This window comes from Pseudomonas sichuanensis, from assembly GCF_003231305.1.
In the GTDB taxonomy this organism is placed as follows: Bacteria; Pseudomonadota; Gammaproteobacteria; order Pseudomonadales; family Pseudomonadaceae; genus Aquipseudomonas; species Aquipseudomonas sichuanensis.
Genome location: NZ_QKVM01000002.1, coordinates 57,672 through 115,342 on the forward strand (window position 1 = coordinate 57,672; position 57,671 = coordinate 115,342).

At 62.8% G+C, this 57,671-nt stretch carries 48 protein-coding genes (2 of these 48 cut by a window edge); 5 read left to right on the forward strand and 43 right to left on the reverse strand.

All coding sequences use genetic code 11. The features are described 5' to 3' along the window. Positions 1–1,312 carry the 5' portion of a phosphoenolpyruvate synthase gene (ppsA, locus tag DM373_RS01345; RefSeq protein ID WP_110991837.1) on the reverse strand. It extends 1,064 nt beyond the left edge of the window, so only the first 1,312 of its 2,376 coding nucleotides appear in the window; the start codon lies at positions 1,310–1,312; its stop codon lies beyond the left edge, outside the window. A 182-nt stretch (positions 1,313–1,494) separates the two neighbouring features. Between ppsA and ppsR the strand changes: the two genes are divergently transcribed. After that, positions 1,495–2,313, forward strand: coding sequence for a posphoenolpyruvate synthetase regulatory kinase/phosphorylase PpsR (gene ppsR, locus DM373_RS01350; RefSeq protein ID WP_110991838.1), 819 nt, complete (start codon positions 1,495–1,497; stop codon positions 2,311–2,313). Positions 2,314–2,497: 184 nt separating this feature from the next. Here ppsR and DM373_RS01355 read toward each other — a convergent pair whose 3' ends face one another. After that, the gene (locus DM373_RS01355) at positions 2,498–7,363 is read right to left on the reverse strand and encodes an NAD-glutamate dehydrogenase (RefSeq protein WP_110991839.1); all 4,866 of its coding nucleotides are present in this window, start codon (positions 7,361–7,363) and stop codon (positions 2,498–2,500) included. Positions 7,364–7,705: 342 nt separating this feature from the next. Here DM373_RS01355 and DM373_RS01360 point away from each other — a divergent pair, with 342 nt between their 5' ends. The 4 genes from DM373_RS01360 to DM373_RS01375 all read left to right on the forward strand — a co-directional run bounded on the left by DM373_RS01360 (position 7,706) and on the right by DM373_RS01375 (position 11,637). Next, on the forward strand, positions 7,706–8,059 hold the full coding sequence (locus DM373_RS01360; protein WP_110991840.1) for a hypothetical protein: 354 nt from the start codon (positions 7,706–7,708) through the stop codon (positions 8,057–8,059). Between the two features lie 198 nt (positions 8,060–8,257). After that, the gene (locus DM373_RS01365; protein ID WP_110991841.1) at positions 8,258–8,968 is read left to right on the forward strand and encodes a FadR/GntR family transcriptional regulator; all 711 of its coding nucleotides are present in this window, start codon (positions 8,258–8,260) and stop codon (positions 8,966–8,968) included. Between the two features lie 103 nt (positions 8,969–9,071). After that, the gene (gene lhgO, locus DM373_RS01370) at positions 9,072–10,265 is read left to right on the forward strand and encodes an L-2-hydroxyglutarate oxidase (protein ID WP_110991842.1); all 1,194 of its coding nucleotides are present in this window, start codon (positions 9,072–9,074) and stop codon (positions 10,263–10,265) included. Between the two features lie 43 nt (positions 10,266–10,308). Continuing rightward, a complete protein-coding gene (locus tag DM373_RS01375) occupies positions 10,309–11,637 on the forward strand; it encodes an MFS transporter (protein ID WP_110991843.1) in 1,329 nt (442 codons plus the stop codon). A gap of 6 nt (positions 11,638–11,643) precedes the next feature. On the opposite strand, the gene flhB is transcribed toward DM373_RS01375, so the two are convergent. From flhB to DM373_RS01580, 41 genes are all read right to left on the reverse strand, one after another. Beyond that, positions 11,644–12,786 (reverse strand): flagellar biosynthesis protein FlhB, encoded by a 1,143-nt coding sequence (flhB, locus tag DM373_RS01380; protein WP_110991844.1) that lies wholly within the window; start codon positions 12,784–12,786, stop codon positions 11,644–11,646. A gap of 2 nt (positions 12,787–12,788) precedes the next feature. Further along, positions 12,789–13,565: a flagellar biosynthetic protein FliR gene (gene fliR / locus DM373_RS01385; RefSeq protein WP_110991845.1), complete on the reverse strand. Its 777-nt coding sequence runs from the start codon at positions 13,563–13,565 to the stop codon at positions 12,789–12,791. Between the two features lie 7 nt (positions 13,566–13,572). After that, entirely contained in the window at positions 13,573–13,842 is a 270-nt protein-coding gene (fliQ, locus tag DM373_RS01390; RefSeq protein WP_110991846.1) for a flagellar biosynthesis protein FliQ, read from the reverse strand. A 21-nt stretch (positions 13,843–13,863) separates the two neighbouring features. Further along, entirely contained in the window at positions 13,864–14,616 is a 753-nt protein-coding gene (gene fliP / locus DM373_RS01395; RefSeq protein WP_110991958.1) for a flagellar type III secretion system pore protein FliP, read from the reverse strand. Between the two features lie 2 nt (positions 14,617–14,618). After that, positions 14,619–15,065 carry a flagellar biosynthetic protein FliO gene (gene fliO / locus DM373_RS01400; protein ID WP_110991847.1) on the reverse strand — a complete coding sequence of 149 codons (447 nt, stop codon included), beginning with the start codon at positions 15,063–15,065 and terminating at the stop codon, positions 14,619–14,621. Next, complete coding sequence (fliN, locus tag DM373_RS01405) at positions 15,066–15,524, reverse strand: flagellar motor switch protein FliN (protein WP_110991848.1); 459 nt, start codon at positions 15,522–15,524, stop codon at positions 15,066–15,068. Positions 15,525–15,571: 47 nt separating this feature from the next. Further along, a complete protein-coding gene (gene fliM / locus DM373_RS01410) occupies positions 15,572–16,540 on the reverse strand; it encodes a flagellar motor switch protein FliM (protein WP_110991849.1) in 969 nt (322 codons plus the stop codon). Positions 16,541–16,550: 10 nt separating this feature from the next. Further along, positions 16,551–17,048, reverse strand: coding sequence for a flagellar basal body-associated protein FliL (fliL, locus tag DM373_RS01415; protein WP_110991850.1), 498 nt, complete (start codon positions 17,046–17,048; stop codon positions 16,551–16,553). Positions 17,049–17,197: 149 nt separating this feature from the next. Continuing rightward, positions 17,198–18,535 carry a flagellar hook-length control protein FliK gene (locus DM373_RS01420; protein WP_110991851.1) on the reverse strand — a complete coding sequence of 446 codons (1,338 nt, stop codon included), beginning with the start codon at positions 18,533–18,535 and terminating at the stop codon, positions 17,198–17,200. A 73-nt stretch (positions 18,536–18,608) separates the two neighbouring features. Next, positions 18,609–18,956, reverse strand: a complete 348-nt coding sequence (locus DM373_RS01425; protein ID WP_110991852.1) for an Hpt domain-containing protein — start codon at positions 18,954–18,956, stop codon at positions 18,609–18,611. A 53-nt stretch (positions 18,957–19,009) separates the two neighbouring features. Next, positions 19,010–20,701, reverse strand: a complete 1,692-nt coding sequence (locus DM373_RS01430; protein WP_110991853.1) for an ATP-binding SpoIIE family protein phosphatase — start codon at positions 20,699–20,701, stop codon at positions 19,010–19,012. Between the two features lie 8 nt (positions 20,702–20,709). Beyond that, positions 20,710–21,015, reverse strand: coding sequence for an STAS domain-containing protein (locus tag DM373_RS01435; protein WP_110991854.1), 306 nt, complete (start codon positions 21,013–21,015; stop codon positions 20,710–20,712). Between the two features lie 131 nt (positions 21,016–21,146). Next, complete coding sequence (gene fliJ, locus DM373_RS01440) at positions 21,147–21,599, reverse strand: flagellar export protein FliJ (protein WP_110991855.1); 453 nt, start codon at positions 21,597–21,599, stop codon at positions 21,147–21,149. Between the two features lie 6 nt (positions 21,600–21,605). Then, complete coding sequence (gene fliI, locus DM373_RS01445) at positions 21,606–22,961, reverse strand: flagellar protein export ATPase FliI (protein WP_110991856.1); 1,356 nt, start codon at positions 22,959–22,961, stop codon at positions 21,606–21,608. After that, complete coding sequence (gene fliH / locus DM373_RS01450; protein WP_110991857.1) at positions 22,951–23,724, reverse strand: flagellar assembly protein FliH; 774 nt, start codon at positions 23,722–23,724, stop codon at positions 22,951–22,953. The genes fliI and fliH overlap by 11 nt, the downstream gene beginning before the upstream one ends. Before the next feature lie 133 nt (positions 23,725–23,857). Beyond that, on the reverse strand, positions 23,858–24,877 hold the full coding sequence (gene fliG / locus DM373_RS01455) for a flagellar motor switch protein FliG (protein WP_110991858.1): 1,020 nt from the start codon (positions 24,875–24,877) through the stop codon (positions 23,858–23,860). Then, positions 24,870–26,648 (reverse strand): flagellar basal-body MS-ring/collar protein FliF, encoded by a 1,779-nt coding sequence (gene fliF / locus DM373_RS01460; RefSeq protein WP_110991859.1) that lies wholly within the window; start codon positions 26,646–26,648, stop codon positions 24,870–24,872. The genes fliG and fliF overlap by 8 nt, the downstream gene beginning before the upstream one ends. 15 nt (positions 26,649–26,663) lie before the next feature. After that, positions 26,664–26,996: a flagellar hook-basal body complex protein FliE gene (gene fliE / locus DM373_RS01465; RefSeq protein WP_110991860.1), complete on the reverse strand. Its 333-nt coding sequence runs from the start codon at positions 26,994–26,996 to the stop codon at positions 26,664–26,666. A 106-nt stretch (positions 26,997–27,102) separates the two neighbouring features. After that, positions 27,103–28,473, reverse strand: a complete 1,371-nt coding sequence (locus tag DM373_RS01470) for a sigma-54-dependent transcriptional regulator (RefSeq protein ID WP_110991861.1) — start codon at positions 28,471–28,473, stop codon at positions 27,103–27,105. Further along, positions 28,473–29,690 carry a sensor histidine kinase gene (locus DM373_RS01475; protein WP_110991862.1) on the reverse strand — a complete coding sequence of 406 codons (1,218 nt, stop codon included), beginning with the start codon at positions 29,688–29,690 and terminating at the stop codon, positions 28,473–28,475. The genes DM373_RS01470 and DM373_RS01475 overlap by 1 nt, the downstream gene beginning before the upstream one ends. A gap of 246 nt (positions 29,691–29,936) precedes the next feature. Next, positions 29,937–35,093: a glycosyltransferase gene (locus DM373_RS01480; protein ID WP_244215026.1), complete on the reverse strand. Its 5,157-nt coding sequence runs from the start codon at positions 35,091–35,093 to the stop codon at positions 29,937–29,939. Between the two features lie 49 nt (positions 35,094–35,142). Next, complete coding sequence (locus DM373_RS01485) at positions 35,143–36,204, reverse strand: NAD-dependent epimerase/dehydratase family protein (RefSeq protein WP_110991863.1); 1,062 nt, start codon at positions 36,202–36,204, stop codon at positions 35,143–35,145. A gap of 62 nt (positions 36,205–36,266) precedes the next feature. Next, on the reverse strand, positions 36,267–37,586 hold the full coding sequence (locus DM373_RS01490) for an FkbM family methyltransferase (RefSeq protein WP_110991864.1): 1,320 nt from the start codon (positions 37,584–37,586) through the stop codon (positions 36,267–36,269). Between the two features lie 91 nt (positions 37,587–37,677). Beyond that, on the reverse strand, positions 37,678–38,592 hold the full coding sequence (locus DM373_RS01495; protein WP_110991865.1) for a hypothetical protein: 915 nt from the start codon (positions 38,590–38,592) through the stop codon (positions 37,678–37,680). Continuing rightward, positions 38,592–39,881, reverse strand: a complete 1,290-nt coding sequence (locus tag DM373_RS01500) for a hypothetical protein (RefSeq protein WP_244215024.1) — start codon at positions 39,879–39,881, stop codon at positions 38,592–38,594. The genes DM373_RS01495 and DM373_RS01500 overlap by 1 nt, the downstream gene beginning before the upstream one ends. After that, positions 39,869–40,849 (reverse strand): nucleoside-diphosphate sugar epimerase/dehydratase, encoded by a 981-nt coding sequence (locus tag DM373_RS01505; RefSeq protein ID WP_208642776.1) that lies wholly within the window; start codon positions 40,847–40,849, stop codon positions 39,869–39,871. Before DM373_RS01505 ends, DM373_RS01500 begins: the two co-directional genes overlap by 13 nt. Positions 40,850–40,919: 70 nt before the next feature. Then, positions 40,920–41,978, reverse strand: a complete 1,059-nt coding sequence (locus DM373_RS01510; protein ID WP_110991866.1) for an FkbM family methyltransferase — start codon at positions 41,976–41,978, stop codon at positions 40,920–40,922. Further along, entirely contained in the window at positions 41,968–42,726 is a 759-nt protein-coding gene (locus DM373_RS01515) for a TylF/MycF/NovP-related O-methyltransferase (RefSeq protein ID WP_110991867.1), read from the reverse strand. Before DM373_RS01515 ends, DM373_RS01510 begins: the two co-directional genes overlap by 11 nt. Further along, positions 42,723–44,528 carry a thiamine pyrophosphate-binding protein gene (locus DM373_RS01520; protein ID WP_244215025.1) on the reverse strand — a complete coding sequence of 602 codons (1,806 nt, stop codon included), beginning with the start codon at positions 44,526–44,528 and terminating at the stop codon, positions 42,723–42,725. The genes DM373_RS01515 and DM373_RS01520 overlap by 4 nt, the downstream gene beginning before the upstream one ends. Positions 44,529–44,554: 26 nt before the next feature. Continuing rightward, complete coding sequence (locus DM373_RS01525; protein ID WP_110991868.1) at positions 44,555–46,453, reverse strand: N-acetylneuraminate synthase family protein; 1,899 nt, start codon at positions 46,451–46,453, stop codon at positions 44,555–44,557. Further along, on the reverse strand, positions 46,450–47,814 hold the full coding sequence (locus DM373_RS01530) for a GHMP family kinase ATP-binding protein (RefSeq protein ID WP_110991869.1): 1,365 nt from the start codon (positions 47,812–47,814) through the stop codon (positions 46,450–46,452). The genes DM373_RS01525 and DM373_RS01530 overlap by 4 nt, the downstream gene beginning before the upstream one ends. Next, on the reverse strand, positions 47,811–48,503 hold the full coding sequence (locus DM373_RS01535) for a sugar phosphate nucleotidyltransferase (protein WP_110991870.1): 693 nt from the start codon (positions 48,501–48,503) through the stop codon (positions 47,811–47,813). The genes DM373_RS01530 and DM373_RS01535 overlap by 4 nt, the downstream gene beginning before the upstream one ends. Further along, positions 48,503–49,825 carry a lipopolysaccharide biosynthesis protein RfbH gene (gene rfbH / locus DM373_RS01540; protein ID WP_110991871.1) on the reverse strand — a complete coding sequence of 441 codons (1,323 nt, stop codon included), beginning with the start codon at positions 49,823–49,825 and terminating at the stop codon, positions 48,503–48,505. The genes DM373_RS01535 and rfbH overlap by 1 nt, the downstream gene beginning before the upstream one ends. Next, on the reverse strand, positions 49,818–50,894 hold the full coding sequence (gene rfbG, locus DM373_RS01545; protein ID WP_167409781.1) for a CDP-glucose 4,6-dehydratase: 1,077 nt from the start codon (positions 50,892–50,894) through the stop codon (positions 49,818–49,820). Before rfbG ends, rfbH begins: the two co-directional genes overlap by 8 nt. After that, positions 50,876–51,646: a glucose-1-phosphate cytidylyltransferase gene (gene rfbF, locus DM373_RS01550; RefSeq protein ID WP_110991873.1), complete on the reverse strand. Its 771-nt coding sequence runs from the start codon at positions 51,644–51,646 to the stop codon at positions 50,876–50,878. The genes rfbG and rfbF overlap by 19 nt, the downstream gene beginning before the upstream one ends. A 366-nt stretch (positions 51,647–52,012) precedes the next feature. Beyond that, positions 52,013–53,488, reverse strand: coding sequence for a transcriptional regulator FleQ (gene fleQ / locus DM373_RS01555; protein WP_110991874.1), 1,476 nt, complete (start codon positions 53,486–53,488; stop codon positions 52,013–52,015). A 166-nt stretch (positions 53,489–53,654) separates the two neighbouring features. Continuing rightward, positions 53,655–53,951: a flagellar protein FliT gene (gene fliT, locus DM373_RS01560; RefSeq protein ID WP_110991875.1), complete on the reverse strand. Its 297-nt coding sequence runs from the start codon at positions 53,949–53,951 to the stop codon at positions 53,655–53,657. Between the two features lie 19 nt (positions 53,952–53,970). Next, positions 53,971–54,372, reverse strand: a complete 402-nt coding sequence (fliS, locus tag DM373_RS01565) for a flagellar export chaperone FliS (protein ID WP_110991876.1) — start codon at positions 54,370–54,372, stop codon at positions 53,971–53,973. A gap of 128 nt (positions 54,373–54,500) precedes the next feature. Then, positions 54,501–55,886 (reverse strand): flagellar filament capping protein FliD, encoded by a 1,386-nt coding sequence (gene fliD / locus DM373_RS01570; protein ID WP_110991877.1) that lies wholly within the window; start codon positions 55,884–55,886, stop codon positions 54,501–54,503. A gap of 83 nt (positions 55,887–55,969) precedes the next feature. Beyond that, positions 55,970–56,323 carry a flagellar protein FlaG gene (locus DM373_RS01575; RefSeq protein WP_110991878.1) on the reverse strand — a complete coding sequence of 118 codons (354 nt, stop codon included), beginning with the start codon at positions 56,321–56,323 and terminating at the stop codon, positions 55,970–55,972. Positions 56,324–56,398: 75 nt separating this feature from the next. Next, positions 56,399–57,671 carry the 3' portion of a flagellin N-terminal helical domain-containing protein gene (locus DM373_RS01580; protein WP_110991879.1) on the reverse strand. The gene runs 140 nt beyond the window's last position, so only the last 1,273 of its 1,413 coding nucleotides appear in the window; the start codon falls outside the window, past its right edge; the stop codon is at positions 56,399–56,401.

The window sequence follows — 57,671 nt, forward strand, 5'->3', positions numbered from 1 at the left end:
TGGCGTTGCCGCAACCGACCACCGCCGGGATACCCAGTTCACGCGCGATGATCGCCGCATGGCAGGTACGCCCGCCGCGGTTGGTGACGATGGCGCTGGCGCGCTTCATCACCGGTTCCCAATCCGGGTCGGTCATGTCCGAGACCAGCACGTCGCCGGGCTGGACCTTGTCCATTTCCGACACGTCCTTGATCACGCGCACCTTGCCGGCGCCGATGCGCTGGCCGATGGCACGGCCTTCGACCAGCACGGTGCCTTTCTCCTTGAGCAGGTAGCGCTCCATGACGTTGGCGCTGGCGCGGCTCTTCACGGTCTCAGGGCGGGCCTGAACGATGTACAGCTTGCCGTCGTCACCGTCCTTGGCCCATTCGATGTCCATCGGGCGCTGGTAGTGCTGCTCGATGATCATCGCCTGCTTGGCCAGCTCGGCCACTTCGGCGTCGCTCAGGCAGAAGCGTGCGCGTTCGGCGCGGTCGACTTCGACGGTCTTGACCGAACGGCCGGCCTTGGCTTCATCGCCGTAGACCATCTTGATCGCCTTGCTGCCCAGGTTGCGGCGCAGGATCGCCGGGCGACCGGCCTGCAAGGTGTTCTTGTGCACGTAGAACTCGTCCGGGTTGACCGCACCCTGCACGACGGTTTCACCCAGGCCGTAGGCGCCGGTGATGAACACCACGTCACGGAAGCCCGACTCGGTGTCGAGGGTGAACATCACGCCGGCGGTGCCGGTTTCGGAGCGGACCATGCGCTGCACGCCGGCGGACAGGGCGACCAGCTTGTGGTCGAAGCCCTGGTGCACGCGGTAGGCGATGGCACGGTCGTTGAACAGCGAAGCGAAGACTTCCTTGGCCGCACGGATTACGTTGTCGACGCCACGGATGTTGAGGAAGGTTTCCTGCTGGCCGGCGAACGAGGCGTCCGGCAGGTCTTCGGCGGTGGCCGAGGAGCGCACGGCGACCGCCATGTTGTCATTACCGGCGGCCATTTCGGCGAAGGCCGTACGGATTTCCGAATCCAGACGTGCCGGGAATTCGGCTTCCATGACCCACTGGCGGATTTGTGCGCCGGTCTTGGTCAGGGCATTGATGTCGTCGACGTCCAGCGCGTCGAGCGCGGCGTGGATACGGTCGTTCAGGCCACTCTGTTCGAGAAAGTCGCGGTACGCCTGAGCCGTAGTGGCAAAGCCGCCCGGAACCGAAACGCCGGCACCGGCAAGATTGCTGATCATCTCGCCCAGGGATGCGTTCTTGCCCCCCACATGCTCCACATCATGGACGCCGAGCTTATCGAGGGAAACTACGTACTCTACCAAGGTGATCTCTCCACTAACTGTATTGGAAAAGCTCAAGGGCGCCCGCCTGTCTGCTCTGCGACTGGGCCGGGACGCTTGTGGCCTGGACCTGGAAAATAAGTGAGAATGCCGAGCAACCGCGTTCGGCAAACCGAACCTATCATATCCAGAAATCTTCGGCAGCTTAAGGCCCCCAGGTGCAAATGAAACGAACCGCGTTTTTCATCTCCGACGGTACCGGCATCACTGCAGAAACGTTGGGGCAGAGCCTGCTCGCACAATTCGAGAGCATTCCGTTCAATAAATTCACCCGTCCCTACATCGATACGCTGGACAAGGCCCGGGCCATGGTCCAGCAAATCAACGCGGCGGCCGAGCGTGACGGGGTGCGCCCGATCATCTTCGACACCATCGTCAACCAGGACATCCGCGAAGTCATGGCCACGTCCAATGGCTTCATGATCGACATCTTTTCGACGTTTTTATCCCCACTCGAGCAGGAATTGACCGCCCATTCGTCGTATTCCGTGGGCAAATCCCACTCCATCGGCGGCAATTCCAACTACATGGAGCGTATCGAGGCGGTCAACTTCGCCCTCGACAACGACGACGGCGCGCGGACCCATTACTACGACAAGGCCGACCTGATCCTGGTCGGCGTGTCACGCTGCGGCAAGACCCCGACCTGCCTGTACATGGCCATGCAGTTCGGTATTCGCGCCGCCAACTACCCGTTGACCGAGGACGACATGGAGCGCCTGCAGCTGCCGGCGGTGCTAAAGAAGCACCACAACAAGCTGTTCGGCCTGACCATCGATCCCGACCGCCTGACCGCCATCCGCCACGAACGCAAGCCCAACAGCCGCTACTCGAGCTTCGCCCAGTGCGAGTTCGAGGTGCGCGAGGTGGAGAGCCTGTTCCGCCGGGAGAACATTCCCAACATCAATTCCACGCATTTTTCGGTGGAAGAGATTTCGGCGAAGATCCTGGTGGAGAAAGGCGTGGAGCGGCGCTTCAAGTAAACCGCTGCGAACCTGTGGGAACAGGTTCAGTACGGACAGCGTGGGAGCGGGCTTGCCCCGCGATTAACCATAGCCTGACCCGACGCTATCGCGGGGCAAGCCCGCTCCCACGCCTCGCCTCCCCAGACAAATGAAAAAGCCCCGGCATCACTGCCGGGGCTTTTCTTTTACCTCAACGCAAGGCTCAGGACGGAATCACCGCCGCCTGCCCGCTCATCGCCAGGTCGACCAGCTCGCGGTTGGCCACCGCGTACATCGCATAGTCGGTACCGGTGGCGTTGCGCAGGTCGTCGAGCATGGCGCGCCAGCGCTCCACCATCACCCGGTGCTGCTCGCACCACAGGGCCACGCGGGCGTCCATGTCTTCAGGCGCATCGGCCATCTGCAATACCGAGATGGTGATCGCCCGCTGCTGCAGGTCGATGTCGTCGCGGAATGCTTCGCGGGCCAGGGCCTGCCAGTTGTTTTCCACCGGCAGGTTGCTGATTTCCTGCAGGTACCAGGTCAGGTCCAGCGAGCTGCCCACGGCGAAGAACGCCTTGGCCACCTGCGCAGGATCATGCCCGGTCACGTCGGACGCCTCGATGATCGGCAGCAGGGTGTACAGGTGCGTGGTACCGGCCACCATGCGCGCCAGCAGCTCCGGCACACCGGCTTCGACGAAGCCCTGGTAGCGGACCATCCAACGCTCGCGGGTCGGGCCTTCGAGCAGTTCGTCGAGCTTGAGCCCAAGCTGGGCGATCTTCGGCCCGAAGTGGGCCACGTCACGGCCAGCGTCCTGCTCGTTGCGCCGGCTACGCAGGAACCAGCGGGTGGCGCGGCGGCCCAGGCGCATCAGCTCGTCCATCAGGGTCAGCTGGATCTCGGCCGGCACCTGGTAGTCGAGGGCCTCGATCTGACGGAACCAGTGCGGCAGGTGGAAGATGTCGCGCACGATCACGTAGGCGCCGGCCACGTTGGCCGGGCTCATGCCGGTGGACTCCTTCAGGCGCTGCACGAAGGTGATGCCCATGTTGTTGACCAGGTCGTTGGCGATCTGGGTGCTGACGATCTCGCGTTTCAGGCGGTGGCCGCGCATGGAGTCGGCGTACTTGGTCACCAGCGACGGCGGGAAGGCGGTCTCCATGTCGCGGGTGAGGTAGTCGTCGTCCGGCACCAGCGACTTGAGCAGTTGCTCCTTGAGGTCGATCTTGCTGTACGAGATCAGCACCGACAGCTCGGCACGGGTCAGGCCCTGGCCTGCGGCCAGGCGCTCGGCCAACTGCTCTTCGCTGGGCAGGAACTCGATGGCGCGGTCCAGCTTGCCCCGGGCCTCGAGGTCGGCCATCAGGCGCTTGTACTCGGCAATCCGCTCGCGGGCGCGGCGCGCGGCCAGTGACAGCGCTTGCGTCTGCTTGTAGTTGTTGCCCAGCACCAGCCCGGCCACTTCGTCGGTCATGCTGCCCAGCAGCTGGTTACGCTGCTTCTCGGTCATGTCGCCGGCCTGCACCACTTCGTTGAGCAGGATCTTGATGTTGACCTCATGGTCGGAGCAGTCCACACCACCGGCGTTGTCGATGAAGTCGGTGTTGGTGGCGCCGCCATTGAGGCCGAACTCGACACGGCCGAGCTGGGTCATGCCCAGGTTGCCGCCCTCGCCCACCACCTTGCAGCGCAGTTCGTTACCGTTGACGCGCAGGGCATCGTTGGCCTTGTCGCCGACATCGGCGTGGCTTTCGCTGCTGGCCTTGACGTAGGTGCCGATACCGCCGTTCCACAGCAGGTCGACCGGCGCCTGCAACAGGGCGTGCAACAGCTCGGTCGGGGTCAGGCGGTCGGCCTCGATGGCGAAGCGTTCCTTCATCTGCGGGCTGATGGCGATGCTCTTGGCACTGCGCGGGAAGATCCCGCCGCCTTCGGACATGATGCTGGTGTCGTAGTCGCTCCAGGCCGAGCGCGGCAGGTCGAACAGGCGCTTGCGCTCGACGAAGCTGGTGGCCGGGTCCGGGTTCGGGTCGATGAAGATGTGCAGGTGGTTGAACGCGGCCACCAGTTGCAGCTTGTCGGACATCAGCAGGCCGTTGCCGAACACGTCACCGGCCATGTCGCCGACACCCACCACGGTGATCGGGTCTTCCTGCACGTTGATGCCGCGCTCGCGGAAGTGGCGCTGCACGCCCACCCACGCGCCACGGGCAGTGATGCCCATCTTCTTGTGGTCGTAGCCGGCCGAGCCGCCCGAGGCGAACGCATCGCCCAGCCAGAAGCCGTAGTCGATGGCGATGCCGTTGGCGATGTCGGAGAAGGTCGCGGTGCCCTTGTCCGCGGCGACCACCAGGTACGGGTCGTCATCATCGTGACGCACCACGTTCGCAGGCGGTACCACGCCACCGTCCTTGAGGTTGTCGGTGATGTCGAGCAGGCCGGAGATGAAGATGCGGTAGCACGCCACGCCCTCGGCGGCGATCTCGTCACGGCTGCCGCCCAGCGGCAGGCGGCGCGGCAGGAAGCCGCCCTTGGCGCCCACCGGCACGATCACCGAGTTCTTCACCTGCTGGGCCTTGACCAGGCCCAGCACTTCGGTGCGGAAGTCTTCTTCGCGGTCCGACCAGCGCAGGCCGCCACGGGCAACGTTGCCGAAGCGCAGGTGCACGCCCTCGACCCGCGGCGAATAGACGAAGATCTCGAATTTCGGTACCGGTTTGGGCAGCTCGGGGATCAGCTTGGGGTTGAACTTGAAGCTGAAGTACGACTTGTTCTGGCCGTTGGCGTCCGGCTGGTAGAAGTTGGTGCGCAGGGTGGCCTTGATCAGGTCAAGGTAGCGCCGCAGGATGCGGTCCTCGTTGAGCACCTGCACCTCGTCCAGGGCGGTGAGGATCGCCTGCTCCAGGCGCAGTTGCTTGTCGTCGAGGTCTTCCTGGGTGAGCTTGCGCGCCAGGTAGAAACGGGTCTTGAACAACCGGGTCAGCTCGCGGGCGATGTCGGTGTGGTTGTTCAGGGTGCTGGCGATGTAACCCAGGTCGAAGCCCAGGCGGATCTGCTTCAGGTACCGGGCATAGGCGCGCAGCAGCGCCACGTCGCGCCACGGCAGGCCGGCGGTCAGCACCAGGCGGTTGAAGGCGTCGTTCTCGGCGTCGCCCTTGACGATGTGGACGAAGGCGTCCTGGAAGGTGTCGTTGAGCTGCTGGATATCCAGGTTCAGGCCTTCGCTGTAGGTGAAGGCAAAGTCGTGGATCCAGAACTCACGGCCGCTGGCATGGCGCAGGCGGTAAGGGAACTCGCCGAGCACGCGCAGGCCGAGGTTTTCCAGAATCGGCAGCACGTCCGACAGCGCCAGCGGCGTATCGGCGTGGTACAGCTTGCAGTGCAGCGTGCGTTCACCGAGTTGCGTGAGCGGCTGGTAGAAGCTCATGGCCAGCGGTTTTTGTTCCGACAGGTTCAGCACGTGCTGCATGTCGACCACCGCCGAATGGGCGGCAAAGCGCTCGCGATAGCCGGCCGGGAAGCCTTTCGGGAACTCATCGAGGATGTTGGTGCCCTGGGCTTCGCCGAAGTTTTCCACCACCAGCGCCGAGTAATCGTCATGCCACGAGCGGCACGCCTGGATCACTTCGTTTTCCAGCTGCTGCAGGTCGATATCGATGCGGTTCTTCGGGTCGACGCGCAGGATCAACTGCACGCGGGCCAGCACCGATTCGGAGAAGAAGGTCCAGAATTCGCAGTCGGTGGCCTTCAGGCGCTCCATCAGCACCTGCTGGATCTTCTGCCGCACTTCGGTGGAGTAGATCTCGCGAGGCACGTAGGCCAGGCAGTAGCAGAAGCGGCCGTACGGGTCCTTGCGCAGGAACACGCGGATCTTGTTGCGTTCCTGGATCTGCACGATCGACATGGCGGTGCTGAACAGCTCGTCGACCGGGGTCTGGAACAGGTCGTCGCGCGGCAGCACTTCGAGTACCTGCGCCAGCTCCTTGCCCAGGTGGGCCTTGGGGTCGAAGTGCGAGCGGCGCTCGACTTCGGCCACCTTGCCGCGAATGTAAGGGATGGTATGCACGCTCTCGCCGTACACCGACGAGGTGTACAGCCCCATGAAGCGGCATTCCTTGAGCACATTGCCGTCTGCGTCGATCTGGCGGATCGACACGTAGTCCGGGTAGGCCGGGCGGTGCACGCGGCTCGGTTGCGAGGCCTTGGCGAACGACAGCAGGCGCGGCTCGCGCAGGTAGGCGACGGCGTAGTCCTCGATGCGCAGGTCGTCGGCACCCAGGCCGGCGCGCAGCAGGCGGGTCAGACCGAGGAACGAGGCATCGTCGTAGACCAGGTGGCCACCGTCGGCATCGGCCTGGACGGTGAACTCTTCATAGCCGAGGAACGTGAAATGGTTGTCCAGCAGCCACGACAGGAAGCTCTTCACCTCTGCCTTGTCGTTCTGCGCCGGGCCAAAGGCGTTCTGCTCGACCAGTGCCAGCAGTTCATGGATCTTGGCCTTCATCGGCTCGAAGTCGGCGACCACGCCGCGCACTTCGGCCAGCACCTGCTCCAGCTCTTTGGTCAAGGTAGTGAGCTCGGCGCTGTTGGAGCAGCGGTCGATCTCCAGGTACATCAGCGATTCGTGGCTGACGCCCTCGCCCTGGGTGCCCTTGGGCAGCAGCTCGACCAGTTCGCCCTTGCTGGCGCGGCGTACGCTGAGCACGGTGGTCTGCAGGGTGTGGATGCTGTAGCCGCGGCGGTTGAGTTCGGTACGCACCGAGTCGACCAGGAACGGCAGGTCGTGGTGCAGCACCTCGACCACGGTGTGGGTGGATTGCCAGCCGTGGCGTTCGTAATCAGGGTTGTAGACCCGCACCTGCGGGTGCTCGGGGTCGAAGCGCTCGATGATGCGCCAGGCGGAAAGCGTGCAGCCGGCGAGGTCGGACAGCCGCCGCTGAGTGAGTTCGTCCAGAGAGATGATGCCGAAGAACTGGTCGGCGAACAGTGCAACTTGTGGCAGGGACTGTTCGCTGATGTGCTGCGCCAGGGCCGCTTGCAGTTGATGCTGGAAGTCGGCTTTGCTGGCTGCGGTGAAGAACGCCATCTGTGGTACTCCGCTTGGGCTTTTATAGGTGAAGCGTCGCGTGCGTGCGCCTTGTACGGATCAACCATAGCCAACCCGTGGCAAGACGGAAGCGTTGGGTACCTGCAAAAGCGACTGCCCGGTGGCTGTGCCTTTACGGGAACCCATCGACTGGGGAGCTTAACGACTGAACGGTCACTCCGGCTTGCAGCGCTGCGACATATTCGGTCAATGACCGGCAGCCAGCCTCGGACTGCAAGCTTCGCGCCGCAATCGGCAAAATCCGAGATTGAGGCCGCAACGCTTGACCTGCCGAACCTTGAAGCTGAAGCTTGCGCCTTTGACTACCGACCCGAGCCGCCCATGCAATTGAAAACCGCCCTGCTCTTCGCCACCCCTTGCGACGACGAGGAAGACAACATGGCGACCCTGTGCTGCCACAGCGACAAGGGCCAGATGTTCCTGCTGACCCGTTACCCGGACGAGGACACGGTCGACCTGACCCTGGATGACGAGCCGTCGACCCTGAATGGGCTGAAGGTGACACTGAGTGCCGAACGCTTGCTGATCGAGGTGGCTGCGGGGGACCGCGATGCGCTCAAGGGCGATGAAGCGCTGGAAATCATCCTGACTTCGCAAGGCAGTGATATGGAGGAAGTGGCGCTGACATTGCGCAACATCCTTGAAGGTACCGGGACATTCAACAACGAACTTTGAAGGCGGCCTGCCGGCCTCTTCGCGGGTAAACCCGCTCCCACAGGTGCAGTGCCGCCCTTGGGGCTTGCAGTGAACCCGTGGGAGCGGGTTTACCCGCGAAGAGGCTGCAACAGGCGACTTTGCCAGCAGCGCCTCCGTTGACAGGGGACCCTCGGAACAGGCATTGTCTGACAACCTGATCAATTGGCTCCCCCCTCCATGCTAGAACTCCAGCGCCCCGACACCCTGGTCGAACGGGTCGTCAGCGCCATCCGCGGCGAGATCGATGCCGGCCGCCTGGCCGCCGAATCGCGCCTGCCCACCGAACAGCAACTGGCCGAACAGCTGAATGTCAGCCGCTCGGTGGTACGTGAGGCCGTGGCACAGCTCAAGGCCGATGGGGTGCTGATCGCCCGCCGCGGGCTCGGCTCGTATATCTCGCAGACGCCGCACGGCACGGTATTCCGTTTCCCCGACAGCCAAGGGCGCAAACCGGACCTGGTGCAGATGTTCGAGATGCGCCTGTGGATCGAAACCCAGGCCGCCGCCATCGCCGCGCGCCGCCGCGATGCCGATGACCTGAAGCGCATGGCCCTGGCCCTGGGCACCATGGAAGACCAGCGCAGCGACTTCGCCACCGCCTCTGCCGCCGACGTGGCCTTCCATCGCGCTATCGCCGAGGCCAGCAAGAATGACTACTTCGTTGCCTTCCATGATTTTCTCGGGGGCCAGCTGGCCGCCGCACGTCGCACCGCCTGGGAAAACTCCGCCGCCCACTCGATAGGCGGTTCGGCCGATGCTCTAAGCGAGCACCGGGCACTGTACCAAGCCATCTACGCTGGCGACCGCCAAGCCGCCGCCGCTTGTGCCGAAGCACACCTGCGGGCCTCGGCCAAGCGCCTGAAACTCGACCTACCCACCCTCGACTGAACCCGGAGAACCTCATCGCATTCCCGCGAGGTTTTCTCGCGCACTACTTAGTCTGACAACCTGATAAGCAGATCCACCGACAAGAACACCAAGGTAATCCTGCATGACTTACGACTACTGCATCATCGGCGGCGGCATCGTCGGCCTCGCCACCGCCATGGCCCTGCTGCAACAGCGTCCTGGGGCCTCACTGCTGATCCTGGAAAAGGAAGCCAGCCTCGGCCGCCACCAGACCGGCCACAACAGCGGCGTGATCCACGCAGGCATCTACTATGCCCCCGGCAGCCTCAAGGCTGACCTGTGCAAGCGCGGCGCCCAGGCCACCAAAGACTTTTGCCGCGAGCACGGCATCGCCTTCGACGTCTGCGGCAAGCTGCTGGTAGCCTCCAACGACCTGGAAATGCAGCGCATGCAGGCGCTTTACGAGCGTTCGCAACAGAACGGCTTGAAGGTCGAACGCCTGGACGCCGCCGAGCTGCGCCAGCGTGAGCCGAATATCGTCGGCAAAGGTGCGCTGTTCCTCGACGCCACCGGCATCGTCGATTACAAGCAGGTGTGCAATGCCATGGCCAAGGTCATTCGCCAGGCCGGTGGCGAGCTGCACCTGTCCACCCCGGTGCGCGCGATCCAGGAGCATGCCGAGCATGTCAGCGTCAGCAGCGACGGCAATACCTGGCACGCCCGCCAACTGGTGGCCTGCGCCGGCCTGCAGTCCGACCGCCTGGCACGCCTGGCCGGAGTGAAGATCGATCACCAGATCATCCCCTTCCGCGGCGAGTACTACCGCTTGCCGGCGAGCAAGAACCAGATCGTCAACCACCTGATCTACCCGATCCCCGACCCGGAGCTGCCGTTCCTGGGGGTGCACCTGACGCGGATGATCGATGGCAGCGTCACCGTCGGCCCCAACGCGGTACTGGGCTTTGGCCGGGAGAACTACCGGAAGTTCTCGGTGAACTGGCGCGATGTCGCGGAGTACGCGCGCTTCCCAGGGTTCTGGAAAACCATCTGGAACAACCTCGGCTCCGGCACCGCCGAGATGAAGAACTCGCTGTTCAAGCGTGGCTACCTGGAACAGTGCCGCAAGTATTGCCCGTCCCTGCAGGTCGAAGACCTGCTGCCCTATGAAGCCGGCATCCGCGCCCAGGCCGTGATGCGCGACGGCACCCTGGTGCATGACTTCCTGTTCGCCGAGACCCCGCGCATGGTGCATGTCTGCAATGCCCCGTCGCCGGCTGCCACCTCGGCCATCCCGATTGGCCAGATGATCGCCGAGAAGATCCTCAAGGCCCGCTGATTCACCGCTGCACACCCCATTACAAAGACAATAAGGAAACCCCATGTCGGTACACGAGGCGGCCCCGGCCGCAAGCGAGACCCCCGAACAGCAACGCAAACGCCTGCGCAAGGTGGCAGCGGCGACCATCTTCGGCTCGATGCTGGAGTGGTACGACTTCTATCTTTACGCCACCATGGCGGCGATCGTCTTTTCGAAGATCTTCTTCGACCCGAGCAACCCGGCAGTGGCCTCACTGCTGGCGTTCTCCACCTTCGCCATCGGCTTCATCGCCCGCCCCTTCGGCGGCGTGCTGTTCGGCTACCTGGGCGACCGCTTCGGGCGCAAACACGTGCTGGTGATCACCTTCTGCATGATGGGCGTGTGCACCATGCTCATCGGCCTGATCCCCGGCTACGCCACCATCGGTATCTGGGCACCGATCCTGCTGGTGGTGATCCGCATCATTCAGGGCCTGGGCGCCGGCGCCGAACTGTCCGGTGCGGCGGTGACTTCCTATGAACATGCCAGCGAAGGCAAGCGTGGCAGCCAGGGCGCCTGGCCGGCGCTGGGGCTGAACCTGGGCCTGTTGCTGTCGTCGCTGACCGTCTACCTGCTGACCATGAACGGCAATGAATTCCTGCTGGCCGGTGGCTGGCGCATCCCCTTCATCGCCAGCATCGCCCTGGTAGCGGTAGGCCTGTGGGTGCGCAAGAGCATCCCCGAGACCCCGGACTTCAAGGAACTCGACCACGCCGCTGACAAACCCAAGGTCTCGCCCCTGAAACTGCTGTTCAAGAACGACCTCAAGGGCCTGGCCGTGGTGTTCTTCGTCGCCATCGGCTACAACGCGCTGAGCTACATCTTCAAGACGTTCTCGCTGGCCTATCTCACCCAGTTCAAGGGCGTCGAAGCGCACGTCACGTCCCTGTCGGTGACCCTGGCCAGCCTGGTGGCGATCTTTGCCGTGCCGTTCTTCGGCTGGCTGTGCGACAAGTGGAGCAGCAAGACCGTGCTGATGCTCGGCGGGCTGCTGTCGGCGCTGTTCGCCTACCCCTTCCTGCGCTTGCTGTCGACCGGCGAGCCGATGCTGATCTATGTGGCCATCGCCATCGGCACCGGCATCCTGGCGCCGATGATGTTCGCCCCCCAGGGCTCGTTCCTCAGCCGCCAGTTCCCGACCCAGACGCGCTCTTCGGGCTTTGGCACCGGGCGTGAGGTCGGTACCGCAGTAGCGGGTGGCCTGGCCCCGTTGGGCGGGCTGGCACTGGTGGCAAGCTCCGCCACTCACTCGACGGATGGCGTGGCATTGATGCTTGCAGTGGCAGGTGCCTTGGTGGTGGTCGCCGCCTTCTTCGATCAAGGCTGGCGGCACTCACGCACCAAGAACTGATCGGCCTCAGCTGTCGCGCCGCAGGTCGTCGGGGATGGGCAGGTCCTTCTTCAACGGCTCCGGCGGCTTGCCCCTGCCGGCGCGGTACTGGCGGATCTGGAACACGTACGCCAGCACCTGCGCCACCGCCATGTACAACCCGGCGGGGATTTCCTGCTCGATTTCCGTGGAGTAGTAGATCGCCCGCGCCAGGGCCGGCGATTCGAGGATCTGCACCTTGTGTTCGACGCCGATCTCGCGAATCTTCAAGGCCATGAAGTCAGTGCCCTTGGCCAGCAGCAGCGGCGCCGCACTGCCTTTTTCCGGGTCGTACTGCAAGGCCACGGCATAGTGGGTCGGGTTGGTGATGATCACGTCGGCATCGGGCACCGCCGCCATCATGCGCCGCTGCGACATCTCGCGCTGCAGCTGGCGTATGCGCTGCTTGACCTCGGGCTTGCCCTCGGAGTTCTTGTACTCGTCGGTCACTTCCTGCTTGGTCATCTTCAGCTTCTTGTGCGACTGCCAAAGCTGGTACGGCACGTCGAGCCCAGCGATCAGCAGCAACCCCGCAGCCATCCACAAGGCACTCCAACCGACCACCTGGAGCGCCTGGATGATCGCCAGTTCCATCGGCATCTTGCCGATGGCCAGCAGCGCCTCACGGTCACTGACCAGCACCACCAGCGCCACCACCAGGATCATGATGAATTTGGCAAGGGCCTTGAGCAGCTCGGTCAGCGAATTCATCGAGAACATGCGCTTGATCCCCGACAGCGGGTTCAAGCGGCTGAACTTGGGTTGCATCAGGCTGCCGGAGAACAGGAAGCCGCCCAGGGCGATGGGCGCGACGAACGAAATGACGAACAGCAGGATCAGGATCGGCTGCACCGACCAGATGGCCATCTTGCCCGACGCCAGCAGGAACGCCCCCATGCTGCGCTCATCCACGATCACTTCGCGGGTCAGGGTGAAGTTCAAGCGCATCAGGTCCATCAGGCTTTCTGCCAGACTGCCGCCGAAGGCCAGAATGCCGCCCGCTCCCGCCAGGGTCACGGCAACCGTGTTCAGCTCCTTGGAACGGGCGATCTCACCTTTTTCCCGCGCGTCTTTTTTGCGCTTTTCGGTGGGTTCCTCTGTCTTGTCCTGCCCGCTCTCGCTTTCGGCCATGCTCAGCGCGCCCGTGCCAGTTCACGCAGCCACTGCAGCGCTTCGCTGGCCAGTGCCTGGTAGTGAGAAAGAATGTCGGCCAGGCCGACCCAGAAGATGCCCATGCCCAGCACCAGGGTGAGCGGGAAACCGATGGAAAAGATGTTCAACTGGGGTGCGGCACGGGTCATCACGCCGAAGGCGATGTTGACCACCAGCAACGCGGCGATCGCCGGCAGGATCAGCAGCAATGCGGCGCCCATCACCCAGCTCAGGCGCCCGGCCATCTCCCAGAAGTGATTGACCACCAGGGCGCTGCCCACCGGCAACGTGGTGAAACTCTCGGTCAGCACCTCGAACACCACCAGATGCCCGTTCATCAGCAGGAACAGCACGCTCACCAGCATGGTCAGGAACTGACTGATCACCGTGACGTTGACGCCGTTGGCCGGGTCGACCATCGACGCGAAGGCCATGCCCATCTGCACCGCGACGATCTGCCCGGCAATCACGAAGGCCTGGAACAACAGCTGCAACGAGAAACCGAACAACGCCCCGACGATGACCTGCTCGGCGCACAGCAGCAGGCCGCGCAGGCTCAACGGCTCGAATTCGGGGATGGGCGGCAAGGCCGGCACGATCACCACGGTGATGGCCACGGCCGCGTAAAGGCGAACCCGGGCCGGCAGCATCTTGGTGCCGAAGATCGGCATGGTCATCAGCACCGCCGTCACCCTGAACAGCGGCAGGATGAAGGTGGCGACCCAGGTGCCGATCTGCGCGTTGGTCAACTCCAGCATGGCGGCGTCAACCGATCAGGTGCGGGATGTTGGTGTACAGCCCGGTGATGTATTCCATGAACTTTTGCACCAGCCAGGGCCCGGCGACGATCAGCGTGATCAGCATCACCAGCAGGCGTGGCAGGAAGCTCAGGGTCTGTTCGTTGATCTGGGTGGCGGCCTGGAACATCGCCACCACCAGGCCGACCAGCAGGCTCGGCACCACCAGCACCGCCACCATCAGCGTGGTCAGCCACAACGCGTCACGAAACAGGTCGACTGCGACTTCTGGCGTCATGTCAGGCTCTCCTTGTGGGTGTCAGACACCGCCGAAACTGCCGGCCAGGGTACCCATGATCAGCGCCCAGCCATCGACCAGCACGAACAGCATGATCTTGAACGGCAGCGAGATGATCAGTGGCGACAGCATCATCATACCCATGGCCATCAGCACACTGGCGACCACCATGTCGATGATCAGGAACGGGATGAAGATCATGAAGCCGATCTGGAACGCGGTCTTGAGCTCCGAGGTGACGAAGGCCGGGACCAGGATGGTCAGCGGCACCTGGTCGGGGCCGGCGATGTCGGTGCGCTTGGACAGGCGCATGAACAGGTCGAGGTCGCTTTGCCGGGTTTGCGCCAGCATGAAGTCCTTGAGCGGCCCCTGGGCCTTGTCGATCGCCTGCTGGGCGGTCATCTGCTCGGCCAGGTACGGCTGCAGGGCGTCCTTGTTCACCCGGTCGAACACCGGCGCCATGATGAACATGGTCAGGAACAGCGCCATGCCGGTGAGCACCTGGTTGGACGGGGTCTGCTGCAGGCCCAGCGCCTGACGCAGGATGGAGAAGACGATGATGATGCGGGTGAAGCTGGTCATCAGGATGACGAACGCCGGGATGAAGCTCAGCGCCGTCATGATCAGCAGGATCTGCAGGCTGACCGAGTACTCCTGCTGCCCGTCCGCGCCGCTGGACAGGGTGATGGCCGGTATCGACAAAGGGTCGGCGGCCAGGGCCAATGGCGCAGCCAGCAGCAGCGCCAGGGTGAACAGCATGCGCAGGGCGCCCATCATCACTTCTTGTCCTTCTGATCCTTGCCCATCAGCTCGAGCAGCCGCTGGGCGAACTCCGGCGTGGCCTGGCGTGCCGCGGCGGGCACCTCGACAGGCTCGGCCATGACATGCAGGGCCTCGATGCTGCCCGGCGTATGGCCGATGAGAATCTGCTCCTTGCCGACCTGCACCAGCAGCAACCGGTCGCGCGGGCCGATGGCGCGGCTGCCGACGATCTCGATCACCTGGGCACCGCGCTGCGCGCTGCCTTGCATGCGCCGCAGCAGCCAGGCCAGGAAGAAGATCAGGCCCACCACCAGCAGCAGGCCGAAGACCATCTGCGCCAATTGCGCCCCCAGGCCGCCCGGTACAGCAGCGGGTGCCGCAGGCGCTTCGCCGGCAGCGATCACCGCTTCACTGGCCAGCAGCGCCGCCAGGGCCGAAACGGCCCGCACCATGCCCTTCACTCAGCGCAGCTTCTTGATACGTTCGCTGGGGCTGATCACGTCGGTCAGGCGGATGCCGAACTTCTCGTTGACCACCACCACCTCGCCGTGGGCGATCAGGGTGCCGTTGACCAGCACGTCCAGCGGCTCGCCGGCCAGGCGGTCGAGCTCGATCACCGAACCCTGGTTGAGCTGCAGCAGGTTGCGGATGTTGATCTCGGTGCTGCCCACTTCCATGGAGATGCTCACCGGGATGTCCAGGATCACGTCCAGGTTCGGCCCTTCGAGGCTGACGTGTTCGTTGGGCTTGGGCGAGCTTGCGAACTCTTCCATCGGCAGGCGGTTGCTGGCGCCGGTGTCGCCACCGAGCAGTGCATCGATGTCTGCCTGGCCGGCATCGCCGGTTTCCTCGAGCGCTGCAGCCCACTCATCGGCCAGCGCCTGTTCCTCTGGGGAGTTGATCTCGTTTTCGTTAGCCATGATTTCCTCGACAACCTTTGAATACGTTTAAAGCGACCGACCCGCCGTCAGCGGCGCTCGATCGGGTCGATGATCTGCAGCGACAGGGTGCCCTTGTGCGAACCCAACCGCGCCTTGAACGCTGGCACGCCATTGGCGCGCAACACCAGATGCTCCGGTAGCTCCACCGGAATCACATCGCCAGGCTGCATGTGCAGGATGTCGCGCAGCTTGAGCTGGCGCCGGGCAACGGTGGCCGACACCGGCACGGCCACGTCCAGTACGTCCTCGCGCAGGGCCTTGACCCAGCGCTCGTCCTGGTCGTCCAGGTCGGACTGGAAACCGGCGTCGAGCATCTCGCGCACCGGCTCGATCATCGAGTACGGCATGGTCACGTGCAGGTCGCCGCCGCCGCCGTCCAGCTCGATGTGGAAGGTCGATACCACCACCGCCTCGCTGGGGCCGACGATGTTGGCCATGGCCGGGTTGACCTCGGAGTTGATGTACTCGAAGTTGACCGGCATGATCGCCTGCCAGGCTTCCTTGAGGTCGATGAAGCACTGGTCCAGCACCATGCGCACCACGCGCAGCTCGGTGGGGGTGAACTCACGGCCCTCGATCTTGGCGTGGCGGCCGTCGCCGCCGAAGAAGTTGTCCACCAGCTTGAACACCAGCTTGGCGTCGAGGATGAACAGCGCGGTACCGCGCAACGGCTTGATCTTGACCAGGTTGAGGCTGGTGGGCACGTACAGCGAATGCACGTACTCGCCGAACTTCATCACCTGCACGCCACCCACCGCCACGTCAGCGGAGCGGCGCAGCAGGTTGAACATGCTGATGCGGGTATAGCGGGCGAAACGTTCGTTGATCATTTCCAGGGTCGGCATGCGCCCCCGGACGATACGGTCCTGACTGGTCAGGTCGTAGCTCTTGATGCTGCCGGGCTCGCCGGCACTTTCGGTTTGTACCAGACCATCGTCCACCCCATGCAGCAGGGCGTCGATCTCATCCTGGGACAGCAGGTCCTGCACGGCCATCTATGTGCTCCTACTGCAATACGAAATTGGTGAACAACAGCTGGTCGACGACCGGCCTGCCGACTTCTTTCTGCGCCACTTCCTGGACCACCGCGGTGGCTTTCTGGCGCAGCATCTCCTGCCCTACCGGGCTGCTGGCAAGGGTGTCGAAACCCTGCCCGGAGAACATCATGACCAGGTTGTTGCGGATCACCGGCATGTGCACCTTGAGCGCGTCCAGGTCGGCCTGACTGCGGCCCTGCATGGTGATGCTCACCTGCATGTAGCGCTGGCGGCCGTTCTGGTTGAAGTTGACCACGAAGGCCGGCGCCAGCGGCTCGTAGATCGCCGCCGGCTTGACGTTGGCCAGTGCTGGGTCCGGCGCCGGAGCGGATGCGCCCTTGTTCATGAAGAACCAGGTGGCGCCCACCGACAGGCCGACCGCCAGTAGCAGGGCCAGCACCAGCAGCAGGATCAGCTTGAGTTTGCCTTTAGTGGCGGGGTCTTTCACTGCGTCGCTCTTCGCCATGCCAATAATCCGTCGTCCATCGAGGTTTCAAAGAAGGATGACGTGGCTTGAGCAAGTGTTATGCCAGATTTGTCAGGAGGGTCTGCTCCTGAGCCGTGCGGTCGCTGTAGGAGCAGCCTTGTGCCGCTCCTACAAGGGGGCGCGAAACATCAGGCGTAGTAGTCGACCGCGCTGTCGCCCACCACCACCTGCTGCTCCACCGGCTTGCCGGCATCAGCCAGTTCACCACCCTCGCCCGCGGCAGCGGCACGGCGGGCCGCCACGCCGGACAGGTTCGAAGCGTCCTGCTGGGCCTGTTGTTGCTGCTGGCCACGGGACTGGTCGGCGACACTCACGTCAGGCTGGGCCAGGCCCTGCTGGGCAAACAGCTCACGCAGGCGGTGGACCTGGCTGTCGAGGGCATCGCGCACGCCGGCATGGCCACTGATGAAGTGGATCTGCGCGGGCTGGTCCGCCGCCACATTGACCCGGATGTCGAGGCGGCCAAGTTCGGCGGGCTCAAGCTGGATATCCGCCGACTTGAGGTTCTGGCTGGACAGGTACATGACGCGGTTCACCAGGCCCTCGGTCCAGGCACCCTGGTTCATCGCCAGCGGCTGTTGCAGCGGGCTGGGGGTTACCGGCACGGCGTTGGCGGTCTTGGCAGTGACGGCCTGGGTGAGGCTGGCCAGGCGATCGGCAAAGTCATCCACCCGCGTGTCGCTGCTGGCGCCCTTGAGGTCCTTGAGGCCGCTATCAAGCAGCCCGGCGAATGCCTTGTCGCCCTGCTCGGCATGCCCAGGCTCGGCCTCCACCTTGCCGACCACATTCGCCAAGGTATTGACGGCAATCGGGTCAGGCTCGGCAGGTTGCTGACTCGTGTCGGCGCGTGCACTGCTGGCATGGGCCGAGGTCGTGCCCTGGGCCTTGGCGCTCTGCTCCAGCGCCAGGCGCAGGGCCGGCATGTCGGCGAGCGGGTCGGCATCAGGGTCGAACTCGGCAACCGGTGCCGATACCTTCGCCTCGGTCACAGGCGGCGCTGGCTGCTGTGAGGGCTGCATGGCGGCCTGCAACACCGGCGCGACCACCTCGGCCTGGGCCTGGATCAATTGGGCACCCGCCTGGGCATCGGTGACCTGGCCTGCGACCAGGCTGGCATCGATGATCGTCGTATCAGCGGTATCAGTGCCATCAGCAGTCGCGCTGCCATCAGGCAGGGCCACTGGCAAGTTATTGCCGTCATCGGCAAGGTCTTTCGAGGCACCAGCCTCCTTCTTGCCGCCGGCCACCGCCCCCGGCTTAGTGCTCGCGGTTGCTTGCGCAGGGCCTTGGCTGGCCTTGTCGTCACGGGCCGGCACGCTGTCGCGACCCTGCCTGGACATCACCTGATCGAAGCCGGCACCACGGCCATCCGCCGCCTTCGGCGATTTGTCCGCCACACTGGCGGCCGGGCGCGAGGCGCTGCTCGCAAGGCCAGTTTGCAACAATGGATTGGGTGCGACAGGCATAGAAAAGGTCTCCGCGCCAAAACTCAAAAATATCGAATGGGCAAAGACACGCAAAACTCGCGCCAGGACACCCTCAGTCAGTTGAAATGCGTTGGCTTTCACTGCGATAGAAGAGCTCGACGGCCTGATACTCCTGGTCGATGCGGTTGATCAGGTCTTCTATGCCATACAGCGGAACCTGCCGCGCGCGCTCCTCCAGTTGCTGGCAAAGCCGCGCCAACTCGACAGCCCCCATGTTGCTGCTGCTGCCCTTGAAGCTGTGCGCCGCCAAGCCCAGCTCGGCGGCATCCTTGGCCTTGTGCAACTGGCTCAGGCGCCGCTCGGAGTCTTCCAGGAAGGTTTCCAGCAACTGCAGGTAGCCACCCTCCATGACTTCACGCAGGTCACGCAGCACCTTGTGATCGATATGCATGTCCACCACTTGCTCACTCCCTGATCAAGCCTTGCCGCATCCAAGCCTGGGGAATCCCGGGCTCACCAATCGAACTCCACCCGCGCCAGCCGCCCGCCCTCCAGCCACCGGGCGCGGTGCCCCAGCCGGGTCACCAGGCCCAGACCACGACCACTCAAGCCCTGTTCGAGCGGTGAACGGGCAAGCACTTTGGCCACATCGAACCCTGCGCCGCTGTCGCGGACCTCGATCATCAGACGGCCGCCTTCACTGCGCGGTTCCACCCGCAGGCTGATACCGACATAACCCTGCAACTGTTCGGCCAAACGCTGACTGCGCTGACGATAATACTCGGCAAAGCCCTGCGAGTCGCACTTGAGCCGCGAGTCGAGCCCCAGCACACCGTGCTCCAGCGCGTTGGAGTACAACTCGCTGAGCACGCTGTGCAGCTTGCCGCTGCTCGGCCTCAGGCCGTGGATTTCCAGCAAGAGCTGCACCAGGTAAGGCACCGGGTTGAAGCGCCTGAGGCTTTCACCGCGCAACTCGAAGTTCAACGACCACTCCAGCGGGCTCGAGCGCCCGCTATCCGAATAGACCATGGCCTGCGGCACAACCTGGTCTGGCGCCAGCATGCGAATGTCGCACAGGCTGATGTCATCCCGCGACTGCCCGCCGAAGGCCTGCAGCGCGCCCATGACCTCATCGAGCAAATGCGCCGGCTGCCGATTGGCTGCCAACACCTCAAGCAGCCGCTGCACGCCGAACAAGCGCTCCTGCCCGTCACCGCTGTCGACCACGCCATCGGACAGCAGCAGCAAGCGCTCGCCAACGGCCAGGGGCATCACCTGCGTGGTGTCGTCGAATTTTTCCGGGGCAAGGATACCCAGCGGCAGATGCTGCGAAGGCAGCACCGCCAGCACCTCGCCCTGGGCGGACAGCTGATAGCCATCGGGCATGCCGCCATTCCACACTTCCACGGTACCGCGCTGAAAGCTCAGGTTGAGCAGCAGCGCACAACAGAACATGTCCACCGGCAGGATGCGCTTGAGCTTGGCGTTCATTTCGCGCAGCGTCTCGACCAGCCCGTAGCCCTTGGCGGTCATGCCGTAGAACACCTCCGCCAGGGGCATGGCGCCGACCGCCGCCGGCAGGCCATGGCCGGTGAAGTCGCCCAACAGCACATGCATGTCCCCGGACGGGGTGAACGCCGCCAGCAACAGGTCGCCATTGAACAGCGCGTAGGGTGATTGCAGGTAATGAATGTTCGATGCGCTGAGGCAACCGGAATGGGCGACCTTGTCGAACACGGCCTTGGCCACACGCTGTTCCTTGAGCAGGTAATGGTGATGCCGGGCTATTTCGTCACGCTGCGCCAGCACCGTGGCCTGCAGGCGACGCAAACGGTCCATCGCACGTATCTTGGCGGCGAGAATCACCGCGCTGTAGGGCTTGGCCATGAAGTCGTCGCCACCGGCTTCCAGGCAACGCACCAGCGCTTGCTCTTCGTTGAGCGAGGTCAGGAAGATGATCGGCACCAACGCCTCGCCCGCCAGTGCCTTGATCTGGCGCGCAGCCTCGAAGCCATCCATCACCGGCATCAAGGCATCGAGCAATACCAGTTGCGGCCGGCGCTCGGCAAACAGCGCCACTGCCTGCTCGCCGTTGTCGGCGGTAAACACCTCATGCCCCTGGCGCCGCACGATCTGCGCCAGCAGCATGCGATCAGCGGCACCGTCCTCGGCGACCAGTACGGTCAACGCCTGTTCGGCAGGCATGGCCGCGCTCAACCGATATCGAACAGCTTGTCGAAGTTGGAGATGGCCAGAATCTTGCGCACATCCGGGCTGGCATGGACCACTCGGATGTCCGAGTCGTCCCCGCCCACGTGGTCACGCAGCAACAGCAGCATGCCCAACGCCGAACTGTCCAGATAAGTGGCATCCTTCAAGTCGACGACCACTGTCTCCGGCCGCAGGCGCTGACGCTCGTAAGCATCCCTGAATTCCTGATGCTTACCGAAATCGAAGCGGCCCTTGACCTTGATCGTCAGCTTTTTCCCTTCCTGTGAAAAATCGGTTTCGACTGCCATGCGAGCGATTCCTTCGATGATGGCGAATGCGGCTTCTGAAGGTTTAGCAGCCACAGCCGCAGGCTGCAAACCACAATGAGCGGAGCGCGCAGGGCCTGGGGCTTGCCGGCAATGACGCTTGCAGCTCGGTGCTAGAGCGGCCCGTGCCGCGGCAAGCGCTGGGACAGCTCGTCGAGCAGCCGCTGCTCACGCTTGTCCTCCGCCCGACGGGCCTCATCGATATAGCGCTGCACCAACTTGCGCAGCCCCTCAACCCGCGCATAGGCCTGCTGCCAGATGTTGCGGGCGTTGTTGAGGTTGTTCTGGTGCCAATTCAGGCTCTGGCGCTGCTGGGTCATGGCGGTTTCCAGCTGGCCGAGAAAGCGCTGGTAATTGAGCAGCCAGTTGCCGTCCACCCCCTGCCCGCCCCGGGTTATCCACTGCGCCTGATAGCCTTCGCGAAATTGCGCCAGCTCATCGAGCCTGGCCTGCGCCTGCACCACCTGCTGCTGGAAATGCCCCAGGCGCTGGGCAGCCTTGCGCTCGGCCTCTTCGGCCATATCCACGACGGGCGCCAGGCGCGCTGCTCGACCGGGCTGAGCCATGGCCTATCAGCCTGCCGGCGGCACGAAGATCGCGCCCAACTGGTCGCGGCTCTGCGCCATCCCGACGTTCTCCTGCAAGCCCTGGCGCAGGAAGTCCACCAGTTTGGGCTGCAGCGCAATGGCCAGGTCCGTCTCCGGATCGCCACCGGCGACATAGGCCCCCACGCTGATCAGGTCACGGCTCTGCGACAGGCGCGACCACAGCTGCTTGAATTTCTGCGCCTGGCGCAGGTGATCGGCGTCGACCACCTGGGGCATGACCCGGCTGATCGAGGCTTCGATGTCGATGGCCGGATAGTGACCTTCTTCGGCCAGGCGCCGGGACAGCACGAAGTGGCCGTCGAGCACGCCGCGCGCCGAGTCGGCGATCGGGTCCTGCTGGTCGTCACCTTCGGAGAGCACGGTGTAGAACGCGGTGATCGAACCACCGCCCGCCTCGCCATTACCGGCACGCTCCACCAGCTTGGGCAGCTTGGCGAACACCGAAGGCGGATAACCACGGGTGGCCGGCGGCTCGCCGATGGCCAAGGCGATTTCGCGCTGTGCCTGGGCAAAACGGGTCAGCGAGTCCATCAGCAGCAGGACGTTCTTGCCCTTGTCGCGAAAGTACTCGGCGATGCGCGTGCAGTACATCGCCGCGCGCAGACGCATCAAGGGCGCATCGTCCGCTGGCGAGGCCACCACCACCGAGCGCTTGAGCCCCTCTTCGCCGAGGATGTGCTCGATGAACTCCTTCACCTCGCGGCCCCGCTCACCAATCAGCCCGACCACGATGATCTCGGCCTCGGTGAAGCGGGTCATCATCCCCAGCAGCACCGACTTACCCACACCGGTACCGGCGAACAGCCCCAGACGCTGGCCACGGCCGACGGTGAGCAGGCCATTGATACTGCGAATGCCGACATCCAGCGGCCGGCTGATGGGGTCGCGATTGAGCGGGTTGATTACCGGCCCGTCCATCGGCACCCAGTCTTCGGCCTTCATGCCGCCTTTGCCGTCCAGCGCCCGCCCGGCGCCGTCGAGCACCCGCCCGAGCATGCTCATGCCCATGGGCAGGCGGCCGCCGTCGTCCAGCGGCACCACGCGCGCGCCGGGGGCGAGGCCAACGATGCTGCCAACCGGCATCAGGAACACCTTGCTACCGGCAAAACCCATGACTTCAGCCTCTACCCGCACCGGGTGATAGCTGTCGTCGTTGATCACCAGGCAGCGGCTGCCGACGGCCGCGCGCAAGCCTTCCGCCTCGAGCGTCAGACCGACCATACGCAGCAGGCGGCCTTCCACCACCGGCTGGTCGGGCAAGCGCACCGCATCGTTGTAACCCGCCAGGCGCTTGCCGAAGCTGGTGCGGTCAAGGCGCATCGTTGCCACCCGCCGGCACATCCAGCTCGACCGCAATGTCCGGCGCCGCCGGGTGCAGGAACTGGTCATGGGACTGGTCGAACAACTGCGTCACGGCCTTCTCGATACGCGTTTCCATGGTCGCATCGATGCGGCTGTGCGCCGTTTCAATGCGGCAGCCACCGGGCAACAGGGCCTCGTCTTCCAGCAGCTTCCAGTTTTCTTCATGGCGCTCGCGCAGGGCCTTGGCCAACTCGAAGTCCTGGGGGTTGAGGTGGATGCGGATATTGTCGGCGCCCATAGGCAACAGCTTGAGGGCTTCACGCAGGACATGGGTGACCTGGCTGGAATCACTGCGCAATTCACGGCCGATGACCTGGCGGGTAATGTGCGCGACCAGTTGCACCAGGCCTTTTTCGATCTGGGTGTCCTGCTCGGCGATCGGGTCGAGCAGGTGCAGCATGATCTGTTCCAGGCTGGCCAGCTTGGCAGCCAGGGCCACTTCGGCTTCCTGTCGAACCTTGAGCTGGGTGCTGTGGAAGCCTTCGCGCTCGCCGGTGGCGAAGCCTTCGTTGTAGGCCTCCTGGCGGATGGCCTCGAGCTCTTCGAGGGTGAGCGGCTGGACTTCCTCCAGCGGCACTTCCTCGACCTCTTCCTCGATGACTTCCGGCTCAGGTTCGGGCTCGGGTTCGGGCTCCGGGTCGAAGCTGGGCAGCGCCCAGACGTCGACGCCCTCGAGGTCGCGGGCGCGGATCAGTTCGCTGGGGTGTTCGGTGGTGGACATGCTGTGAGCTTCTCGAAAACCTTAACAGGTCCCTGTGGGAGCGGGCTTGACCCGCGATCGTGCCCGCCCTGGCAATCTCTCTCGCCGGTTTGGACGCCTCGCGGGGCAAGCCCGCTCCCACAGGAGCGGCGGCTTAGATCATTTCCTCGGCGCCCTTGCCGCCAAGCACGATCTCGCCGGCCTCGGCCATGCGTCGGGCGATGGTGAGGATTTCCTTCTGCGCGGTCTCCACGTCGCTGACCCGTACCGGCCCTTTGGCCTCCAGGTCGTCGCGCAGCAGTTCCGAGGCGCGCTTGGACATGTTCTTGAACACCTTGTCCTTGACCCGCTCGTCGGCGCCCTTGAGCGATACCACCAGCACATCCGAGGACACCTCGCGCAACAGCGCCTGGATACCCCGGTCGTCGACATCGGCCAGGTTGTTGAAGACGAACATCAGGTCTTCGATCTGCTCCGACAGGTCGCTGTCGATCTCGCGGATCGCATCCATCAGCGCACCTTCCACGGAACTGTCGAGGAAGTTCATGATGTCGGCAGCACGCTTGATGCCGCCCAAGGTGGTGCGGGCGGCGTTGGAGTTGCCAGAGAACTGCTTCTCGAGAATCTGGTTGAGCTCTTTGAGCGCCGCAGGCTGTACGGTGTTGAGCGACGATACGCGCAGGACGATGTCGAGGCGCACCTTGTGGTCGAAGTTGCTCAGCACCTCGCCGGCCTGATCGGGGTCGAGGTAGGCGACCACGATGGCCTGGATCTGCGGGTGCTCGAAGCGGATGACGTCGGCCACGGCACGCGGCTCCATCCACTTGAGGCTATCCAGGCCGCTGGTGTTGCCACCGAGCAGGATGCGGTCGATCAGGCCGTTGGCCTTGTCCTCGCCCAGTGCCTGGTTGAGCATCTTGCGAATGTAGCCGTCGGAGCCCACGCCCAGGCTGGTCTGGTCGCCGACGATCTCGACGAACTCGCTCATCACCTGTTCGACCTGCTCGCGGTGCACATTGCCCATTTGCGCCATGGCCACACCGACCCGCTGCACTTCCTTTGGCCCCATGTGGCGCAAAACCTGTGCGGCGTCGGTCTCGCCGAGCGACAGCAGGAGGATGGCCGCCTTGTCGACGCGGCTCAGCTTGGCGGTAACGGCTCGGTTGTCACTCATCGGCGTTGATCCACTCTTTCACGACCTGGGCCACACGGCCCGGGTCTTCGGCCACCAGGCCTTTGATTGCGTTGAGCTGTGCCTCGTAACCCTCGCTCGGGCTCGGCAACAGAATGCTTGTCGGGCCACCCAGGCTGACGCGGTCGTTGGCCAGTTCGCCATCCAGACCGATCATGCCGCCCAGCTCCATGTCGCTGTCTGTGGCAGCTTGCTTGCCGCCACCGGTAATGTTGTTGAGCACCGGACGCAGCACGCCGAACACCAGGATCAGGATGAACACCACGCCCAGCACCTGCTTGACGATGTCCCAGAACCACGGCTGCGAGTAGAACGGAATGTCGACCAGTTCGTCGCCACGGTCGGCGGCGAACGGCACGTTGATCACGGTGACGCTGTCGCCACGGCTGGCATCGAAGCCCACCGCGTCCTGCACCAGGCGGGTGAAGCGCGCCAGGTCTTCAGCCCCCCAGGGCGTGCGGGTAGCCTCGCCGGTGGCGGCGTCGATCTTGGCCTGGTCGTCCACCACCACCGCCACCGACAGGCGGGTCAGGCGACCCTGCTGCTGACGGGTGTGGCTGATGGAACGGTCCAGCTCGAAGTTCTTGGTCGACTGCTGGCGCTTGTCGGACGGGTACGGCGCCAACATCGGCTGGCCGGTGGCCGGGTCCATGATCTGCTGGCCGTTGGAATCCACCAGCGGCTGCCCGGGCTGAACGGCACCGGCGGGGGTTGCAGCGGTTTTGGCATTTTCAGGCGCGCTGGCGCCGGCCGGCGGCTGGTTGCTCAGCGCACCCGGTACGCCTTGCGGGCCCTGGCTGCTGGCGCGCTGTTCGTTGACCGACTGCTCGCTGCGCAGCGCCGGTTGATCAGGGTTGAACTGCTCGGAGGTGGACTCGACGGCGCTGAAGTCGATGTCGGCCGACACTTCGGCCTTGTAGCGGTCGTTGCCCAGCACCGGCAGCAGGATGTTGTGCACGCGCTGGGTGAGCATGCCTTCCATGCGGCGGCTGTAGTCGAACTGCTTGCCGGCCATGGTCAGCGCGGTGTCCTGCAACTGGTCGGAGAGCAGGTTGCCCTTCTGGTCGACCACGGTCACCTGGGACTTGTCCAGTTCCGGAACGCTGGTGGCTACCAGGTTGACGATGGCCATGACCTGGCCGGCCTCCAGGGCGCGCCCCGGATACAGCTCGACCAGCACCGAAGCGCTCGGCTTGCGCTCGTCACGCACGAACACCGAGCTTTTCGGGATGGCCAGGTGCACGCGGGCAGCCTTGACGTTGTTGAGGCTGGACACGGTGCGCGCCAGTTCGCCTTCAAGGCCACGGCGGTAGCGGGTGGCCTCCATGAACTGGCTGGTACCCAGGCCCTGATCCTTGTCGAGCAGTTCGAAGCCGACGTTGCCGTCGCTTGGCGCTACGCCGGCGGCGGCAAGCTTCAGGCGCGCACGGGAGAGATCGTCGGCCTTGACCAGCAGCGCGCCGGAGTTCGGCTCCACGGTGTAGGGGATATCGGCAGAGGCCAGGGTGTCCATGACCTGCTTGGTGTCCATGCCCGCCAGGCTGCCGTACAGCGGCCGGTAGTCCGGCTGCTGCGACCAGAGCACCACGGCGAAGCCGATGGCCACGCTGGCGGCCAGGCCGACCAGCAGGCCGATCTGACGCAGCATGGGCATCTGCGAGATGTTTTCCAGGAACGACAGACCGAACAGCGGCGGCTTGGCTGCTGGCGGGCCGCTTTTTGCGGGGGCGTTATCGACGACTGCTTCGGCCATGAATCAACTCTCGCCTTAAACCGGCATCTGCATGATGTCCTGGTACGCTTGCACCAGCTTGTTACGCACTTGGGTCAGTGCCTGGAACGACACGGAAGCCTTCTGCGAGGCGATCATCACGTCGGTCAGGTCGACGCCGCTCTTGCCGATTTCGAAGGCGTTGGACAGTTGAGTGGAGGCCTGCTGCGTCTCGCTCACCTTGCCAATGGCCTGGCCGAGCATGTCGGCAAAACTGCTTTGCCCAGGCGCCAGCTCAGGAGCGGCAGCCGCTTTGGGCATGGACATGGCATCGGCCTGCATGGCGCGCATGTCCAGCATCAGACGATTGAATTCAACACCTTGGGTCATGGACTTCTCTCTCCGGCGGCCGCATTTTTTTGACACTCATGCAGCGAATGGGCTGAAACTAGCAAGAGCAGTGCCAGCCAGCCCGCAAACCATTCAAAACAACACCTCAGCCGAACAGGCTGGCCTCGACATCGAACCCGGCGTCACGCATCTGCGCCAGCTTGTAGCGCAGCGTACGCGGGCTGATGCCCAGGCGTTCGGCGGCCTCCTTGCGACGCCCGCGCTCGGCGCGCAAGGTGTCGATGATCATCTGGAATTCGTGACGACGCATGTCGCCCTCCAGCCCACCCACCTCGGCGCCTGAATCCAGGCATGATGGCGCAATAATGGCCTCGCTCGAAGGCGACAACGGAATGGCGCCAGCCAGACAGAAATCCGCCGCCTCGATCACGCCGCCCTGCTGCAGAATCAGCGCGCGCTGTATCGCGTTGTCCAGCTCACGCACGTTACCCGGCCAGGCATAGGCCTGCAGGCAAGCCTGCGCCTGGGCGGACAAGCGCACCTGGACATGGCACATCTTGCGGGCATGGCGCGCCAGCAGACGCTCGGCCAGCGGCACGATATCGGCCGGGCGCTCGCGCAGGGCCTGCCAGGCCATGGGGAATACCGACAGGCGGTAGTACAAGTCTTCACGGAAGCGCCCCGCCGCCACCTCCCCCGCCAGATCACGGTTGGTCGTGGCGAGAATGCGGATATCCAGGGCGATGGGCTTGCGCCCGCCAACGCGTTCGACCTCGCGCTCCTGCAACACGCGCAGCAACTTGGCCTGCAACCCCAGCGGCATTTCCGAAACTTCATCCAGCAGCAAGGTGCCGCCCTCGGCCTGCTCGAACTTGCCGGCCTGGGCCGCGATGGCGCCGGTGAAGGCACCCTTTTCATGACCGAACAGCGTGGCCTCGAGCATGTTGTCGGGGATGGCCGCGCAGTTGATCGCCACGAACGGCGCCTGCGCCCGCGGCGACTGCCGGTGGATGTAGCGGGCCAGCACTTCCTTGCCAGTGCCGGACTCGCCCGAAATCAGCACGGTCGAGTCGCTGCGCGCTACCCGCGCCGCCAACTCCAGCAATTGTCGACTGGCCGGCTCGCAGGCCACCGGGCCTTCGTCATCGACCACACGCCCGGCAGCATGCCGCTCGACCAGGCTGAGCAACGCCTTGGGCTCGAACGGCTTGACCAGGTAATCGGCAGCGCCCTGGCGCATCGCCTCGACGGCCCGCTCCACGGCAGCGTGCGCAGTCATCAGCAACACGGGCAGTTGTGGTTGCTGGCGGCGCAACCTGGCCAACAACTGGTGCCCGTCCATACCAGGCATGTTCACATCGCTGACAACCAGGCTGAACACCTCTGCCAGCACCGCCTCCAACGCCTCTTCGGCACTGCCCACGGCCTGGTAGGCGAAGCCGCCGATTTCCAGGGTATCGCACAGCGCCTGACGCAGGACGCGATCATCCTCGACCAGCAGCACCTTGATTGCCATCACACGGCCTCCGCCAGTTGCCCGTCGATCAACGGCAGTTCCACCCGCACGCACGTACCACGGCCCACCTTCGAGCGCAGCTGCAAACGCCCCTGATGGGCACGCACCACGGCCTTGACCACCGCCAGGCCAAGCCCGGTGCCGGCGGCCTTGGTAGTCAGGAACGGCTCGCCCAGGCGCGCCAGCAACTCGGCGTCGATACCGCAACCGGCATCACTCACGCACAAGTGCAGCGACTGCTCGCGACGGTACAGATGCACCTTCAGACGCGCCGGCTCCTGGCTGGCCTGCAGGGCGTTTTCGATCAGGTTGAGCAAGGCGCCGACCAGGGTGTCGCGGTTGCACAGCAACTCGCCCAGGTGACTGTCGCACTGCCAGCGCACCGCATGCCCTTGCACATGGGCCTGGGCCGCCTGCTGCAGGGCCTGGAACAGCGCTTTTGGCGTGACCCTGTCACCCAGCGGCAGCTCGCCGCGGGCGAACACCAGCATGTCGCGCACCTGGTGCTCCAGTTCGTGCAGGCGCTCCTTGAGGCTACCCGCGAAGCGCTGGCGGGTTTGCGCGCTGAGGTCTTGCTCGCTATCGGCCAGGTGGCTGGCGTAAAGCATGGCCGCCGACAGCGGCGTACGGATCTGATGGGCCAGCGAGGCGACCATGCGCCCCAGTGACGACAGGCGTTCGTGGCGAGCCAGCTGGTCTTGCAGGCGACGGGTTTCAGTCAGGTCATTGAGCAGCACCAACTGGCCGGGCTCGGCATCCAGCGAGCGGGTGGCGATCGACAGGCGGCGGCCGTCGCGCAGCGAGACCTCATGGCCGTCGTCCTTACGCGGGGCAAAGCTACGGGCGATCACCTGGCGCCACAACTGGCCGATCAGCGGCTCGCCGAGCAGCTCGCAGGCGGCCGGGTTGGCGTCGCGCACCAGGCCCTGGCCATCGATCACGATCACCCCGCCGGGCAACAGGTCCAGCAAGTTCTGCAGGCGGTTGGCCAGGCGTTCCTTTTCGCTGAGTTCTTCGATGCGCTGGGCGCTGACCACTGCCAGTTCGCCCTTGAGTTCGCTGACCCGGGCTTCGAGCATGCTGTAGGACTGGCTCAGCTGGCTGGACACCTGATTGAACAGGGCAAAGGCTTGTTCGATACCCTGGCGGCTGTCCTGCTCGACCGGGGTTCGCCCCTGCTGATCGGGGGCTCGGGTTACGTGGGCGGCCTGGTGCATCGTGCTCTCTCGCGTGGCTGACCGTCATAAAAACGGTATGTTGCCAGCGGTAAAGCAATAGCCGTGCCGGAGATAGGGATTTGCGGAGACTGTTCCGGCCTCTTCGCGGGTAAACCCGCTCCCACAAGTAAAGTGCAGTACTCACATGTGGGAGCGGCGGTGCGCCGATGCGATTTACCCGCGAGGAGGCCGGAACAGGCGCACCGCCAAGCCCTCGCCGTAAAGCGCGAGGGCCTCAAGCCGGGCTCAGTCCGGCAGCCAGGCCTTGTGCCAATTGCTCAGGTTGTCGCCTTCGAGCATCCAGCCACCCAGCACTGCGTTGCGCAGTGCATCGCCCGCCTTGGCCGTGGCGTCCAGATCACTGATGTGCATGCGGATGGCCTCAACCCAGCTACGGAAACGGTTCTTCACCAAAGTCACTGGCAAGTCGTCGTAACCCTGGTAGCAACGCAGGTCGCTGGCGATCACCGGGAAACCGCAGGCGCCGTACTCCAGCAGGCGCAGGTTGCTCTTGCACTCGTTGAACAGGTTCTGCTCCACGGGCGCCAGGGCCAGGTCCAGATTCATCCTGGCCAGCATCTGCGGGTAACGCTCAAGCGAAACACCCTCGTGGAATTCATGGATATAGGGCCGCAGCTTATCCGGGCACATGCCGAAGAACACCCACTCCACCTCGTTGGCCAATTCCTTGACTACGTCGGCGATCACTTCCAGGTCGCCGGAGTGGCTCGCCCCACCCGCCCAGCCGACGCGCGGTTTGCGCGACTGCCGGCGCTGGGCTTCGAGGCCCCTCCAGAAACGGCTATCCAAGGTGTTGTGCATCACCCGGATGTCGCCGTGCAGACCAGCGAAGGCCTCGGCCAGCGGCTGGGTAGAGACGACGAAGCGGTCCACATAGGCCAGGCCACGGCGCAGGGCGCGCAGAATGTCCTTGGGCATGTCCGCCCGGTGCACACTCTTCAGCGGCAGGTTAGGCAAATAGTCGTCCAGCTCGAAGACCTTGAACGCCCGTGAAAACGCGTGCATCCGGCGCATGTGCTCGATCTGCTGGTCGCCGATCTGGCGCTGCAGCACGATGCTGTCCGGCTGGTAACGCTCAAGTTCGGCAGGCGTCAGGTGCGCCCAGGACAGCTGCCCCTCGGCCAGCCCTTCGCGCTTGAGCGCATCGAGCGGCTGGATCACCCGGTAATTGCCACACCCCCCCTCATCCGCCGCATGGGCCAGGATCGTCGGCAGCGGCTTCCAGGACGACAAGGGTCGCCAGCTCAGCTCGGCGCACTCCAGGCCGAAGCCATTGGCGCAAGACAGCGAGAAGTTCGGGTTGTAGAACGGATCTCGCGCCAGTGCAGGCAACCAGCGGGCATACAAGGCATCTTCCTGTTCAACGCTGGCCGGCGTTGCGCCATCCTCGCTGAGCAGCATCTGCACACGTGGCGTCCAGACGTTCAGGTAGCCGGCACGGTGCAGACGCAGGCACAGGTCGACATCGGTCCAACGCTGCAGCTCAGGCGTCTCGTCGAAACCGCCCAGCTCCTGGAACAGGCCTTTGTTCACCAGCAGACACTTGCCGCTCACCGCGACATAGTTCTGGTCGATCTGCAGGCGCTGCATGTAACCGGGGGCATCCATCGACTGACCGGCAAAGGCTTCGCCAACCGGGCCGTTCAGGCCGAGCACGAAACCGGCATGGCTGATGGTCGCCTCCCCCGATACCAGCTTGGCCCCGACAACGCCGACTTCTTGGCGCATGCCGTGGTTGAGCATCTGCTGCAACCAGTCGTTATCGAGTACGGCAGCGCCTTCGTCCAGCCACAGCAGGAAGTCACCACGGGCCTGCGCGGCGGCCTGGTTGCGCATGCGCACCGGTGTCATCCCGGCAGGGAAACGCATGCAACGAATGGTATCGACACCGAGCTGGGCAACGCCGTCGAGCCAGCTGTTCACCGCAGGGCCGGCATCATTCGACGCCAGCAGCAGTACCTCGTAGTTTCGATGGGTGCTCTTCTCCAGAATGGTTTCCATGCAACGCTGCGCCCGCTCCGGGCTGTTGCCCTGGAGCAGGATCAGGATGCTGACCGATACGTCGCCGGAGGCGCCGTAGTCGAGGTCATAACGCCCGGGCAAACGAGACTCGACGCGAGCCTGGGTAAAACCGCGCGCATGCAAATGACGCAGGATGACCCCACGCTCATCCGGGCAGTCGCGCAGCGACGGGGCACTGCTGATCAACAACGGCTCGCTGATATGCCCCAACCCCTCGAAACCGGCCGACTCGATCAGGCGCAGGATGTAATCGAGTTCAATAGCCTGGCCCGCCTCCTGACGGAAGCCGCCCATCTGCAGCCACACCTGGCGGTTGAACAGCCAGTGGCGCGACAGGCTCGCCGGCAAGCTGAGCAGTAGATCAAGGTTCAGATCAGGACGCAGCGCAGCGCCGATTCCCGTGCCACCGGCACGCAAAGCTTCATCACCGTAAACGGCCCGACAGCCCGGCGCTGCCAACAGATCAAGCGCGGCAATCAGCAAGCCGCTCGCAGTGAACTCACTCCCCGCCTCTACCAGCATGAACCAGTCGAACTCACCTGCCTGAACCACCTGGTTGAGCTGATCGCTCAGGCTGGCATCCGTCAGACGCAGGCAATGCAGTTTGTCCTGCGGCGCAGTCGCAGGTGCCTCCCCTGCCGTCAACGCGATGATTTTCACTGAGGCATAGAGGCAGTTATCGCGACTCAAGCTTTGCACAGAGGCATTCAATGCCTCCATGTGGCCGTCAGCGTCCAGTACGATGATCCCGATCACCGGACCGCCCTGATGCGCCTGCAGATGCTGTTCGATCAAACGGCTCTGCACGGCATCCGGAACGCGTTCGTCCAGCCAGTTCTGCAGTGTCGCTGCCTTGGGCTTTTCACCTAGATGCTCCAGCATTTGCTGGCGACCGCGCTTGATTTCTTCGCTGCCATGGTCGCAATGGCGTGCATACAGCTCGCGGTAAAGCGCTGGGTAATCTTTGAGTGCCTGTTCCGAACGCCGTGCAGGCGCACTGACATCCCGGCGCATGCGGACTTCCACCGTCTCGCAATGAACATGGTGGAATGCGCTGCGAGCGCTCAAGCGCATGAGGAAATCCCAATCCTCCAGGCCTGCCAGCGATTCGTCGAAGTCGCCCACCGCAAGGGCAAGCGCACGCGGGCAGGCAAAGGTGTTGATCGGGATGTAGTTGTTAACCAGCAAACGCTCCCTGGAGTATGCCTCGTGGGGATAGCGTTGCTCACGCGCCACCTCGCTGCGCTTGCCCGCCGCTATCGTTTCCTCAACGAATACCGCATCCGTGTACACAACAGTGTCGGGGTGGTCAGCCAGGGCCGTAGCCAGTGCTTCAAGGTGGCCAGGCAGATACAGGTCGTCATCGTCCAGATAGGCCACATAACGGCCACGGGCCAATCGCAAAGCGCTATTACGGGCAGCGGCTGGGCCGCGATTACGGCCTTGGCGGATATAGGTGACAGGGAAATCGCACTCAGCCAGCAGCGATTCGACCGGGTTGCCGTTGTCATTGACCAGGATGACTTCGAAGTCCTTGAAGGACTGCTGGCCAATGCTGTTCAGCGCATCCCTGAGCAATTCGGGGCGGTTGAACGTGGTGACTATGATGGAGAACATCGCTCGCTCAGCGTCTTCAGCCAGGGCTTCCAGACGCCCGCACAATTGCCGTACCCGTTTGCCCAACGCGCTAGCCTGCTCATGCGGATAAAGCGTCAGCCTGCGCTTGAGATGCGCGGCAACCTCACGCTCATGGCCTTTCAGGCGCCCCTCGTTGCCACGTTCGAATACGCCCTCGAGAATACAGGTATGCCCTTCCAGCGGCGCCGAGGAGACATAGAACTCATGGGAATGCTGTGCCGCATGAACGCGATAGCTCACACCCGGCACGGTGGTGAAGACAAAGTCAGGGAACAACTCCCCAAGCTGAACCATGAGCTGCCAGTCACCCGACCCGCGAATTCTCACGTCACGGCGCCACGCCTTGAAAAAGGCGTCCCTGCGAATGATGGCCGCAGAGGGGGTGATATAGCTGTCGTAAATCAGCAGGTCCGCAACCTCATTGCGCCCGCCCCTGTAATCTTCACTGCGATGCCCGGGGTGGCTAGGCCCTTCTACAGGATCACCCTGCTCATCGACCCAACAGATTGGGCTGTAACCCAGGGCATGACCCGCATTGCTTTCCAGCGCTGGGAGCAGGCGCATGAGATGACCGGGATTCATGTAATCGTCGGCCATGAATAAAACGATGTATTTGCCTTTGGCGACCCAAAAGCCATTCTGAGAACTGTTGCCGGCCCCGAAATTTCGTCGGTTGCGCATATAGCGCACCCGCGCATCAGACGAAAACTGTGCCATGACCGATTGCGTGTCGTCCGTCGAAGCATTGTCCACCACCAGGACTTCAATGCCCTCGACACCCTGATCCAAAACGGACCGTACCGCCTGCCCCAGGTACCGGCCATAGTTATAGGCCGGAATAACGACGCTCAGCAACGGCGCAGCACCACGCACCTCAGAGGCGTCCAGCGCAATGCCCGACGTCAGCGCATTGATCCAGAAATCGACGGTGTAAGGATAAATGCGCTCATCCGGCCGAGCACTGCCCTGCATGAGAAACGACCGCAGGCGGCTCGCCAGTGCCTCGTATTGCGCCCATGCCATGCCATCCAGGAAGGCGAACAAGTCTGCTCTAGTGCTGAATACACTGCCGTCTACATAGCAATCACGGGGAAACCACTCTGGCAGCGAAGTGGCTGCGGTATGCACAGGCACGGTGCCGGACAACAGGCAGGACTGCCACTGAGGGGACAACCAGTCAGCCAATTCGGGCTCATGATCGCACAGCGCAAAGTGTGCGCGCTGCAACTCGATATCGTCGCGCCCAAGCACACTGGCCTTACCTTTGAACGCAGGGCGCGGGGCCAATTCAGCAAGCGGCAGTTCCAGCGGCTGATTGAGTCGCACCAACTGCTGGCCGGTGAAAGCCTCTTTGGCAGGCAAGAACACCCTGTCGAACTGCTCGAGCAACTGCGCGCCATCCACGGCACTCTCCAGCAGCATCAGATAGCTACGCGTACCGGAGGATAACGTCAGCCACTCCGTGCCTGCAAAAGCCTGCTCGATCAGCAGCACACTGTCATGGTGACCGGCGACGTCCGATGCAGCGATTCGTTCGAAGACAAGGCCGTTCGCGTTGCCATAGGCCTGCAACGGGCCAAGAGGAAACAGGGCCTGCAGCTTCTGCCATTGCTCATCGCTGATGAGGAATGGCTTTTGCTCCTGCCCCAGCTGAACCCCGGCGATACCCACTCGCCAAGGCGCACCCTGGCAACTACCGCCTGCAATTGAGGCCCAATCCATCACGCATCCCCTCTTTAACGGCCTCGCTCACACGCAGCCTCGTTGAAATTCAAATGCCATAACCCATGGATTTCGCCCAGACAGCCATGCTGTCGATCGACTGGTCCAGGGTGGTCCAGACATCCAGCCCCAGCCCGCGGGCCTGGCTGATATCCGGTACATAAAACGAAGGAGCCGTACCCTCGGTACGCCCCATGATCAACACCTGCTTTGCTTGTGCCACTCGCGAGACAACGCGATGTGCCAGATCAGCGATGCTGATCGCCTGATCGGAGCCCACGTTGTAGGCTTCGCCGGCTTTGCCGCTCACCAGCAACGCCAGCAGCCAGGCGGCCAAATCTGCACCGTGCAGATAACTGCGGACTGCGGTGCCACAAGAACGGATCACGACCTGATCCGCACACAGGGCATCGCGAACGAAGTTGCCAATGGCAAAGTGGCCATCGAGCGGCAGGCCTGGCCCGGAAAAGGCAAAGCAACGCGCCATGATTACGTCAATGCCGTGAGTCTGTGCATAAATCGCGCCCAAGGTTTCCTGTGCCCGTTTACCTTCGGCATATGCACTCCCTGCACTGTTGCTGGCACAAGCGCCAGCGAAGCCTTCTGCGACCCCGGCGCCCTGATCTGCCCCTGCCCGCAAAGCGCCATACTGTGCACCCGAACCGGTCAGGAGCACGCGTGCCCGAGTACGCACCGCCAAGTCGAGTACCCGGCGCGCGCCGGTGACGATGGTGTCGAAGATTTCCAACGGATTGGCGTGAGCCGCCGAAGACGTCTCGGTTGCCGCATGAATGATCAGGCTCACAGGCCGCCCCGCAACGGCCGGCAGCTCACGCACGTCACCAGTGACCCAATGCAGCCAGGCGCAATCACGGTAACAGGGCTGTGCATCCAGAAAACGCGATGGGTTGCGTGACAGAACAGTGACCGTCACCCCTGCGCCTTGCTGGTTCAATTGTTGAAACAACGCCAACAACCACAAGCCAAAAAAACCCGTGCCGCCGGTGACCAACACATGCTGCCCAGCCAGCGCGTTATGCAAACCCAGCGTGGAGGGAATGGCCTGCAACGCACTGCTGATAATGGGTGAATGCAAGGAAAAACTAGGCATTGGCGTCAGGGACTCATGGGTATTGGGAACGAGGGGTGGAAATGCCGCCGCGGCCCACTGCCCTAATAGAAATACAAGGTGATGTCTTCCAGGATGTCCGCATATAAACGAATGCCCACTCGGTAGTCACCGCGGATGGACCGCACTTCATCCATCAAGCACCAGTAATCGTCGGACCGATGATAGGCACAGACAGCCAACACGGGCTTGTCGCGCTCGATGATCCCCCGGGCGCCCCGCAAGGCAGAGGCTTCCATACCCTCGATGTCGAGCTTGAACAAGCCAACTTTGCCCGGCACCACGGCATCCAGGGGCACGCCCTGAATGAAAGAGGTGATGTTTGCGGGCACCTCACTGCTCAACTCGCTGGCAATGTCATAAGTCAATTCAGGCTGATAGACAGCGCGGCTGGGTGCTTCGTCCAGCCCCATGTTGAACAGCCAGACTTCAGGGCGATCGGCGACACTCTTGAGCGCTTCGTAGTACGCCGGCAATTCGGGCTCGAACAGCCAAGCCTGCTCGACCGGCCCAAAATGTTTCTCCAGGCGATGCAGGGTGTCGCCCGCTGCTGCACCGGCGTCGACAAAGCGCGCCGCTTGTTCAGGCCGTACAAATGCCTTGTCGAAATACTCTTCATCCCAAGGTGACTTGGCCTGTTCTGCACAGTCGATCGACAGGCGCGTTCGCATGCCGATCAACGCATCGAAAACCTGGCGTGACGGCTCATCATCCAGGCACAGGAACGCAGAGATGAAGCGCCAAGGGTCACGCAACGGCGCTTCGACAAAACTTGAAAACTGCTCGCAACCCAGGCCCGGCCCCGGGCCATCAAGTGCGTATAGAAACGCGTGCATGTTGACCAGACGAATCCCCGGCACCTGGCTCAATTGCCTGGAAATGGCGTTGCCATGCCTGCCACTGGCAACAACGACGACGGCGTTCTCAAGTGAAAGACTGGAAGGATGAGAGATCGAAAGCCCTTCCAATGAACCACCGTCCTTGGCGCGGTCATTGTCGATAAATCCTTTGACCTCGAGATTCAGCGATTGCGCGTGACGTGCCAGGCGCAAACCGACCTTGAAGGCGCCAAAGATATAGAACCCCTCATTCAGCCGGTCGCGGGCCTGGTGCTTGAACGCCGCCAAATCGGCCAGGCCAGTCTGAGCGTCCAGCAAGCGCTTGATATTGGGGTAGTCATCAAGGCGTGATAGAGCCTGCAGCCTTGATGGGTGCCTGACCACGATGTGGTCTTGAGCATCACGCAGAAGCGCATCCGACCAGCAAACCGGCACACACTGGCCTGACGCAAGTGCGAAGGAATAGGTGCCACCTTTCTGCATCGTGGAAAAATCGGCACCGCACAAGGACAAGCCAGCATTCATCTTATTACCTGCCTAACAAATCAGAATGACCAGGGACCGTCATCCTGAAACAAAAATCAAACCAAGCACCTGAAAAATGCGCTCGCCCTTGTCAATCAATAACGACGTTGAAAAGTGCACTTGCGCGTTGCGGGTACAACGCCACCAAGCGTGGCCTTATACGTTCCAGCCTCTCGGAAATCCATTGATTCAAGATCAGGTTTGGATCAAGCAGTAGCTTTTCCTTTGCAATCGCGGTGCTGCTATTAATCTCGACATAGCGCCGGGCAATATCCAGCACCTGCGCGTCATCAAGATAATTCAACATCACCGAAACATCAGCCGGCGGCACATCGAGACGATCGAGCGCATACTCGATGGCCAATATATCGTTGATGCTTTGCAAATAGGTGCGCAGCCTGACATTGCCATGCTCGACAAGGTAGTGCTGAAGCCGCCCATACGTCGTCACAAACCGGCGTTTGCAAAAGTCATAGACGCGCAGAAAGTGCTTCATCTGCGAAAAGTTTTCTCGAACGGTGCCCAGGCGATCGGTCAGCACACCGCCGCCATAATAAAACATGTCGGAAAAAATCGAGGCCACCTTGGGCGAGGTGTTACCAGGCACCACAGAGATATCAAACGCACGATCATGAACTGTCAGTGAATTCAGGTGCTGAGGATAGTCCTGAGCGAAAACCGCTTCAGGCATATCCACGAACTTCAACGAACACAACTCACTGTCCGCCAGCAGCAGATTCACCTGCCCGGCAATATGCGCGGCACCCAGCAGAGGGGTTTTATTATTGATCACGTCGTACTGATCTGAGCTTATGGCATTCTGCGGCTGGTAAAATGCCAGCAAATCATAATCAGACGAGGCATTGCCCATGCCCAGAGGAATGGAGCCCATCAGCGAGTAGCACGAAATGCGCACTGGACAGTGCCGCTCCATTCGCTCGATGACGTCGTCCACCTGCGCCTGCAAGTCAGCCTTCGCACACACATCAATCAGTTGCGCACGCATTATCGAGCCACCCACTCATCCAGTACAAAATCACACGACTCCGGCACATCGCCCGCCCGTGCGAAGCGATCGGAAATGCGATACAAGCCCCTGACAGCTCGGTCGAATTCGCTTTCTTGATAACCGTGCTGAATTGAACAACCGAGCACGGCGAACGCTTGTGCCAACGGTTCAAGATCAGCGCTTTCTGCCCGCAGTCGAACGCCGCTGAGGCTGACCCTGCCGGTCTCGCTGAAGTTTTTCAGCACGAGGGCACGGCATGACTTGAGCAACGCCTCATAAAAAGCACTGTCTGCCCGATAGGGGACCCTCAGAAAGTACGAATGCATCACGGGATAAGGCAGTTCGGTGATGTTTGAGCGCAGCATGCAATCGATCAGTGCTTTCAACGCGGGCCGATTGAGGTATGCCTCATAGTCCGCATTGGCCAGCTTGAGCGGCACCAGTGATCGCTTGCGATGGATCAGGAAAGCTGCACGGTGCTTGCCGCTGTCCATGTTGAAATGACTTTCATCACTGTTCCAATCCGCGCTGACCGCATGATTCACAAAGAACAAGGGATCGACCGACTCGGTTTGCCGCATGCGCTCATACACCTGCCTACGGCTTCTAAGCACGTTTTCGACCCACGCGTCTGTCTGCGCGATACCGAATTGATCAGCCGCGTTGCGACAGTAGAGTTCCATGTAATGGTTCGGGGTGGCGTCAGCCTCGCCATCGAACCACTTGAACAGCTCCAGGTAGGGGAACAGGGTAAACACCGGGCTGTCCTTGAACAGCCCATTGCCGTTTCGCCGTGCACAGACCAACCAGGCGGGGATCCACGCCAGCACCTCGCCGTCTTCGGCACTGATCAGCGCATCATCCTTGTACTCCGGACGGAAGAGCCCATTCAACGCGGGAATCTCGATGGGCAAGCTCAATTGCTCGTCGATGATGGCGTTGTGAACGCTTGCCATCTGCGCCCGCTCTTCAGCGGATCGCCACGCCATGTTGGAGCCGTTTACCGGGCAAAAGACAACTCGCTCGAAACCCTCTGCCGCCAAACTCAGCGCAATGCTTTCATGCTCGAAAATATTGTTTACACAGACGATGACGAGTGCCGTTTTGTCTGCATCGGCGACACGGCTGACCGGCAGCCCCTCGTGATGGGTTATCTCGGCAGCGCGCTTGTCAATAAAGCCAATAACATTGCAGCGCCCCTTCAGATAGCGCGAGACCATCGTTCCACGATGGGCGGCACCGTACAGAACGAGCGGCGTATCAGACGTCAATATCATAGCGGGCATACCCCCTCGAGCAGGCGCAGAAACTCAGCGTCTGGCTCACGCTCGAGTACCGGGAATGACATGAAAGCAGGATGCTTGACGACAGCCGGGAGCGATTGCAACTGCCGGCAATAATCCATCAGCGCCTGCGCCTGGTGCTCTCTGAAATAAGCGTCCCATTCCGCGCGCTTCATTTTGAGCGGAATGCCATCGAAGCCCTGGCGCTCCAGGTAGAACGCACGATGAGAGCCATCGAGGATATTGAAGCGATGCGAGGCGCCATCGAACACCGCGACTGACGCCGCCTCGCGATAATAGTGCCCCATATCGAAGAAGGTTTTCGCGCGATAGAAAGCCAATTGCTCTTGGGTAAACAACTCATCACAAGGCAGTAGCGCCTTGACCGCCGGATCATCCAGCCGGACATTGGTCGCCTTGTCGATAACGTCCTGTTCCTGGCCTTGCCACTTGAAGTAATCAGCGTAATCGTGATCGATGCCTTCGTAGGAGCGCCTTACGGTGTAGACATAATCCTTGTGCACGATGGCAGTCACATAATCTGAAAACGCGCTCAGCAGGTAGTCGCCGGCACGTACGGTATACAGTTCGTCAAAACTGCAGAACGGCACTGCATAATCACCCGAATAAAATGCGTTCCATGCCTGCGTCATGGCCGCCGCCCTTTCCCCACGCAAAAACGCGGGCAGGTGCAATATCCTGTTGTAGCCGACGCTGTGCAAGGCACGTGCAATGGCCGGGTGGGCAAGGCCATTGCCTATCGCCACGAACACCAGCGCATTGCCATTGCTTTGAATGCACTGCTCCAGTGTCATTACCGGGACCGGCGCATTCGTTACGCCTTGCGGATTGCGATCAATGATGGCGCAAACATTCACACCGCTTTGCATCAAGCGCCGGCAAAAACCAACACCTATCTGACCGCCACCGTAGATAACGACTGGCTCGTCCATCTTGGAAGGTTTATTCATTGACCGCACATCCAATTTCCTTGCAAAGCGACCGCCAGGCATTTCGCTGATGAAAAAGCAGAGATGCTGCTCACGGCTTTCCAGGTATCGCGTAGAGCACTGCATCAAAGGTACTGGGCGAGTGACAGCGCAGGTAGAAGCGGTAGCCCAACTCATAGCCTTGCAGCTGCTCGGCAATTTCCCAGAGGTGTTCCGCACGGTGATAGATGCTGATGGCCAGGTGCGGGCGATGTGCACGCAGCAACTCCTGCGCGCCGCGCAGCGCTGCCGGCTCTTCGCCTTCGATATCCATCTTGAGGAAGTTCGGCGCAAAACCTGGCAAGGCATCATCCAGGCGCACACAGCACACCGGGTTGCCGCCAGATTCGACCAGGTGCCCCCCCGCCCCCAGGCTGGGGTCATATCCGCTCAAGCGGTTGCTGTCGGACACGCCGCAAGGGAAGTGAACCGCGCCCGGCACCTTGCCAAGCTGCGCCGTCAGCTGGCGGTAGTTATCCAGATCCGGCTCGAAGGTCGCAAGGCTGGTGAAAGCAAACCCGGCAGCCAGCAATTCCTCAACGGTGTCGCCGACGTAGGCACCGCAATCGATGAATCGCAGTGGTTCCGGCAAGCGCGGCAGGTCTGCCGGGAAATACTGCTGGCCTGTAACCGCAGGAAGGCAACGCGGGTCACCCAGGCTGCGGTACTCGACTATTGCGTCCAACAGCTGTTTGCTGGCTTCATCCTCAAGCGCAGCGCGCAACGCTGCAATGCGCGATGCATGCTGTTCATAGAATGCAGGGGCAACCAGCCAGTACCGAAACGGCTGATCTTCTGGATAAAGGCGTACGAACTCGACCAGGCTGACTAGACGGCCAAACCCCAAAGCTTCCAGATCATCGAAAATGATCGTGGTATCCACATGGGCGTTGAATACACCGATCAACACACAGGCTTTGGCCGGGTCATGCTCGCCAGCCCAGCCCTGGGCGCTGAAGACCGGCACACCGTCCACTTCACCCAGGCTTTCATCGCGGTCGAGAAAAGCATCCACGCGCTGCCCACGAGCAACCAGATAGTCGCGCACACGCCGCCCGGCGAGCCTGGCCCCGTAGATCAGCAGGTGGTCGTAGCCGAACTCATTCGCCATGATCCGCTACCTTGATCAGCACGGCATGCCCATTGAGGTTATGCAGGAAGCGATACCCGCTGTTCTGCGCGACGAATTCATCGACCATGCGCGTTACCCCTTCACAGCCGTAGAACCCGTAATCGTCGAACACCACCACGGCGCCGCGCACCAGCCTGGGGGCGGCCCAAAGCAGTACATCGCGGGCGGAATCGTATACGTCCACATCGATATGCAGTAACGCCAGCCTGTCACTGACCTGTTCGGCATTGCGCTCCGGGAACATGCCGACCAGTACGCGCACGCTGTCTTGCACCTGGCAACGCTTGGCCAGCTCCAGGACCAGATCGACACCGGTGTCGGCATGCTCGCCGCCGCTGTAGTGGGTGTCGCGTGCCCCGGCCTTGACTACGCCCGTGAACGTATCAGCCAGAAACACGCTGCGCCCCTCACGCTGACCGGCCATTGCCAGCAAGCACCCCGAGCCACCGCGCCACACGCCAACCTCGAGGAAATCACCCTCGACGTGTTCAAGCTGGCGCGCCAGCGTCCACAGCTCGTACAAGCGCATGATGTCGACCAGCGTGTGCTGACGCACGCTCTCGTACGTGCCCAGAAATGCGCTGTCATTGACCCAGGGCGCGTGGCTGGCCATGGGCAGCACGCGGGCATGGCGCACCCGCGGCGATTTCTCATGCGCCCAGTCGCGCTGGCCACGCAGGTAGCCGTAGCACAGCCCGGTCAAGCGGCGCTTGAGCCACACTTTCATGCCTGGGCTTCCAGCGAAACGGCCATCTGCTGCGCCAGCTCTTCGCGGCTGAGGAACGGATACAAGTCTTCCAGGGCACCGGTTACCGGCTTGCCATTTTCATCCATGCGGGTCATGACCCGCGGTATCCGTGGCTCTTCGACCTGGACCAGCACCTCGATGATCACCGGGCCTTCGCGCTCCAGCACAGCCTGCAGGTTGGACTGCAAGTTGGCATGCGACTCGATGCGCGCATAACCCACGCCATACGCACTGGTCAGCTGGGCCAGATCCGGCAGTTGCAGGCCGCTGGTGGCGTCGGCACCGACCAGCAGGTTGAAATGCGCACTTTGCGATGCACGAATCGAGGCATAGCCCTGATTGTTGATGACAAAGCATTTGACCGGCAGCTTCTGCGCGGCCAGGGTCGCCAGCTCCTGGATGTTCAACTGCAGGCCACCATCGCCTTCGACACAGACGGTCGGCTGGCGCCCGGAGGCCAGGCACGCGCCGATTGCCGACGGAATGCCAAAGCCCATCGAGCCCGTGCCACGGTTATGGAAGCAACGCTGGCCCTTCTTGAGGCGCAGATTGAGCAGGAACAACTCGGAGGCGAAACCCGAACTGCCCGGCGCGATCACGTCACCTTCATTGAGCAGCGAAGACAGCTGGTCGGTGAAGTAGTACATGCTCACGCCCTGGCTGTCGTCGGCGTGCTCGCGCTGCAGCAGCGGGTACTGCTCGCGCCACTGGGCGATGCGCGCCAGCCAGTCCGCGTAGGACGGCAGGCGATCGCGCCCGATTTGCGCAGCCAGCGCTTCGATGAAGGGTTTGACGTCGGACACTACCGATACCTCGATGGGCATCTGCAGCTTGGCGATTTCCGCCGGGTCGATATCCACCACGACTTTCTTCGCATAGGGCGCGAAGTGAGCATGGTTGTAAGCGGTCAACGCCATGTCCAGGCGCGAGCCAAGGACAATCAGCAGGTCGCAGTTCTGCAGCGCAAAGTTGGCCCAGCGCGGAGCAATGGAGCCAGGACGCCCACCATAAAGCGGATGCTCGTCTTCGATGATGTCCATGGCCAGCCAGGTCGGCATGACCGGTACGCCTGCGGCTTCGATCAACTGGTTGAATGCTTCGACCGCACCCGCCATGCGAATGCCGCTACCGGCGATGATGCCTGGGCGTTTGGCCTGGCGCAGCAAACTCAGGGTTTGCGCAACCTGCGCACTGATGTCCGGTTGCTCGCCAGCCACAGGCAACTGCGCCCGGCGCAAGGCCGCAGGATCAATCCGGGCAGCCTGCACGTCCAGAGGCACATCCAGCCATACCGGGCCACGACGGCCGCTGAGCGCGGCATGTTCAAGCCGGTCGAAGACTTCGGCTACCGCCTCGGGATCGGTCAGGGTGACCGCCGCCTTGGTAATCGGCTCGACAATCGAAACGATGTCGGCTTCCTGCACGCCAAGCATGCGCAGGCCAGTACCGGCTTTAAGGTCAGCACTTTTGACCTGGCCGGACACGAAGAACACTGGTGTCGAGTCCAGCCAGGCACCGAGCACTGCTGTAACCGTATTGGTCGCACCTGGGCCACAGGTGGTCATGCACGCCGCCGGCCCACCGGTGAGCTTGCCGGCAGCTTCAGCGGCAATGGCCGCCGCCTGCTCGTGCAGGCACAGCACCGGCTCGAGTTCAGGGTGGCGCCCCAACGCGTCATTGAGGTGCATGGCACCGCCGCCAGGCAGGAAGTAGACCTGCCCCACGCCCAGACGCGCCAGGCGCTCCATGATGTAGTCCGCTACACGGATAGTCTGTGTCACCTTGAATTCCCCCTCGAAACCGGCACTTAAGCAAGCCGCGTCAAATACTGCAGTGCCGACCAGAAGCCGGCACCATGATCCTTGTGCCCTTGCCAGACTTCAGGAATGAAGCTGACCTCGGGATGTTGGCGAATTTGTGCCCAGCTGGCCGGCCAGTCGATGTCGCCGGTGCCCATCAGCACGCCTTCGCCGTTGGTGCCCTTGGCGTCGGCCACGTGCAGGTGCGCCGAGTGCGGCAGCAGCAGCGCCAATGCGGCCTGGAAATCGAGGCCGAAGTGGAAGCAGGTCATCTGCAGGTGCGACAGGTCCAGGCACAAGCGCAGGCCGTGTTCGCGGGCCTGGGCCGCCAGTTCGTCGGGCATCATGAAAATGTTCTGGTGGCGCTGGCCGCCGAAGTGCCAGGGGAACGGCGCCATGTTCTGCGGGATCAGCTCCGTGCCGGCGAAATCCACCTGGCGGCAGGCGTCGTGGAAACGCTCGTAGAGTTCGGGGCGCATGGCCAGTGGGCGTGGCGCGTCGGCAGAAAAACCACCGATGTTGGCGACGATCAGCCGGGCATCGGCTGCGGGGAAGAACTCGCCGATCTGCAGGGTGGCATCGACCACGCGCTGCAGGTTGTCGATGGAGCGCCGGCGATAGGCCGGGTCATCTGCAACCAGGTCCAGCAGTTCGCTGTTCTCGAACAGCTCCGGGGCGTGTACCACCAGGCGCGAGCACTCCACATGGGCCAGGAAGGGCTGCGGTTTCAGACTGAGGTCGCGGTAGGACAGGTGGAACTCGAACAGATCCGGCTCGATGCGCCGACGGTAGTCGAGGAAGTCGTGATAGCGCACCGGCACACCCCAACGAATCGGCATGTCGAACGCCAGCTTCTGTTCGGCGGGCTGTTCCTGCAGGTCGCTCTCGAACAAGAAATCGCCCTGGGCGATGTCGCGCTGGGCTGGCTTGCCCAGCAGCTCCGGCAGCCGGTACGGCGCCAAGCCCTGGCCGGGGCTGGCGATGCGCAGCATGCCCGGCTCCAGGACTGCACCACGGGGGATCTCGCGCGCTGCGATCACGCTCTTGCCGAGGTTCTCGCGGTTCAGCAATTCCCCCTGGCTGGCATGCCGGCCAGGGCCTTGCCATGGCAGCGCCAGTTCCAGTTGGCGGATGCCATCCACCAGTTGGCGGAATTCGGTCGGCTCCAAGCTGGCCAGGTGATCCGGGCCTTCCATGTTGCGGTCCAAGGTAATGTGGCGCTCCACCAGCTTGGCACCCAGGGCCACGGCACCGAGGGTGATGGCGATACCGCGCTCATGGCCGGAATAGCCGATCAGGCCGTGCAACTGCTGCAGGCGGCGCAGGTAACCGAGCTGGATATCCCCTTCCGGCGCCGGGTAGGCGCTGTTGCAGTGCAGCAGCGCGAAGGGCGTGCCCAGGGCATTGAGCTGTTCGATGGCACGGACGATTTCGTGTTCGAAGGACATGCCGGTGGACAGGATCAGCGGCTTGCCCAGGCTCGCGGCCTTGGCGATCAGGTAGGGGTTGCTCAGGTCCGCCGAGGCGATTTTCAGCGCCGCCACGTCGAATGCTGCCAGGGCATCGACACTGGGTTCATCCCACGGGGTGCACAGGTAGGTGATGCCCTGTTGCGCGCAGTAGGCGCGCAGCTGGCGGTGCTCGTCGAGGCTCAGCTCGACCTTGTCCAGCAGGTCCTGGATGTACTCCACGCCGAGGTCTTCGGCACGCGAGCCATCGGCCTTGCGCCGGTACAGCGCCTCGCGGTTGCGCAGCTGGAACTTGACGCAGTCGGCGCCCGCCGCAATGGCGGCATCCACCAGTTGTTTGGTCAATGCCAGCGAGCCGTTATGGTTGTTGCCGGCTTCGGCGATGACGTAGACACGCTCGCCACCCAGGGCGATGCCGTCGAGAATAATCGGGGTCATTGGATTTTCGTCCGCCAGGAAGTAACACCGCAGGACTCGAAGCGGAAGCCTTGAGTCTGGCAGCCCAGTGCGCGCACCGCATGCACCACGCGCTGGCGATGCTGGGGCTGTACGTAGAACAGGAAGAAGCCACCGCCGCCGGCGCCGAGCAGCTTGCCGCCGAGCGCGCCGGCCGCCACCGCAGCGGCGTAGATTTCATCGAGGCGCCCATGGCTGATGGCCGAGGAAAAGCGCTTTTTCAGACGCCAGGCTTCGTCCAGGCACAGGCCGAAATCGCGCAGTTCGCCGCGAATCAGGTAGCGGTGCATGCGCCGGCACAGCGCCACGCTGGCGTGGAGCAGGTCGGTTTGCGAGGACTCAGCCTGCATCTCCTCGCGCTGCAGATCATGCAGGCGGCCGGAGTCGTGGGAAATGCCGGTGTCGCACAACACCAGGCAGGATTCCAGCTCGTTGCGGATCGCCTCTTCCAGGCGAATCGGGTGCACCAGGTTGCGCTGGTTCTCGAATTCGATCAGGTTGAAGCCGCCGAAGGCCGAGGCGTACTGGTCCTGCCAGCCACCGGCGATGCCGAAGCACAGGCGCTCGGCCTGGAACGCCAGTTCGGCGATCTCATAGGTGCTCCAGCGATCCTGGCGCAGTTCGTTGAAGACCGCGATGGTGGCCGTGGTGGCAGCGGAGGAGCCGCCCAGCCCGGAGCCCACCGGGAAGTCCGAACGCAGGTAGAGGTCGAAGCCGTACTGCGGCTTGATCACCGAAACGATGGTCGCCAACAGGCTTTTTTCGCTGGCGGCCAGCAGGTCGGCCAGGGAGTCGTAGTCCTCCTCGCGCCCCAGATCCTCGGAGAAAATGCGAATGCCGCGGTCGCCCCGGGGAACCAGGGTGGCATGGGCATAGAGGCCGACGGTGCAGCTGAGCACCGCTGCCGGGTGGTCGATGAAGAAATAGGTCAGGTCGGCACCGCCGCCGCAGAAGCTCATGCGCACTGGCGCACGGGCCCGTGCCAGCACCGGCACTTCCGGGCTGGCCGCCATCAGCCGGGTGTAGACCTCGACCAGGCGCCCTTGCTCATCAACGGCCGGGATGGCGTTGAAACCAAGGTCGAATGCCTTGAGCAACTCCTCGCGCGACGCACCGGCCTGAACGGCGCGGTAATGGCTGTTCATGCAGGTGGTTACCGGCAGGTCGGTCTGGCCGCCCTGCAGCAGGTGGCGACGTACGTCACCGTTGGTGACCACACCCAGCAAACGCTGATCGTCGGCCACCACGAAGGCGATCTGCAAGGCGCCGGCCTCGATGCACTTGACCGCATCAAGAATGCTCTGGCGTTCGCCAATGCTCAGGTTCTGCACCAGCAGGCTCATAACGATGTATCCGCAAAAAATTCGTCGGTGTAGCGCGCGAGCGATTCTGGCGTGCCGATATCGATAAAGCGCCCGCTGTAATCGACAACGGAGACGGCCTCTCGCTGGAGCAACCCGGGCAACAGATCGTGCTCCATGGAGCACGCGCGAACGGCAGTGGCGGCGAAGGCCGGCGCGGTGAAGGCATACACCCCCGCGTTGATCAGGCCGGGCCCCTGCAGGCCCTTTTCCTGCAAGCCAGCCAGGTGCCCCGTGGCATTGAGCGCCAGGCTGCCATAACGGCTGCGGTCATCGACCCGCGCGGCCAGCACGGCATTGCCTTCGCTCAGCAGCATCTGCCGATATCCTTGCGCGTCGACAAAGGTGTCGGCGTTGAGTACCAGATACCGCCCCTGAGCAGGTTGCTCGCGCAACGCGTTGAGCAGTGCGCCGCCCGTGCCCAGTGGGCTCTGCTCCACCACCAGCGACAGTGGCAGCCCTGCATGGCGAGACAGGTCGGCAAGCTGCTCGGCCACCTGCTCGGCGCGGTAATGCGCGCACAGCACGCCTTCGCTGATGCCGGCACGGGCCAACTGGCTCAATACGCGCGCCAGAAAGGGCTCACCGTGAACGGGGACCAGGGCCTTCTGCGCGTCCGTGACGCTGCGCAGGCGTGTACCGAAACCGCCGCACAGGACATAGGCGCGCATCAGCACAGCCTCTGCAGGAAGGTTTCGAGACTGCGCGCCGCATGCTCCAGATGGTCATCGCTCAAACCCGGCCAGAGGCCGATCCAGAACGTGTCGTTCATGATCTTGTCGGTTACCGGCAACTCGCCGGCAACCCGGTATTGCTGCCCCTGCATGTAGGGCTGGCGTGTCAGGTTGCCGGCGAACAGCAGGCGCGTACCCACGCCCTGCTCATCCAGGTAGCGCAACAGCTCGACACGCTTTACACCGCAGCCGTCACGCAGGGTGATCGGATAGCCGAACCAGGAAGGGTCACTTTCGCGGGTGGCCTGCGGCAGGATCAGTTTGTCCGCACAACCGGCCAGGCGTTCGCCGAGCCAGGTGAAGTTGCGCTTGCGCGCGGCAACGAAATCATCGACCCGGTCCATCTGCGCCAGCGCGCATGCGGCCTGCATGTCGGTGATCTTCAGGTTGTAGCCCAGGTGCGAGTAGGTGTACTTGTGGTCGTAGCCTTCCGGCAAGCTACCCAGTTGCCAGCAGAAGCGCTTGCCACAGGTGTTGTCCTCGCCCGGCGGGCAGTAGCAATCGCGGCCCCAGTCGCGGAACGACTCAATGATGCGCTTGAGCAACGGAGAGTCGGTAAACACCGCTCCGCCCTCGCCCATGGTGATGTGGTGCGCCGGGTAGAAGCTGAGGGTGCCGATATCACCAAAGGTGCCGACCATACGCCCCTGATAGGTGGAGCCCAGGGCATCGCAGCAGTCTTCGATCAGCCACAGGCCGTACTTGTCGCACAGGGCGCGGATCACACCCAGGTCGAAGGGGTTGCCCAAGGTATGGGCCAGCATGATGGCCTTGGTCTTCGGGCCGATGGCCGCCTCGATCAGCGCCGGGTTGATGTTGTAGTTGCCCATCTCGACGTCGACGAACACCGGTACCGCGCCGAACTGCAGGATCGGGTTGACGGTGGTCGGGAAGCCGGCGGCAACGCCGATCACCTCGTCGCCAGGCTTGATCGCCCGGTCGCCAAGGCGTGGCGAGGTCAGCGCGGAAAACGCCAGCAGGTTGGCCGACGAGCCGGAGTTGGTGGTGAGTACGCAGCGGCGCCCCAGGTACTTGCCCAGGCGCTTTTCGAACGCCTCGTTGAAGCGCCCGGTGGTCAGCCAGCCATCCAGCACGGCCTCGGTCATGGCCTGCAGTTCGCCCGCACCGATCACCTTGCCGGCAGGCGGAACGCTGCTCTGCCCGGCCACGAAGGGTTTGGGCGCCATCTGCAGCTCGGCGTAGCGCCCGACCAGTTCGGCAATCTGTTGGCGCAACTGCTGCGCCGTACTGTCACTCATGGGTTCCGCCTTGGTGAACCGCGATCTGCTCGCGGGTAACGATGTTCATATCACGCCCTGCGCGCCAGGCCAGATGCCAGTCCAGGGTATGTTTCAGGGTGTCATCCAGCGACCAGCGCGGCGCCCAGCCAAGCCTCTGGCGCGCCATGCTGGAATCCAGGGCCAGCAGGCCGGCTTCGTGCGGCTGGGCATCGCTGGCAACCGACCAGCGCGCCTCGCCTGGCCAACGGCTGGCAAGGCGTTCGACGATCTCGCCGACGGTGGCCAGCCCTGCACTGTCAGGGCCGAAGTTCCAGGCTGCGGCATGCCGCTCGGCGTCAGTGAGCAACCCCTGCGCCAGCTGCAGGTAGCCCATCAGCGGGTCGAGCACGTGCTGCCAGGGCCGCGTCGCAGCGGGATAACGCAAGGTCACCTCTTGGCCGTCCTGCCAGGCGCGAAAGATATCCGGCAACAAGCGTTCGGCAGACCAGTCCCCGCCACCCAGCACGTTGCCCGCGCGCGCAGTGCCCAGGGCAACGCCGGAGGAACGCAGGAAAGAGTCGCGGTAACTCGCGCACAGCAGCTCGACGCAGGCCTTGCTGCTGCTATAGGGATCGAAGCCGCCCAGGGCATCCTGCTCCCGATAGGGCCAGGGCCACTCGCGGTTCTCGTAGCACTTGTCCGTGGTCACCACCAGCACGCCACGCACGGACGGCGTGACCCGCACCGCTTCGAGCAGGTTGAGCGTACCCATGACATTGGTTGCGTAGGTGTCCGCAGGCGCACGATAGGATTCACGCACCAGTGGCTGAGCCGCCAGATGCAGCACCAGTTCGGGCTGAAAGACCTGCAGCGCTCGGGCCAGGGCCGAGGCATCACGGATATCGGCGAAGTCGCCGGGAACCTGCTGTTGCAGCTGCGCAACCTGCCACAACGATGGCGTGGTTGCGGCAGGCAAGGCGAAGCCACGCAGTTCGGCGCCCAGCTGACGCAGCCATACGGCCAGCCAACCGCCCTTGAAGCCGGTATGCCCGGTCAGCAGCACTCGGCGCCCGGCCCAGAATGCCGGATTCAGCGCCATAGCTGCCATGCGGCTTCGCCGTTCTTCCAGTGTGCTTCGAGCAGCATGCGATCACGCAGGGTATCCATCGGTTGCCAGAAGCCACGGTGCAGGTGGCTCATCAGTTGGCCATCCTCGGCCAGACGACGCATGGGCTCGTTTTCCCAGGTGGTGCCATCGCCCGCGATGTAATCGAGCACGGCCGGCTCGAGCACGAAGAAGCCACCATTGATCCAGCCACCGTCGCCCAGCGGTTTTTCCTGGAAGCCGCGTACCTGTTCGCCCTGCACATCCAACGCGCCATAACGCCCCGGCGGCTGCACGGCGGTTACCGTGGCCAGCTTGCCGTGCTGCCGGTGGAAATCGATCAGTCGGGGAAGGTCGACGTCGGACACACCGTCGCCGTAAGTCAGGCAAAAGGTTTCATCGCCGACGTACTCACGGACACGCTTGAGGCGGCCACCGGTGGCGGTGTTTTCCCCGGTATCCACCAGTGTCACCCGCCAAGGTTCGGCATGGCGGTTGTGGATATCCATGCGGTTTTGCGCCATGTCGAAGGTCACGTCCGACATGTGCAGGAAGTAGTTGGCGAAATACTCCTTGATCACGTACCCCTTGTAGCCAAGGCAAATGACGAAGTCGTTGATACCGTAGTGCGAGTAGATCTTCATGATGTGCCAGATGATCGGTTTGCCGCCTATCTCGATCATCGGCTTGGGGCGCAGGTGGGATTCTTCGCTGATGCGTGTGCCCAGCCCACCGGCCAGAATGACTGCTTTCATTGTGCTGTTGGTCCGCATTGGTCGGAGGGGTGACAAAAAACTGTCCCCTGGCCCTTTATGCTAGCCAAAGCAAAACGCATGCCTGCTTTAAGATGGCGGACGCTGCGGAATCGGTTTTGTTCCTGCGGACTTTTTGATCAGTGTCAGCGCCGCTGCGGCGGCTCAGCGAGCGCGGCTGGCGGTAACAGAATCGATGCTGCCAGCGGCAAAGCGATAGCCGTGGCACAGATGGGGATGCAGGCTACCTGTGGCGGCCTCTTCGCGGGCAAGCCCGCTCCCACAGGAATGATGCAGACGTCTGACTTGCATCAATCCGTGGAAGCAGGCTTGCCCGCGAAGAAACGGGCGCAGGCGCAAGGCCGGGCGTCAATCCTCCGCCTGGTCCTCGCCGCCCTGGCGGCTCATGCCGTACTTGCGCATTTTCTCGACCAGGGTGGTACGACGAATACGCAAACGCTCGGCCGCGCGCGCAACGATACCGTTGGCATCGTCCAGCGCCTGCTGGATCAGGCCCTGCTCCAGGCTGCCAAGGTAGTCCTTGAGGTCCAGGCCCTCTGGCGGCAGCATCGCGTGATTGGAAAAGTTCGGCGTATGGCCGTTGATCGCCACGCGCTCTTCGAGGTCGCTGCGCAGGCTGTCCACCAGTTGCTCGTCTTCGTCGTCGACATAGCGGAACTTCTTCGGCAGCTCCGACACGCCGATCACCCCGTACGGATGCATGATCGCCATGCGCTCCACCAGGTTGGCCAGCTCGCGCACGTTGCCCGGCCAGCCATGCCGGCACAGCGACATGATCGAGGCGGAGTTGAAACGGATCGAGCCGCGCTTCTCGTGCTCCATGCGCGAGATCAGCTCGTTCATCAGCAGCGGGATGTCTTCAACCCGCTCACGCAATGGCGCCATCTCGATGGGGAACACGTTCAGCCGGTAATACAGATCTTCTCGGAAGGTGCCGTCCTCGATCATGCTCTCGAGGTTCTTGTGGGTCGCAGCGATGATGCGCACATCGATGCTTTGCGTCTTGTTGCTGCCCACGCGCTCGAAGGTGCGCTCCTGCAACACCCGCAGCAGCTTGACCTGCATGGGCAGCGGCATGTCGCCGATTTCGTCGAGGAACAGCGTACCGCCGTTGGCCAGCTCGAAACGCCCGGCACGGCTGGTGATGGCCCCGGTAAAGGCGCCCTTCTCGTGACCGAACAGTTCGCTTTCGAGCAGCTCTGCCGGAATCGCCCCGCAGTTGACCGGCACGAAGGGAGCTTCACGGCGCTTGGAGTGGTAGTGCAGGTTGCGCGCCACCACCTCCTTGCCGGTGCCGGACTCACCGAGGATGAGCACGCTGGCGTCGGTGTCGGCCACCTGCTGCATCATCTGGCGCACATGCTGGATGGCACGGCTGGTACCTACCAGGCTGCGGAACAGGTTGGGCTCGCGCTGACGGCCGCGCTCGCGTGCCTGGTCGTACATCTCGCGGTACACCTGGGCGCGGTGCAGCGAATCGAGCACCTGGCTGTAGCTCGGCGGCATCTCGAGGTTGGACAACACGCGACGGCGCAGCTCTTCGGGGAACTCGGCAGAAGAAATATCGCCCAGCAACAGCACCGGAAGGAACTCATCCCACGCTGCCACTGTCTTAAGAAGCCCCAGCACACTGGCCGGCGCCTTCACCGCCCCGATCAGCACACACAGCACTTCGCGGCTGGAGGCAAGAGACTCTACCGTCTGCTGCCAGTCATCACTGGAGCACGGGAGGTTTTCTTCGCCGAGAAAGTTCAGGACCACCGCCAGATCGCGGCGGCGAGCGCTGTCGTCATCGATCAGGAGAATCTTGGTTTCACGCCACATGCAATAGCAACTTCCCTAGTCATATCGGCGCCCGGCGGGCGTGCGCGACATCATCCCGACTGAATGGTCAGTGTTCGGACGTCTGAATTTCGAAAACAGCCACTAGTTAAGTCAAAAAGGCCTGCACAGTCAAATTTATGGCGCCTTTTCCCCAGTTCGGTGCATCTTAACTGAACAAATGGTAAACCTTCGACGCATTCTTTGCTTGATTGATCTGCGTCATTTCATCGGCGATGGCCTGCCGCTCGCCCATTGTAACGTCGAGCAGTTCGCGGTAGACCTGCAGCAAGCCTTCCAACCGCGCCTTGACTACCGCTTCGTCGAGCTCCGGCGCCTTGAGCATGTCGTCGATAAGGCCCCGGCAGCTCTCGTCGAGCCGGCCGATCGCACCCCAGTCCCGCGCGCCCAAGGCGGCGAGCAGCGCTTCACGGGTTTCGTCGAATCGTTGCAGCTCGCTGTTCACCTTGCTCTCCTCCACCGGCTCACTCGGCCTGCTGTGCGTCGGCAATGGCATCCCAACCGCTCTTGACGGTGATCAGCAGCTGCGCCACTTCGTCGATGATCGCCGGATCGTTGTCGATGTTGGCCTGCATCAAGCGATTGGTCATGTAGGCGTACAGGCTGGAAAGTTGCTCGATATAGGCCGGATCGTGGCTCTTCTGCGCGTCAAGACCATCGTTCAGGCCGATGATGATGTCGATGGCCTTGCCCAGCATCAAGCCTTTTTCGGCGATGTCGCCACGGGCCAATGCGCCCTTGGCCTGGGCCATGCGATCAAGCCCACCCTCCATCAGCATCTGCACCAGGCGATGGGGTGTGGCTTCGGAAATCTGGGCATGGGAATTGACCTTCTGGTACTGACGAAGGGCTCTCATGGGATTCATCTTGCGACCTCGTAACGGGCAAAAAACTTAAGGTTCGATAGTCCCTGTATCGGGCCGGATGGTCAAAACTTTACCGGCCGGTGCAAAAAGGCCGGGCATCAGGCCCGGCCATTCGCATCAATCACTGATTACTTGTCGCTCTTGGCGTTGTTCAGGGCGTTGAGCGTGCCCAGCACGTTGTTCTGCTGCTGGCGCAACTGGGTGACCAGGGTGTCCATGTTGTTGTACTTGTCCTGCAGGCTCTTTTGCAAGGCCTCCATGCGCGTGTCCAAGGTGTCCTGTTCGGACTTGAGCTTGGTCAGGCTTTCGGTCAGGGTCTTGCTGCGCTCGGCCAGGGTGCCGGTGGCGGCCTTGGCGTAGGGCTCGGTGACACTCTGCAGGCGCGCAATCAAGCCGTCCTTGCCGTTGAAGATGCTGGTAAGGTCAGCGGCGTTGGTGGCAGCGGCTTTATCCCACTTCTTGTCGTCCAGGCTCAGCGCACCGCCGTCCTGGGCGGTCGTGACGCCAAACGCTGCAAGCGACTTCAGGGTGCCGTTGCCGGACAGCGCATTCATTTCTTCGCGGATGGAGGTCATCAGCGCACGCATGGATGCATCACCGGTAAGGGCTGCCGCAGTCACGGTGCCGTCGGCATTCTTGGTGACCCTGGTCTCCGCGTTGACCACTTTGATCAATGCGTTGTAGGTGTCGATGAAGCCCTTGAGGCCCGACTTCAACGCAATCGAACTGGTGGTCAGGGAAAGCGTGGTTGGCGTGATATTGCCTTTGGTATCTTCCGGCGACGTGCCTACCAGCTTGATGTTCAGCCCACTCACCGCATCGGTGATGTCATTGCTCTTGGACTTCATGGCAATGCCATCGAGCGTATATTCGGCGTTCTTGGGCTTATCCACTTCGGTATACCCGACGTCGACACCTGAATTCCCGCCCAGCGTGATCTCGGAGCCCTCGCCCATCTTGGTGGACGTAATGACCAGGCGCGAACCCGAGGCATCGGTCAGGATGTTGGCACTGAAGCCCGCCGTGCCGTACTGGCTGTTGATGTTCTCACGCACATCTTGCAGCGTTGCCCCCGGGGGAATGCTCACGTCGTGAGCCTTGCCGTTCTGGGTGATGGTCAACTTGGTCGTACTGGTACCGGCGTTGACCACGCTGGTCGCGCCACCGGCATACACCTTGGTGGAGACCTTGGAAGCCGACGCCAGCTGGGTCACCACCAGGTTGAAGGAGCCGTTGGCTGCGCCCGCACCTGCGGTGATGGTCGCAACCTTTTCATCCGAGGACTTCAGGCTCAGGCCACCGAAGCTGTTGCCGGTGGTCATGCTGGTCAGGGCGCCACGGAAGGCATCCAGTGCTGCCTGGATCTTGCCGATAGAGGACAACGTGGTGGTTGCCTTCAGTGTCTGGGTATTGATCTGCGTCTGCTTCGGCGCTTTTTGCGCGTCCACCAGAGACTTCACAATCGCCTGGGTATCGATGCCCGATCCGATACCGCTGACTGTTGTACCTGCCATCATTGCTCTCCTTGTTCAGTAGCTGCCGGATCCTTGGCGGATAAATCCATCAAATGACCGACAGCAACAAAAATCATGCCAGCCTATGCCTTGCCGTCGAACAGCAGGCTGCCAGCTTCGCTGAGGCTTTGTGCCAGCTTCAGCGCGGTTTCCGACGGGAGCTGGCGGATCACGTCACCGGATTCGGTGGCGATGACCTTGACCACTACCTGGCCGGTTGAATCATCGATGGAGAAGTCCAGCTTGCGCTGGCTCGACTGGACGAAATCGCGGATATCGCCCACTGCTTTCTCCAGGTCCTCGCGGGTGTGCGGCTTGTCTTCAGAAGGCGCAGCCTCCTGCACCTTGGCAGGTGCCACCAGCGGGTCCTTGGCCGTCGCTGCTGCCTGGGGCGGCATCGAAGGGTACATCTGGTTCAACTTGACACTCATGTCCATGCTTCGAACTCCTCATGTCAAAAAGGTGAAAGGGCACGTAAACGCGCCCTTCCACCTCTTACTCAGGCGCCTGAATTACTGGAGCAGTTTCAGGACCGAGGATGGCAGCTGGTTAGCCTGCGACAGGATCGCAGTCGAAGCCTGCTGCAGGGTCTGCTGCTTGGTCAGCTCTGCAGTTTCCGAAGCGAAGTCCACGTCCTGCACGGTGGAGCGGGCAGCGGTGGAGTTCTTCTGGATGTTCTGCAGGTTGTCGACGGTGGTGGTCAGACGGTTCTGGGTAGCACCCAGGCCCGAACGGACGCTGTCGATCGAACCGATGGCCTTGTCGATAACGGCCAGGGCGTTCTGAGCCTTGGTGGCGTCGGTGACGTCGGTTTGCGAGATGGTGGTCTTGGCCGAGGTAACGGTTGCAGCACCGAACAGAGCAGTAGCGCCGCCCAGCGAGAAGCCTTTGGCCGAGTCCAGCGAGACAGCGCCGGTGACCACCTTGGCAGCAGCACCCAGGGCAGCGCCAGCAGCGAAGTTGCCGGAGCCGTCTTTGGCAGCGATCGAGATGTTGGCCTGGGCGTTGGCGTCAGCACCCGAGAAGCTGATGTTCTCACCGGTGTCCGACTTGATGCTCAGGGTTTTCTTGACTTCGTCGTAGTTGACGCTGATACCCAGCTTGGCAGCGTTGGATTTCAGCTGGTCGGCCAGGCCGGCCTTGTCAGTCACGCCCACGAAGTCAACAGTGCCGCTGGAACCGACAGACAGCTTGAAGTTGGCCGGAGTAGCGCCGGTTACGTCCAGTTGCAGTTCGGTGCTGGCGGTTGCGGTCAGACCACCGATCGAGCCGTTCAGATCGCTGGCGATCTGCTTGGCGGAGGCACCAGCAGCGTAGGCGACAGTGGCGGTTTGGCCGTTGCCGGTAACGGAGAGGCTGCCAGCAGCCAGGCCGCTCGCGCTCGGGGCGATGGCGGTGGACTTGACCTGCTGCGAACCGATGTTGCTGGCAGCAACGTTTTCCAGGCTCAGGTTGATGGTTTCGTTGGCGTTGGCGCCGACCTGGATGGCCTTGGTGCCGTACGAGCCGTCCAGCAGCTTCTGGCCACCGAAGGTGGTGGTAGCGGAGATACGGTTCAGCTCGGAAGTCAGAGCCTGGTATTCGTCGTTGTTCGACTTACGGTCGTCGGCGCTCAGGGAGCCAGTAGCCGAGGACAGAGCCAGGGTACGCATTTTTTGCAGGATGTCGGTCGAAGCCTGCATTGCGCCTTCGGCGGTCTGGGCGATCGAGATACCGTCGTTGGCGTTCTTCACTGCCTGGCCCAGGCCGTTGATCTGGCTGGTCAGACGGTTGGCGATCTGCAGG

Bases quoted from the DNA above. Each gene is read 5' to 3' on its own strand.
- ppsR (WP_110991838.1), top strand. From the start codon at position 1,495: ATGAAACGAACCGCGTTTTTCATCTCCGACGGTACCGGCATCACTGCA.
- DM373_RS01355 (WP_110991839.1), bottom strand. From the start codon at position 7,363: ATGGCGTTCTTCACCGCAGCCAGCAAAGCCGACTTCCAGCATCAACTG.
- DM373_RS01360 (WP_110991840.1), top strand. From the start codon at position 7,706: ATGCAATTGAAAACCGCCCTGCTCTTCGCCACCCCTTGCGACGACGAG.
- DM373_RS01365 (WP_110991841.1), top strand. From the start codon at position 8,258: ATGCTAGAACTCCAGCGCCCCGACACCCTGGTCGAACGGGTCGTCAGC.
- lhgO (WP_110991842.1), top strand. From the start codon at position 9,072: ATGACTTACGACTACTGCATCATCGGCGGCGGCATCGTCGGCCTCGCC.
- DM373_RS01375 (WP_110991843.1), top strand. From the start codon at position 10,309: ATGTCGGTACACGAGGCGGCCCCGGCCGCAAGCGAGACCCCCGAACAG.
- flhB (WP_110991844.1), bottom strand. From the start codon at position 12,786: ATGGCCGAAAGCGAGAGCGGGCAGGACAAGACAGAGGAACCCACCGAA.
- fliR (WP_110991845.1), bottom strand. From the start codon at position 13,565: ATGCTGGAGTTGACCAACGCGCAGATCGGCACCTGGGTCGCCACCTTC.
- fliQ (WP_110991846.1), bottom strand. From the start codon at position 13,842: ATGACGCCAGAAGTCGCAGTCGACCTGTTTCGTGACGCGTTGTGGCTG.
- fliP (WP_110991958.1), bottom strand. From the start codon at position 14,616: ATGGGCGCCCTGCGCATGCTGTTCACCCTGGCGCTGCTGCTGGCTGCG.
- fliN (WP_110991848.1), bottom strand. From the start codon at position 15,524: ATGGCTAACGAAAACGAGATCAACTCCCCAGAGGAACAGGCGCTGGCC.
- fliM (WP_110991849.1), bottom strand. From the start codon at position 16,540: ATGGCCGTGCAGGACCTGCTGTCCCAGGATGAGATCGACGCCCTGCTG.
- fliL (WP_110991850.1), bottom strand. From the start codon at position 17,048: ATGGCGAAGAGCGACGCAGTGAAAGACCCCGCCACTAAAGGCAAACTC.
- DM373_RS01420 (WP_110991851.1), bottom strand. From the start codon at position 18,535: ATGCCTGTCGCACCCAATCCATTGTTGCAAACTGGCCTTGCGAGCAGC.
- DM373_RS01430 (WP_110991853.1), bottom strand. From the start codon at position 20,701: ATGCCTGCCGAACAGGCGTTGACCGTACTGGTCGCCGAGGACGGTGCC.
- DM373_RS01435 (WP_110991854.1), bottom strand. From the start codon at position 21,015: ATGGCAGTCGAAACCGATTTTTCACAGGAAGGGAAAAAGCTGACGATC.
- fliJ (WP_110991855.1), bottom strand. From the start codon at position 21,599: ATGGCTCAGCCCGGTCGAGCAGCGCGCCTGGCGCCCGTCGTGGATATG.
- fliI (WP_110991856.1), bottom strand. From the start codon at position 22,961: ATGCGCCTTGACCGCACCAGCTTCGGCAAGCGCCTGGCGGGTTACAAC.
- fliH (WP_110991857.1), bottom strand. From the start codon at position 23,724: ATGTCCACCACCGAACACCCCAGCGAACTGATCCGCGCCCGCGACCTC.
- fliG (WP_110991858.1), bottom strand. From the start codon at position 24,877: ATGAGTGACAACCGAGCCGTTACCGCCAAGCTGAGCCGCGTCGACAAG.
- fliF (WP_110991859.1), bottom strand. From the start codon at position 26,648: ATGGCCGAAGCAGTCGTCGATAACGCCCCCGCAAAAAGCGGCCCGCCA.
- fliE (WP_110991860.1), bottom strand. From the start codon at position 26,996: ATGACCCAAGGTGTTGAATTCAATCGTCTGATGCTGGACATGCGCGCC.
- DM373_RS01470 (WP_110991861.1), bottom strand. From the start codon at position 28,473: ATGGCAATCAAGGTGCTGCTGGTCGAGGATGATCGCGTCCTGCGTCAG.
- DM373_RS01475 (WP_110991862.1), bottom strand. From the start codon at position 29,690: ATGCACCAGGCCGCCCACGTAACCCGAGCCCCCGATCAGCAGGGGCGA.
- DM373_RS01480 (WP_244215026.1), bottom strand. From the start codon at position 35,093: ATGGATTGGGCCTCAATTGCAGGCGGTAGTTGCCAGGGTGCGCCTTGG.
- DM373_RS01485 (WP_110991863.1), bottom strand. From the start codon at position 36,204: ATGCCTAGTTTTTCCTTGCATTCACCCATTATCAGCAGTGCGTTGCAG.
- DM373_RS01490 (WP_110991864.1), bottom strand. From the start codon at position 37,586: ATGAATGCTGGCTTGTCCTTGTGCGGTGCCGATTTTTCCACGATGCAG.
- DM373_RS01495 (WP_110991865.1), bottom strand. From the start codon at position 38,592: ATGCGTGCGCAACTGATTGATGTGTGTGCGAAGGCTGACTTGCAGGCG.
- DM373_RS01500 (WP_244215024.1), bottom strand. From the start codon at position 39,881: ATGCCCGCTATGATATTGACGTCTGATACGCCGCTCGTTCTGTACGGT.
- DM373_RS01505 (WP_208642776.1), bottom strand. From the start codon at position 40,849: ATGAATAAACCTTCCAAGATGGACGAGCCAGTCGTTATCTACGGTGGC.
- DM373_RS01510 (WP_110991866.1), bottom strand. From the start codon at position 41,978: ATGGCGAATGAGTTCGGCTACGACCACCTGCTGATCTACGGGGCCAGG.
- DM373_RS01515 (WP_110991867.1), bottom strand. From the start codon at position 42,726: ATGAAAGTGTGGCTCAAGCGCCGCTTGACCGGGCTGTGCTACGGCTAC.
- DM373_RS01525 (WP_110991868.1), bottom strand. From the start codon at position 46,453: ATGACCCCGATTATTCTCGACGGCATCGCCCTGGGTGGCGAGCGTGTC.
- DM373_RS01530 (WP_110991869.1), bottom strand. From the start codon at position 47,814: ATGAGCCTGCTGGTGCAGAACCTGAGCATTGGCGAACGCCAGAGCATT.
- DM373_RS01535 (WP_110991870.1), bottom strand. From the start codon at position 48,503: ATGCGCGCCTATGTCCTGTGCGGCGGTTTCGGTACACGCCTGCGCAGC.
- rfbH (WP_110991871.1), bottom strand. From the start codon at position 49,825: ATGAGTGACAGTACGGCGCAGCAGTTGCGCCAACAGATTGCCGAACTG.
- rfbG (WP_167409781.1), bottom strand. From the start codon at position 50,894: ATGGCAGCTATGGCGCTGAATCCGGCATTCTGGGCCGGGCGCCGAGTG.
- rfbF (WP_110991873.1), bottom strand. From the start codon at position 51,646: ATGAAAGCAGTCATTCTGGCCGGTGGGCTGGGCACACGCATCAGCGAA.
- fleQ (WP_110991874.1), bottom strand. From the start codon at position 53,488: ATGTGGCGTGAAACCAAGATTCTCCTGATCGATGACGACAGCGCTCGC.
- fliS (WP_110991876.1), bottom strand. From the start codon at position 54,372: ATGAATCCCATGAGAGCCCTTCGTCAGTACCAGAAGGTCAATTCCCAT.
- fliD (WP_110991877.1), bottom strand. From the start codon at position 55,886: ATGGCAGGTACAACAGTCAGCGGTATCGGATCGGGCATCGATACCCAG.
- DM373_RS01575 (WP_110991878.1), bottom strand. From the start codon at position 56,323: ATGGACATGAGTGTCAAGTTGAACCAGATGTACCCTTCGATGCCGCCC.